This is a genomic window from Neisseria sp. 74A18 (assembly GCF_001308005.1).
In the GTDB taxonomy this organism is placed as follows: domain Bacteria; phylum Pseudomonadota; class Gammaproteobacteria; order Burkholderiales; family Neisseriaceae; genus Neisseria; species Neisseria dumasiana.
In genome coordinates this window covers 115,344-171,234 of record NZ_LGZA01000002.1, presented here as the reverse complement: position 1 = coordinate 171,234, position 55,891 = coordinate 115,344, and the positions used below count along the sequence as shown (strand labels likewise).

At 52.0% G+C, this 55,891-nt stretch carries 55 protein-coding genes and 2 pseudogenes (1 of these 57 running past the window's edge); 34 read left to right on the top strand and 23 right to left on the bottom strand.

Annotation, left to right across the window (positions count from 1 at the left end; genetic code table 11):
- Nucleotides 1-340: 340 nt before the first annotated feature.
- From dapF to cysK, 4 genes are all read left to right on the top strand, one after another.
- A complete protein-coding gene (gene dapF, locus AKG43_RS01705) occupies nt 341-1,189 on the top strand; it encodes a diaminopimelate epimerase (RefSeq protein WP_054598842.1) in 849 nt (282 codons plus the stop codon).
- The gene (locus AKG43_RS01700; RefSeq protein ID WP_054598841.1) at nt 1,189-1,845 is read left to right on the top strand and encodes a DUF484 family protein; all 657 of its coding nucleotides are present in this window, start codon (nt 1,189-1,191) and stop codon (nt 1,843-1,845) included. Before dapF ends, AKG43_RS01700 begins: the two co-directional genes overlap by 1 nt.
- Before the next feature lies 1 nt (nt 1,846).
- Entirely contained in the window at nt 1,847-2,452 is a 606-nt protein-coding gene (locus AKG43_RS01695) for a hypothetical protein (RefSeq protein WP_054598840.1), read from the top strand.
- A gap of 134 nt (nt 2,453-2,586) precedes the next feature.
- The gene (gene cysK / locus AKG43_RS01690; protein WP_054598839.1) at nt 2,587-3,519 is read left to right on the top strand and encodes a cysteine synthase A; all 933 of its coding nucleotides are present in this window, start codon (nt 2,587-2,589) and stop codon (nt 3,517-3,519) included.
- Nucleotides 3,520-3,605: 86 nt separating this feature from the next.
- Here the strand turns inward: cysK and AKG43_RS01685 are convergent, their stop codons facing one another.
- Nucleotides 3,606-5,090 carry an aldehyde dehydrogenase family protein gene (locus AKG43_RS01685; protein ID WP_054598838.1) on the bottom strand — a complete coding sequence of 495 codons (1,485 nt, stop codon included), beginning with the start codon at nt 5,088-5,090 and terminating at the stop codon, nt 3,606-3,608.
- A gap of 366 nt (nt 5,091-5,456) precedes the next feature.
- Between AKG43_RS01685 and miaA the strand changes: the two genes are divergently transcribed.
- From miaA to rbbA, 9 genes are all read left to right on the top strand, one after another.
- Nucleotides 5,457-6,401 (top strand): tRNA (adenosine(37)-N6)-dimethylallyltransferase MiaA, encoded by a 945-nt coding sequence (miaA, locus tag AKG43_RS01680; protein ID WP_054598837.1) that lies wholly within the window; start codon nt 5,457-5,459, stop codon nt 6,399-6,401.
- Nucleotides 6,402-6,598: 197 nt separating this feature from the next.
- On the top strand, nt 6,599-6,754 hold the full coding sequence (locus AKG43_RS13625; protein ID WP_369799558.1) for a lipoprotein signal peptidase: 156 nt from the start codon (nt 6,599-6,601) through the stop codon (nt 6,752-6,754).
- Nucleotides 6,755-6,805: 51 nt separating this feature from the next.
- On the top strand, nt 6,806-8,818 hold the full coding sequence (locus tag AKG43_RS01675) for a site-specific recombinase (RefSeq protein ID WP_054598836.1): 2,013 nt from the start codon (nt 6,806-6,808) through the stop codon (nt 8,816-8,818).
- A 258-nt stretch (nt 8,819-9,076) separates the two neighbouring features.
- The gene (locus tag AKG43_RS01670) at nt 9,077-9,415 is read left to right on the top strand and encodes a hypothetical protein (protein WP_054598835.1); all 339 of its coding nucleotides are present in this window, start codon (nt 9,077-9,079) and stop codon (nt 9,413-9,415) included.
- Between the two features lie 160 nt (nt 9,416-9,575).
- Nucleotides 9,576-10,583, top strand: a complete 1,008-nt coding sequence (locus AKG43_RS01665; RefSeq protein ID WP_054598834.1) for an IS5 family transposase — start codon at nt 9,576-9,578, stop codon at nt 10,581-10,583.
- Between the two features lie 747 nt (nt 10,584-11,330).
- Nucleotides 11,331-13,547, top strand: coding sequence for a TonB-dependent siderophore receptor (locus tag AKG43_RS01660; RefSeq protein WP_054598833.1), 2,217 nt, complete (start codon nt 11,331-11,333; stop codon nt 13,545-13,547).
- Between the two features lie 150 nt (nt 13,548-13,697).
- Nucleotides 13,698-14,378: a Fe2+-dependent dioxygenase gene (locus tag AKG43_RS01655; protein WP_054598832.1), complete on the top strand. Its 681-nt coding sequence runs from the start codon at nt 13,698-13,700 to the stop codon at nt 14,376-14,378.
- A 320-nt stretch (nt 14,379-14,698) separates the two neighbouring features.
- Nucleotides 14,699-15,001: a hypothetical protein gene (locus AKG43_RS01650; protein ID WP_054598831.1), complete on the top strand. Its 303-nt coding sequence runs from the start codon at nt 14,699-14,701 to the stop codon at nt 14,999-15,001.
- Between the two features lie 56 nt (nt 15,002-15,057).
- Complete coding sequence (rbbA, locus tag AKG43_RS01645) at nt 15,058-17,841, top strand: ribosome-associated ATPase/putative transporter RbbA (protein ID WP_054598855.1); 2,784 nt, start codon at nt 15,058-15,060, stop codon at nt 17,839-17,841.
- Nucleotides 17,842-17,909: 68 nt separating this feature from the next.
- On the opposite strand, the gene rluD is transcribed toward rbbA, so the two are convergent.
- Nucleotides 17,910-19,031 carry a 23S rRNA pseudouridine(1911/1915/1917) synthase RluD gene (gene rluD, locus AKG43_RS01640; RefSeq protein WP_054598830.1) on the bottom strand — a complete coding sequence of 374 codons (1,122 nt, stop codon included), beginning with the start codon at nt 19,029-19,031 and terminating at the stop codon, nt 17,910-17,912.
- Between rluD and AKG43_RS01635 the strand changes: the two genes are divergently transcribed.
- A complete protein-coding gene (locus AKG43_RS01635) occupies nt 19,030-19,836 on the top strand; it encodes an outer membrane protein assembly factor BamD (RefSeq protein WP_054598829.1) in 807 nt (268 codons plus the stop codon). The genes rluD and AKG43_RS01635 overlap by 2 nt on opposite strands.
- Nucleotides 19,837-20,079: 243 nt before the next feature.
- Nucleotides 20,080-20,331, top strand: coding sequence for a hypothetical protein (locus AKG43_RS01630; RefSeq protein ID WP_054598828.1), 252 nt, complete (start codon nt 20,080-20,082; stop codon nt 20,329-20,331).
- Nucleotides 20,332-20,428: 97 nt separating this feature from the next.
- On the opposite strand, the gene AKG43_RS01625 is transcribed toward AKG43_RS01630, so the two are convergent.
- From AKG43_RS01625 to AKG43_RS01605, 5 genes are all read right to left on the bottom strand, one after another.
- Nucleotides 20,429-21,571, bottom strand: coding sequence for an NADH-dependent flavin oxidoreductase (locus AKG43_RS01625; protein WP_054598827.1), 1,143 nt, complete (start codon nt 21,569-21,571; stop codon nt 20,429-20,431).
- A gap of 119 nt (nt 21,572-21,690) precedes the next feature.
- The gene (locus AKG43_RS01620; protein WP_054598826.1) at nt 21,691-22,308 is read right to left on the bottom strand and encodes an alpha/beta fold hydrolase; all 618 of its coding nucleotides are present in this window, start codon (nt 22,306-22,308) and stop codon (nt 21,691-21,693) included.
- A 146-nt stretch (nt 22,309-22,454) separates the two neighbouring features.
- Entirely contained in the window at nt 22,455-23,120 is a 666-nt protein-coding gene (locus tag AKG43_RS01615; RefSeq protein ID WP_054598825.1) for a glutathione S-transferase, read from the bottom strand.
- 47 nt (nt 23,121-23,167) lie between these two features.
- A complete protein-coding gene (locus AKG43_RS01610) occupies nt 23,168-23,521 on the bottom strand; it encodes a DUF4298 domain-containing protein (protein ID WP_054598824.1) in 354 nt (117 codons plus the stop codon).
- A gap of 68 nt (nt 23,522-23,589) precedes the next feature.
- Complete coding sequence (locus tag AKG43_RS01605) at nt 23,590-24,561, bottom strand: HlyD family secretion protein (protein WP_054598854.1); 972 nt, start codon at nt 24,559-24,561, stop codon at nt 23,590-23,592.
- Between the two features lie 292 nt (nt 24,562-24,853).
- On the opposite strand from AKG43_RS01605, the gene cysT reads away from it, so the two are divergent.
- The 4 genes from cysT (at nt 24,854) to uraH (ending at nt 28,258) form a co-directional block, all read left to right on the top strand.
- Entirely contained in the window at nt 24,854-25,690 is an 837-nt protein-coding gene (cysT, locus tag AKG43_RS01600) for a sulfate ABC transporter permease subunit CysT (protein WP_054598823.1), read from the top strand.
- Nucleotides 25,691-25,784: 94 nt separating this feature from the next.
- The gene (cysW, locus tag AKG43_RS01595; protein WP_054598822.1) at nt 25,785-26,645 is read left to right on the top strand and encodes a sulfate ABC transporter permease subunit CysW; all 861 of its coding nucleotides are present in this window, start codon (nt 25,785-25,787) and stop codon (nt 26,643-26,645) included.
- Nucleotides 26,642-27,715: a sulfate/molybdate ABC transporter ATP-binding protein gene (locus tag AKG43_RS01590; protein WP_054598821.1), complete on the top strand. Its 1,074-nt coding sequence runs from the start codon at nt 26,642-26,644 to the stop codon at nt 27,713-27,715. Before cysW ends, AKG43_RS01590 begins: the two co-directional genes overlap by 4 nt.
- A gap of 132 nt (nt 27,716-27,847) precedes the next feature.
- The gene (gene uraH, locus AKG43_RS01585) at nt 27,848-28,258 is read left to right on the top strand and encodes a hydroxyisourate hydrolase (RefSeq protein WP_054598820.1); all 411 of its coding nucleotides are present in this window, start codon (nt 27,848-27,850) and stop codon (nt 28,256-28,258) included.
- Between the two features lie 116 nt (nt 28,259-28,374).
- Here the strand turns inward: uraH and AKG43_RS01580 are convergent, their stop codons facing one another.
- Together AKG43_RS01580 and AKG43_RS01575 are read right to left on the bottom strand one after the other, a co-directional pair.
- Entirely contained in the window at nt 28,375-28,587 is a 213-nt protein-coding gene (locus AKG43_RS01580) for an NF038104 family lipoprotein (protein ID WP_054598819.1), read from the bottom strand.
- Nucleotides 28,588-28,609: 22 nt separating this feature from the next.
- Nucleotides 28,610-28,924, bottom strand: coding sequence for a hypothetical protein (locus tag AKG43_RS01575; protein ID WP_054598818.1), 315 nt, complete (start codon nt 28,922-28,924; stop codon nt 28,610-28,612).
- Between the two features lie 96 nt (nt 28,925-29,020).
- Between AKG43_RS01575 and uvrB the strand changes: the two genes are divergently transcribed.
- The 5 genes and pseudogenes from uvrB (at nt 29,021) to AKG43_RS01550 (ending at nt 34,829) form a co-directional block, all read left to right on the top strand.
- Nucleotides 29,021-31,084, top strand: coding sequence for an excinuclease ABC subunit UvrB (gene uvrB / locus AKG43_RS01570; RefSeq protein ID WP_054598817.1), 2,064 nt, complete (start codon nt 29,021-29,023; stop codon nt 31,082-31,084).
- A gap of 53 nt (nt 31,085-31,137) precedes the next feature.
- Nucleotides 31,138-31,725, top strand: coding sequence for a hypothetical protein (locus AKG43_RS01565; RefSeq protein ID WP_156300596.1), 588 nt, complete (start codon nt 31,138-31,140; stop codon nt 31,723-31,725).
- Between the two features lie 310 nt (nt 31,726-32,035).
- A pseudogene (locus AKG43_RS11995) lies at nt 32,036-32,529 on the top strand (transposase).
- Between the two features lie 134 nt (nt 32,530-32,663).
- Nucleotides 32,664-33,812: a YjgN family protein gene (locus tag AKG43_RS01555; RefSeq protein WP_054598814.1), complete on the top strand. Its 1,149-nt coding sequence runs from the start codon at nt 32,664-32,666 to the stop codon at nt 33,810-33,812.
- A 12-nt stretch (nt 33,813-33,824) separates the two neighbouring features.
- Nucleotides 33,825-34,829, top strand: coding sequence for a M48 family metallopeptidase (locus tag AKG43_RS01550; RefSeq protein WP_054598813.1), 1,005 nt, complete (start codon nt 33,825-33,827; stop codon nt 34,827-34,829).
- Between the two features lie 127 nt (nt 34,830-34,956).
- Here AKG43_RS01550 and AKG43_RS01545 read toward each other — a convergent pair whose 3' ends face one another.
- On the bottom strand, nt 34,957-35,751 hold the full coding sequence (locus tag AKG43_RS01545) for a formate/nitrite transporter family protein (RefSeq protein ID WP_054598812.1): 795 nt from the start codon (nt 35,749-35,751) through the stop codon (nt 34,957-34,959).
- 428 nt (nt 35,752-36,179) lie between these two features.
- On the opposite strand from AKG43_RS01545, the gene AKG43_RS01540 reads away from it, so the two are divergent.
- Together AKG43_RS01540 and AKG43_RS01535 are read left to right on the top strand one after the other, a co-directional pair.
- Nucleotides 36,180-37,088, top strand: coding sequence for a LysR family transcriptional regulator (locus AKG43_RS01540; protein WP_054598811.1), 909 nt, complete (start codon nt 36,180-36,182; stop codon nt 37,086-37,088).
- 219 nt (nt 37,089-37,307) lie between these two features.
- On the top strand, nt 37,308-37,871 hold the full coding sequence (locus AKG43_RS01535; RefSeq protein WP_054598810.1) for a YceI family protein: 564 nt from the start codon (nt 37,308-37,310) through the stop codon (nt 37,869-37,871).
- Between the two features lie 47 nt (nt 37,872-37,918).
- Here the strand turns inward: AKG43_RS01535 and AKG43_RS01530 are convergent.
- The 4 genes and pseudogenes from AKG43_RS01530 to AKG43_RS01515 form a co-directional block, all read right to left on the bottom strand.
- A pseudogene (locus tag AKG43_RS01530) lies at nt 37,919-38,581 on the bottom strand (IS30 family transposase); the annotation flags it as partial.
- A gap of 140 nt (nt 38,582-38,721) precedes the next feature.
- Nucleotides 38,722-39,309 (bottom strand): hypothetical protein, encoded by a 588-nt coding sequence (locus AKG43_RS01525; protein WP_054598809.1) that lies wholly within the window; start codon nt 39,307-39,309, stop codon nt 38,722-38,724.
- 11 nt (nt 39,310-39,320) lie between these two features.
- Entirely contained in the window at nt 39,321-39,539 is a 219-nt protein-coding gene (locus AKG43_RS01520) for a sulfurtransferase TusA family protein (RefSeq protein ID WP_054598808.1), read from the bottom strand.
- Between the two features lie 193 nt (nt 39,540-39,732).
- Nucleotides 39,733-40,542, bottom strand: a complete 810-nt coding sequence (locus AKG43_RS01515) for a tetratricopeptide repeat protein (RefSeq protein WP_172392917.1) — start codon at nt 40,540-40,542, stop codon at nt 39,733-39,735.
- Nucleotides 40,543-40,921: 379 nt separating this feature from the next.
- On the opposite strand from AKG43_RS01515, the gene radA reads away from it, so the two are divergent.
- The gene (radA, locus tag AKG43_RS01510) at nt 40,922-42,301 is read left to right on the top strand and encodes a DNA repair protein RadA (RefSeq protein ID WP_054598806.1); all 1,380 of its coding nucleotides are present in this window, start codon (nt 40,922-40,924) and stop codon (nt 42,299-42,301) included.
- Nucleotides 42,302-42,609: 308 nt separating this feature from the next.
- Nucleotides 42,610-42,819 (top strand): hypothetical protein, encoded by a 210-nt coding sequence (locus AKG43_RS01505; protein WP_054598805.1) that lies wholly within the window; start codon nt 42,610-42,612, stop codon nt 42,817-42,819.
- A gap of 79 nt (nt 42,820-42,898) precedes the next feature.
- On the opposite strand, the gene AKG43_RS01500 is transcribed toward AKG43_RS01505, so the two are convergent.
- The 3 genes from AKG43_RS01500 to AKG43_RS01490 are packed head-to-tail and all read right to left on the bottom strand — an operon-like array spanning nt 42,899 to nt 44,279.
- The gene (locus tag AKG43_RS01500) at nt 42,899-43,228 is read right to left on the bottom strand and encodes a multidrug efflux SMR transporter (protein WP_082402933.1); all 330 of its coding nucleotides are present in this window, start codon (nt 43,226-43,228) and stop codon (nt 42,899-42,901) included.
- Nucleotides 43,229-43,272: 44 nt separating this feature from the next.
- A complete protein-coding gene (locus tag AKG43_RS01495; RefSeq protein ID WP_197273101.1) occupies nt 43,273-43,572 on the bottom strand; it encodes an AzlD family protein in 300 nt (99 codons plus the stop codon).
- Nucleotides 43,569-44,279, bottom strand: a complete 711-nt coding sequence (locus AKG43_RS01490) for an AzlC family ABC transporter permease (protein ID WP_054598852.1) — start codon at nt 44,277-44,279, stop codon at nt 43,569-43,571. The genes AKG43_RS01495 and AKG43_RS01490 overlap by 4 nt, the downstream gene beginning before the upstream one ends.
- 189 nt (nt 44,280-44,468) lie before the next feature.
- Between AKG43_RS01490 and trpE the strand changes: the two genes are divergently transcribed.
- The gene (gene trpE, locus AKG43_RS01485; protein ID WP_054598803.1) at nt 44,469-45,944 is read left to right on the top strand and encodes an anthranilate synthase component I; all 1,476 of its coding nucleotides are present in this window, start codon (nt 44,469-44,471) and stop codon (nt 45,942-45,944) included.
- A 295-nt stretch (nt 45,945-46,239) separates the two neighbouring features.
- On the opposite strand, the gene bioC is transcribed toward trpE, so the two are convergent.
- Entirely contained in the window at nt 46,240-47,019 is a 780-nt protein-coding gene (gene bioC / locus AKG43_RS01480) for a malonyl-ACP O-methyltransferase BioC (RefSeq protein ID WP_054598802.1), read from the bottom strand.
- Complete coding sequence (bioF, locus tag AKG43_RS01475) at nt 47,009-48,169, bottom strand: 8-amino-7-oxononanoate synthase (protein WP_231718082.1); 1,161 nt, start codon at nt 48,167-48,169, stop codon at nt 47,009-47,011. The genes bioC and bioF overlap by 11 nt, the downstream gene beginning before the upstream one ends.
- 263 nt (nt 48,170-48,432) lie before the next feature.
- Here bioF and AKG43_RS01470 point away from each other — a divergent pair, with 263 nt between their 5' ends.
- The 4 genes from AKG43_RS01470 (at nt 48,433) to AKG43_RS01455 (ending at nt 52,323) form a co-directional block, all read left to right on the top strand.
- Nucleotides 48,433-49,812 carry an MATE family efflux transporter gene (locus AKG43_RS01470; protein ID WP_054598801.1) on the top strand — a complete coding sequence of 460 codons (1,380 nt, stop codon included), beginning with the start codon at nt 48,433-48,435 and terminating at the stop codon, nt 49,810-49,812.
- Complete coding sequence (gene murB, locus AKG43_RS01465) at nt 49,809-50,852, top strand: UDP-N-acetylmuramate dehydrogenase (RefSeq protein ID WP_369799555.1); 1,044 nt, start codon at nt 49,809-49,811, stop codon at nt 50,850-50,852. The genes AKG43_RS01470 and murB overlap by 4 nt, the downstream gene beginning before the upstream one ends.
- 176 nt (nt 50,853-51,028) lie before the next feature.
- Nucleotides 51,029-51,709 (top strand): TetR/AcrR family transcriptional regulator, encoded by a 681-nt coding sequence (locus AKG43_RS01460; RefSeq protein ID WP_054598799.1) that lies wholly within the window; start codon nt 51,029-51,031, stop codon nt 51,707-51,709.
- 251 nt (nt 51,710-51,960) lie between these two features.
- A complete protein-coding gene (locus tag AKG43_RS01455; protein ID WP_054598798.1) occupies nt 51,961-52,323 on the top strand; it encodes a YkvA family protein in 363 nt (120 codons plus the stop codon).
- A 117-nt stretch (nt 52,324-52,440) separates the two neighbouring features.
- On the opposite strand, the gene AKG43_RS01450 is transcribed toward AKG43_RS01455, so the two are convergent.
- The 4 genes from AKG43_RS01450 to fur form a co-directional block, all read right to left on the bottom strand.
- Nucleotides 52,441-52,938 carry a prokaryotic membrane lipolipid attachment site family protein gene (locus AKG43_RS01450; protein WP_082402932.1) on the bottom strand — a complete coding sequence of 166 codons (498 nt, stop codon included), beginning with the start codon at nt 52,936-52,938 and terminating at the stop codon, nt 52,441-52,443.
- Between the two features lie 244 nt (nt 52,939-53,182).
- Nucleotides 53,183-54,001 (bottom strand): 2,3,4,5-tetrahydropyridine-2,6-dicarboxylate N-succinyltransferase, encoded by an 819-nt coding sequence (gene dapD, locus AKG43_RS01445; protein ID WP_054598796.1) that lies wholly within the window; start codon nt 53,999-54,001, stop codon nt 53,183-53,185.
- Nucleotides 54,002-54,145: 144 nt separating this feature from the next.
- Entirely contained in the window at nt 54,146-54,877 is a 732-nt protein-coding gene (gene aat, locus AKG43_RS01440; RefSeq protein ID WP_054598795.1) for a leucyl/phenylalanyl-tRNA--protein transferase, read from the bottom strand.
- A 76-nt stretch (nt 54,878-54,953) separates the two neighbouring features.
- Nucleotides 54,954-55,391, bottom strand: a complete 438-nt coding sequence (gene fur / locus AKG43_RS01435; RefSeq protein WP_054598794.1) for a ferric iron uptake transcriptional regulator — start codon at nt 55,389-55,391, stop codon at nt 54,954-54,956.
- 154 nt (nt 55,392-55,545) lie between these two features.
- On the opposite strand from fur, the gene AKG43_RS01430 reads away from it, so the two are divergent.
- Nucleotides 55,546-55,891, top strand: the 5' portion of a protein-coding gene (locus AKG43_RS01430) for an outer membrane protein assembly factor BamE (RefSeq protein ID WP_054598793.1). It continues 53 nt past the right edge of the window; the window shows 346 of its 399 coding nt (coding positions 1-346); its start codon is at nt 55,546-55,548; its stop codon lies beyond the right edge, outside the window.

Here is a 55,891-nt window from a genome sequence, read left to right as displayed (position 1 = left end):
AATATCTATTTTCTCAAAAATAGAAAATTAAAATACTATTTTTTAATTTATTTTTTATTTCAAACAAAGGCTTGAATAGCCAAGCATCATTATCTGTGTTTTTACTGCAACTTAGCGGCATCGCATACCGTTTGTTCCTTTTTAAAACCGATTGTCTCTTATATGCAACTCATATAAATAATTTACCCTAACGATTTTTATTCTCAAAGAATAGCCGGATCGCCGCCAAAACCATAGATATGGTGTAAAATCGACCTTAGTTAAACATTCAGACGGCCGAGATAACAGGCCGTTTTCTCTCTTTTCTTTCATACAGCAAACGGCCGGCAAAAGGAAAATCATGAAAAAACTGAAATTTACAAAAATGCATGGTTTGGGTAACGACTTTATGGTTGTTGACGGAATCAGCCAAGAGCTGGATTTGAGCAACGCGCCTTTGGCAAAATGGGCCGACCGCCATACCGGCGTAGGGTTTGACCAACTTTTACTGGTAGAAAAACCCAGTTCCGAATCGGTAGATTTCCGCTACCGCATTTTTAATGCAGACGGCGGAGAAGTAGAACAATGCGGTAACGGCGCACGCTGTTTCGTCCGCTTTGTGGTGGATAAAGGGCTGACGGAAAAAACAGAAATTGTTGTCGAAACCGCGCGTGGAATCATTTTGCCGCGCTTGGCGGAAAACGGTTTGGTTACCGTTAATATGGGCAAACCGCACTTCATGCCGTCTGAAATACCGTTTATTCCTGCGGCGGGCGAAGCTGCCGATTCTCTAACCCATATTATCCTGATCGGTTTGGAATCTGTGGCGGTTAGCTGCGTGAGCATGGGCAACCCCCATGCGGTAATCGTAGTGGAAGATGTCGATACGGCTCCGGTCGAAATATGGGGTTCGGCCGTAGAGTCGCACGAACAGTTTCCGGAGCGCGTCAATGTAGGTTTTATGCAGGTTGTCAACGATAAACACATCCGCTTGAGAGTGTATGAGCGCGGCACGGGTGAAACACAAGCCTGCGGCACCGGAGCATGTGCGGCGGTGGTTACCGGCGTCCGCTTGGGCTTATTGGCCGAAGGCGAAGAAGTGCGGGTAAGCCTGCCCGGCGGAGATTTGTTCATTACTTGGCAAACAGGTGCCGATGTCATGATGACAGGCCCCGTTAAAACCGTGTACGAAGGCGAGCTGCAATACTGATGAAAAAAGAAAACGTTTTGGATTTTTTAAGGCAGCACCCTGATTTCTTGGCAGAGCATGCCGATGAACTGGGCATACGCCTGCGTGATGACAAAGTGCGCTCGTTTGCTCAAGCCCAATTAACCGCTTCCCGGCTCAAAATCGAAAAAATGGCCGGGCAGCTGCAAACCATGATCACCGATTCGGAAGCAAACCGAAAAATCGTACAGCGCCAAATGGCATTAGACATTAAATTATTACAAGCCAACACGGTGGCACGGCTGGTTCAGGCTTTATATTCATCACTAGAACATGATTTCGATATACGCCACTTCCGCTTGGTATTAATCGCCGAACCGAAAAACAAAGTGCGTATTCCCGAAACAATCGTTCTGCCTGCCAAAGCAGATAAAGCACGCAAACAGATCGCAAATCTCCGCGCTCCCGTTTTAGGCACTAAAATCAGCGCGGAAATTCGTGAACTGCTGCCTGAAAATAACACGATACCCGAAAGTTATTTGCAACTTCCCATCCTGATAGGCGGTACCACAGGCGGCTTATTGCTTGCCGCAGACGAAAACGTAAACCGTTTTGCCGCCGGCTTGGAAACCGAAACCGTCTGCCATCTGGCAGATGCCGTCGGAGCCGCCTTATCCCGCATGATGGGATACCGTTGATATGGCAATCGGTTTTGATTTGTTGGCATTGGCCGTTTATATCGCTGTATTTATCACGGCGGCATTTAAAGCCGGTCAGTTTCAGTGGTTATGGGCAAGCGTGCTTCTTTGGTTGGGAGTCAGCACAATAGGCGCACGGTTGCTGCCGGGCATCTTAGGCATCACGCATCTTGCACCTTTATATATTCCTCATTTCTATATCACGCTGGCCAGCCTGTTTTTTTTCATCAACCATTGGAAAAAACTACCCGAAAAAGGCTGGTGGCATACTCAAGAAGCAGGCAGCTTTATCAGCTTGTTTGCAGTGAGCGGGCTATTGATGACAACGGTTTCGGCATTGCTTACATTATTGGTATATATGCGTTTTCCTACCGGTATTACGCCTTATGTGATGCCTGCCCTGCTTCAAATGTATGCACTCAAACCTGCCTATTGGTTTGCCGCGCAGGGTTTTATCATGTTGGTTTTTTATGCTCACCGCAGCCTGATTTCAAACGAATCTGCCAACCGCTTCAGCAGCAAACAGATTCAGGCCGGAATTTTAATGGCTTTTTTATTTCAGACGGCCTATGTGTTCAATGAGTTGCTCAATATCCGCTTCGGCTGACAAACTTTAAACAGACTCTTAACAACTAAAAGTTATAACCTAAGAAATATAAAATATTGGGCTTTCATACAATTTGAATATAGTATGAAAATGTCCGTTATTTTGATTTATTTTGATTGATCAGGAGCAAAATGATGAATATTGCACGCAATATTACCGATTTGATCGGCAACACCCCATTGGTTGAACTCAACCGCCTGACAGAGGGTCTGCCCGGCCGCGTAGTAGCTAAACTAGAGTTTTTCAACCCCGGCAGCAGCGTTAAAGACCGCATTGCCGCTTCCATGCTCGATGCTGCCGAAAAAGCAGGAAAAATCAATAAAAACACGGTAATCGTAGAAGCCACCAGCGGCAACACCGGCATCGGTTTGGCCATGGTATGTGCCGCCCGCGGTTACAAATTGGCGATTACCATGCCTGAGAGCATGAGCAAAGAGCGACGCATGCTGCTGCGTGCTTTTGGAGCCGAACTGATTTTAACGCCTGCGGCAGAAGGTATGGGCGGTGCGATTGCCAAAGCAAAATCTCTCGTTGACGAGCATCCCGAAACTTATTTCATGCCGCGCCAGTTCGATAACGAAGCCAATCCCCAAATCCACCGCGAAACCACAGCCGAAGAAATTTGGCGCGACACCGACGGCCAAGTGGATATTTTCGTATCGGGCGTAGGCACCGGCGGTACAGTAACCGGTGTAGGCGAGGTATTGAAAGCGCGTAAGCCGGGTGTACAAATCGTAGCGGTTGAACCCGAAGCCTCTCCCGTGCTCAGCGGCGGCGAAAAAGGCCCTCATCCGATTCAGGGCATCGGTGCAGGCTTCGTTCCCAGCATTCTGAACACAGAAGTGTACGATACGATTATTAAAGCTTCTAATGAAGATGCTTTTGCCACCGCCCGTGCCATGGCTGAAAAAGAAGGCATTTTAGTCGGTATTTCTTCCGGAGCCGCCGTTGCCGCCGCTTTGCAACTGGCTCAAAAACCTGAAAACAAAGATAAATTGATTGTCGTGCTGATTCCTTCTTACGGCGAACGCTATTTATCCACCCCGCTGTTTGCCGATTTGGCATAATCATTCGAATCACAACGCAACCATAGCAAGAGGCCGTCTGAAAATATTTTCAGACGGCCTCGTTCAAAACATCATCACATCAACAATCAATACATGCCTTCGCGCTCTTCGCGGGTGCTGATGTAGATGTTTTTCACTTGGGTGTAAGCAGCCAACATCATTTTGTGGGTTTCGCGGCCGATACCGGAAGTTTTGTAACCGCCGAACGGTGCACCGGCAGGCAAGCGGTTGTAGCAGTTTACCCAAACGCGGCCGGTTTCCAAAGCACGGGAAACACGCAGGCAGCGGTTGATGTCTTTACTCCAAACCGCACCGCCCAAACCGTATTCGGAATCGTTGGCCATTTTGATTACGTCTTCTTCGGTTTTGAACTTGATTACAGTTGCCACAGGGCCGAAGATTTCTTCTTGCGAAATGCGGTCGTCGTTGCTCTGCGCCGCAATCAGGGTAGGCTCGACAAATTCGCCTTTACCCAAATCGCCGCTTTCGATTTTCTTACCGCCGGTAATGATGCGCGCGCCTTCCTGTTCGCCGATTTTCACATATTTCAAAATGGTTTCCAGTTGGCCGGCATTCACTTGCGCGCCCATTTGGGTGTCGTCTTCCCACGGCAGGCCGACTTTCACTTTCTTAAACTCTTCGGCCAGCGCATTCACGAATTTATCGTAAATACCTTCCTGCACGAAAATACGCGAACCGGCACAGCACACTTGGCCTTGGTTGAACAGAATACCTTTTTGCGCACCTTCCAAAGCTTTGTCGAACGGCATATCGTCGAAGAAGATATTCGCAGACTTACCGCCCAATTCCAACGTAGCCGGAATCAGCATTTCGGCGGCAGCGATACCGACATGACGGCCGATTTCGGTAGAACCGGTAAACGCCAGCTTGCTGAAACCTTTGTGATGCAGCATATATTCGCCCGATTTCGAGCCGCGGCCGGTAATGATGTTCAGCACACCTTTAGGCAGCAAGTGGTTCACTTTTTGCGCGAACGACAGCAGGCTCAACGAAGTGCTGCTCGACGGATGGATAACGATGGTACAGCCCGCAGCCAAGGCGGGAGCGATTTTCCAAGCCGCCATCAGGAAGGGGAAGTTCCACGGAATAATTTGACCGACCACGCCGATGGGTTCGCGCAATACGATAGACAGGTCTTCTTCGTCCAACTGGTTGCAAGTGCCCTCTTCGCCGCGGATAACGCCGGCAAAATAACGGAAATGGTCGGAAGCCAGCGGAATATCGGCGGCACGGGTTTCGCGTATGGGCTTACCGTTGTCCAAAGTTTCTTGCAAAGCAAACAATTCGGCATGTTCGTCAATCACATCGGCGATTTGGTTCAAAATAACGGCGCGCTCGGCTGCGGTGGTTTTTTTCCATGTTTTAAACGCTTCCTGAGCGGCTTTTACCGCTGCATCCACATCTTCGTTGCTGGCATCGACGAATTTCGCCAGCTCGGCACCGTTGGAAGGGTTGTACGATGTCATCAGCTCGCCTTTGCTGCCTTTGGTCCATTCGCCGTTAATCAGCAGGCCGTATTCTTTATCAAAAACATTCAAATCTTTAGCCATGATTGTTTCTCCTCATGAATATTTAATTAGCAGGTTAAGCCTTGAGGCTTAAAATCAGCATAGTATCTTTTAGTTGATGTTTCAAGGTTTAATTACGGAAAATCAGGTATTGTTTACAAGATTTGAAAAACAATAACTTATAAATATCTAGGAAAACAGTTGGATTTTATTGTCATTTTTTCCACATGCCTGTGTTATTTTTCAAAATCATCCGTTCATTGATTCTACATATTTTCTTAAACTCAAAAGTTTCTTAACCCTAAAAGGCCGTCTGAACACAGTTGTTCTGATGTTTGCGGTCAGGTATCCACTGCAAAGCGCAGTTGTTATAATTTCGGCCTTTCTTTCACTCAGCCCGATTTCCAGATGACTGCCATTCCCAAAGCCTTCGCCATTCTCGGCCCCACCGCCAGCGGCAAAACCAATCTGGCATTGCGCCTTGCCGAATCGCTTCCTGTCGAAATCATCAGCTTGGATTCCGCATTGGTTTACCGCGATATGGATATCGGTACGGCCAAACCTACGCTTGCGGAAAGAAACGCCGTTCCCCACCACCTTATCGACATCATTTCACCTCTTGAAGCATACAGTGCAGCCGACTTTGTGCGCGACTGCACCCGCTTAACCGCAGAAATACACCGGCGCGGACGCCTGCCCTTAATCGTGGGCGGCACCATGATGTATTTCCACGCGCTCACGCAAGGTCTGAATACCTTGCCGGAAGCCGACCCCGATATCCGTGCGCGCATTCAGGCCGAAAAAAACGAACACGGCTTAGCCTACCTTTACGGCCGTCTGAAAAGCATCGACCCGCAAACCGCCGCCCGCTTGGAACCTGCAGACAGCCAGCGCATCGAGCGTGCGCTGGAAGTGTTTATGCTTACGGGGAAACCGTTGAGCCTGCATTTTTCCGAACAGCAAACCTATGCACCGCCGCTTGATTTATGCACCCTTGCGCTGATTCCGGACAACCGCGCCCTACTCCACGCCCAAATCGGCAAACGCTTCCTTACCATGCTCGAACAAGGGCTGCTTGAAGAAGTGCAGCGGCTTCAAACCGATTATCCCGATTTAAACGCCGATATGCCGTCTATGCGTTGCGTCGGCTACCGCCAAACTTGGGAACATCTGGAGGGTAGATACGGTTTGGATGCCTTGATTGAAAAAGGCTCGGCAGCCACCCGCCAATTAGCGAAACGGCAGCTTACTTGGCTGCGCAAGCTACAACCCCAATTAACGCTCGACCCCTACACCGACGAAAATATTATTCAGATGGCCTTTACCTGTATTCAAAAACATTTCGGCATTTAACGGTATGTGGAGGCTTGCATGCGGCAGACGGTTTGCGCTACCGATCCACATACGGCACCATTTTCCAACTTCATCCATGAAAAAACTCACAGATAAAACCGAAATGCACTTTTTCCTCCAATGTAAAAACGCTTAGGCTACTGCATTTTTTTGCTGCTTGTTTCGGGAAAATAAGGTATTTTTAGGCGGCTTACAGCTTGAGACCTTTGCAAAACCCCCATCTGCGGCGCATTTCTGCGTTGTGCGCTGCTCGCTCGTTTGCCTATCTATATGATATGTCTGCACTCGCTGTGCTGCTACGCCTTGAACTGCATCCACATCTGAGGGTTTTGCAAAGGTCTCAGCTTTTGTAAAAAGTTCCGCACCAACGAAAAAAAGAACGCACCAACCGGCATAACCAAAAAATGAATTCAAAACACATCCAATCAACCATACACATTATTCTGAAAAAACATATCGACAACACCGATTTCGTCGCCACTCTCAACGCCTTGATTGATTTTATGCGCAAAGGCGGCGCAAAACGTGCTCCCGAGCGGTTTGATGCCTTGCTCGCCGTATTGCAGGAAGACCCGGCCCTATGCGCCAAACTGAGCCAGCGTTTTTACACTTGGCTTTCCAAAGTACACATTTACCCCGCTTTGGTAGGTTTGGGAATATTTTCACGCAGCGGCTTCGCCCGCGAAATGGGCTTGAGGCTTTACGAGCGTTTCAGCCCTTCATACAAAGATTTAAACAATCTGCGCGATGTGTTTCTTTATTTGTTCCATTCCAAAAACGACGGCAAATGGCTGCAAAGCCTTACCGTGCGCCAATGGCTGAAGCTCCATACACTCATGAGCGCACAGGCCGATAAAACGCTCGTGCAAAGCGTATTGCGCCAACTTTCCGCAGCCCGTCTCCACGCCTTGGAAATGCTGTCGGTTTGGGTGGCCGCCGAAGCTTTGGAACCCGATTTAATCCGCATCGAACCGAGACTGCTGGATGTCAATTCTTCTTTTGTTGCCCTTCAGCGCGAAACATCCAAACTCGCCGAGCATTACCAAACCCAAACCACGCCTTACGACACCGCCCATATCGAAGTGATGCTCGACCAATGCCGCAATCAGGTAGAGCGGTTGCGGCGCAAAGGCACGGGAGCCGGATCCGGTTCGTCGGTTAAAGTGGCCCATCTGCTCGAACGTTTGGCCCAAACCATCGAACGCTTAAACCTGCTGTTGCACATTCAAACAGGCGAACACTACAAACATGCAACCGTTTGCCTGCTCAATTCCATGACTTCCGCAGCGGTAGAACAACGCAGCACCGATCTGCTTTGGCGGCGCAGCGTTAAAATGCTGGCCACCAGCATCAGTGAAAACAAAAGCCACCACGGCGAACACTACATTACCCGCACCCGCAAAGAATACTTCAGTATGCTTTGGTCGGCCGCGGGAGGGGGCGTGCTGATTTCGTTAATGGCCTTGATCAAAATCCATATCGGCCACATGGGTTTGAGTGTGTTTGCCACCTCTTTGCTCAGCGGGCTTAACTATGGTTTCGGCTTTATGCTGATTCATATGCTGGGCTTTACCGTTGCCACCAAACAGCCTGCCATGACCGCCGCCAGCTTTGCCGAACAAGTGGCACACACCGAAAAAAGCCGCTCTTCGGTTGAAACCAAACTTGCTTCGCTGCTAATCGACGTAGTGCGATCGCAAAGTGTGGCCGTGTTCGGCAATGTGTGTCTGGCCGTTTTACTCGCCGCCTTAATTGCCTATACCTTCTTCTCCAACACCGGACAACCCTTGCTGGATGCGCACAGCGTAGCCTACCAACTCAAGTCGGTACAGATTTTTACCCAACCCACCCTGTGGTATGCGGCCATTGCCGGCGTGTGGCTGTTCTGCTCGGGCATCATTGCCGGTTTCTTCGACAATCGTGCCGATTATCTCGACCTGCGCCGCCGCCTCACCGTCAACCCCCTGCTGAAAAAAATATTTTCGCCGAAAGCCCGTGCATGGCTCGGCAATTATCTGCACCATAATTACGGCTCGCTGATGGGTAATTTTTTCTTCGGCATGTTGCTCGGTATGACCGGCTATTTCGGCTATCTGCTCAATTTGCCGCTTGATATCCGCCATGTGGCTTTCTCTTCTGCCAATATCGGTTATGCGGCAGTAAGCGGCAATATCGGCTTCGTTTCATTTGCGTTCAATTTAATCGGCGTTTTGTTGATCGGCTTGGTTAATCTGATGGTAAGTTTTGCATTGGCGCTGTTGGTCGCCCTCCGCGCCCGCGATACGCATATCGACAGTGTGCCGAAGTTGTTGAAAAACACTTGGCAGCAAATCAAAGCCAACCCGCTCAATCTGTTTTTTCCCGTTCAGCCCGTTGCTGATATGGCAAAAGGCAATCATAAATCGGAACACAAATAATGAAACCTTTGCCCCCGGATGTGGATACCGTTCAAGGCGCAGCAGCATAACGAGTGCAGACATATCATTTAGATAAGCAAACGAACGGGCAGCGCACAACGCAAAAATGGCCGCTGACGGGGGTTGAAAAGGTATCATGCCGTCTGAAAAGCGTTTCACGCTTTTGCCCTATATCAAAAGGCCGTCTGAAAAATTCCTGCGTGAAAACAGGCAAAACTATAATTGCCTGTGTAATTTAATTTCACATGGGAGTGAACCGTGAAACAATATACGTTAGATCCCCACGCCCTGATCGGCGGCGTGATTTCGGAAGACAGCGACCAACAACTGGTACAGCTTTCTTTGCAAAAAAACAATGAAATTCCCACTTATGAAACCGATGCGATTGTGCTGCTGATAGTATTGAACGGCAGTGCGATGGTGTGCACCGAAAACGAGTCTATTGAAACCAAAGGCTTACAGGTAGTGCGTCTTGAACCCCATGAAGCGCACAGCATCAAGGCACTAGAAAACCACACCAACATACTGGTGATTAAACAGCTGACGCACGAGCTTGTGTTCAGCAAAAAACTACGCTTTGGCAGCTGCTGTCTTTAAAACCTTTCCCGTCATCCGACGCTTTTTTTTCTCTCGGCAGCCGGCCGAAATGCCTTCAAACAAGTGCGTTGATCAGCCATGCCGAGACCTTTGCAAAACCCTCAAAAATCCTCTAAATTCCCACTCACATCAAACTCCGGGAATTTAGAGGATTTTGTTCATGAGCAGCTTTTTACACACCGACGCCCTCAACCATATCGAAAAACATCTCGACCGCTTCCCCCTCATCAAACTCGACCGTATTCTTGACTGGACACCCATCGAACAATACCTCGCCGGCCGCAAAACCCGCTACGTGCGCGACAACGGCGGCCGTCCCGCCTATCCTTTGCTCTCCATGTTCAAAGCCGTCCTGCTCGGCCAATGGCACAGCCTCTCCGACCCCGAACTCGAATACAGCCTCATCACCCGCATCGATTTCCAACTCTTCTGCCGCTTCGACGACTTCCTCATTCCCGACCACGGCACCCTTTGCCGTTTCCGCAACTGGCTGGCACAAGACAACACCTTGGCCGAACTACTGGATCTGATTAACCGCCAACTGACTGACCAGGGCTTAAAAGTAGAGAAAGCATCCGCCGCCATCGTTGACGCCACCATTATTCAGACGGCCGGCGGCAAACAACGTCAGGCCATCGAAGTGGATGAAGCAGGCGTTGTCTGTGGCGAAACCACCCCCGGCAAAGACCCGGATGCCGGGTGGATCAAAAAAGACGGCCGCTTCCATCTGGGCTACAAACAACACACCCGTACCGATGCGGACGGCTATATCGAGAAACTGCACATCACCCCGGCCAATGCTCATGAGTGCAAACACCTGCTGCCATTACCGGCGGACATCGCAGAAGGCAGCACCGTCTATGCGGATAAAGGCTACGACAGCCGGGAGAACCGACAACATTTGGCAGCGTGCGGCTTGAAAGACGGCATCATGCAAAAAGCACACCGTGGCCGCCCGTTAAGCCAAGAGCAGAAAATCCGCAACGGCCGGCTGGCGAAAGTGCGCTATGTGGTGGAACAAAGCTTTGGTACGTTGCACCGCAAATTCCGCTATGGCCGGGCAGCCTATTTTGGGTTGGGCAAAGTGAGGGCGCAAAGCCACCTGAAGGCGATGTGTGTGAACCTGTTGAAGGCGGCCAACAGGATAGGTGTGCCTGTTGCTGCCTGAACAGGCAGGCAGTGCCTCATAATGAGGCACTTTAAGGGGACTTTAGGGGTAGCTTGTCTACTTTTTACGCAAAAACAGCCGGAACATGATGAAGCATGTTCCGGCTGTTTGTTGGCGTGGGGTTTTGCAAAGGTCTCATGCCGTAAAACCACTTACCGGTAACATAAATCGTAGGGCCGGGTTTATCATCCGCCCCTACTAAACTATAGTTAATCTGCTTTTAAATGGTACATACGTCATATTCGGGCTTGAGCCGAGTATTCCCTAAATTCGCTGAAACTCAAGATACTCGGGGCAAGCACGGGTATGACGGTTTTGTTATTAAACTTAAACCGTTTAACCGTCCAGCCGGGCAAACAGCATATCCGTAAAATTTTGCACTTATTCCTCAATCATTGACAAATAATTAGCTATCATTACAATACAAATGATTTTGGTTATCAAAATCTAAATAATCCATCTAAACAGGTTTAGATACTATTTTGGTTATCGGGAGCAACTTGAATTTAACCGACCGCATCCGTGCGCGTCTGCATAAGGCTTTAAGCCTTATATGATGTAGTGCCTGAAGCCGTCTGAAAACAACTGCCCAAATCGAGGCGGCATTTATTTTCAGACGGCCTCAAACAACCGTCAGCGCTGCACAGAACACAAGTTTTCTCTCTTACCCGATACGAAATTTGCAACACCCGTTTTATCTGATTCGTTTAACTTTATTTTCTTTCTACACATCAGGAGTTTTTCAATATGAGAAAAAAAGCCCAAGCAACCATGAGCGGCACCCGCAAACGGTCGATGACCCTCGGTGTCGGCCTACTCGCGGCGGCCATGAATCCGGCCTTTGCCGACGACCGGAACCAACCGGCACAATCCACCGAGCTTGAACAAGTTACCGTTAAAGGCAGCAAACCCATCCGCTCCGGCTATAAAGCCCCCAACACCACCATCGGCAAGCGTCTGCAAGACGTGCAAAACATTCCCCAAAGCGCAACGGTTATCAATCAACAGGTTATTCAGGATCAGGCCACTTCTGATTTGAAAGATGCCTTGAAAAACGCCGGTATTACTTTTCAAGCCGGAGAAGGCGGTCAAACCGAAGTGCCGATTATCCGCGGCATGCACGCGGGCGGCGATGTATATGACGACGGCCTGCGCGGTTCGGCAGCCGAGTTTAACAGCGACACCTTCAATACCGACCATATCGAAGTGCTGAAAGGCAGCTCTGCCGTATTATTCGGCCGAGGTGCAGCCGGCGGTGTGATCAACCAAGTGAGCAAAATGCCCTACACCGGCACCGGCGGCGACATTGCTTTAGGTGTAGGCAACCGCAAATACAAACGCTTAACCGGAGACTTCAACCATGCCTTCAACGATCATGTTGCCGTGCGCCTGAACATTATGGGTGAAGATAAAGATTCTTTCCGCAAACCCGCCGACAGCCGCAAATTCGGTATTGCCCCCAGCATTTCCATCGGCATGAATACCGATACCCAATTCGATCTGAGCTACAAATTTGAAAAATTGGATAAATTTCCCGATTTAGGCATACCCTACCGCAATACCGGCGAAAAAACGGCGGTCGCCGACGAACGTTTGATCAACCAAAACTTCGGCTACAAAGACATTGACTTTGAAAAACGCCGCAACCACACCGCAACGGCCAAACTTTCCCATAAATTCAGCGACAACATCAACGCCGCCAACACGTTGCGCTACGCCAAAACCGACTACGACTACCTCGTTTTGGCACCGCGCTGGAACGGCAGCCAAACACAAATCCGCCGCCAATTCGGCGATTACAAAAATATCAAATATGATTCGAACGTTTGGAGCAACCAAACCGATTTCAACTTCAAGTTCGACACCGGCCCCGTGAAGCACGACTTACTTGCCAACATCGAATTTACGCAGGAAAAACGCGACAACTATAACCGTTACGCCCGTTATTTCCGTAACGGCGTTCCCGTGCCGAACACCTCGAAAGACCCGAAAAGAGAATTGTTCGAAGGTGCTCCATACGATGTTGCTTCCGGCCGCTTTACCTCAAACGACCGCTTTACCGCCATACTCCATCCCGCACACAGCGGTACCCTAACCACGCGCACCATCGGCGTGGGCCTGAACGATATCGTTGAACTCACCCCCACGGTGAAGGCCATCGCCGGCGTGCGTTTCAACCGTATCAGAACAGACAACAAAGCCCTCATTCCCTCCAGAAACAACAAAACCGTCAAACGCACCGACAATATTTGGACCTACACCGGCAGCTTGATTTGGGACTACAAACCCGGCCATAACCTTTACGCCACTTACGGCACCGCAACCACACCCGTTGCCTACCGCGTTACCGGCCAGCCCGACGCATTGGAAGATGCCCAACTGGTTGCCGAGCCGGAAAAAACCCGCACCGTCGAAATCGGTACCAAAAACGCCTTCTTCGATGACGCACTAACGGTAAACGCCGCGTTGTTCCATACCAAAAAAACCCAGCAATACTACCGTGACGCCGGCTTTATCGACTGGGCAAAAGTATATGGTTTAGACGTAGAAGTGGCCGGACGCATCACCAACCGTTTGAACATGATCGGCAACATTATCGTCAGCAACGGTAAAATGAAAGCCACCAGCCCCTCTACCGAACAGCTTAACGGCCACTTCCCGGAGGCCGCAGCCAGGTTTACCGCCAACGCATGGGCCAACTACCGCATCACCGACAACGTGAACGCCGGTTTGGGCATCCGCCACGTCGGCAACCGCTACACGCATTCGCGCACTTCGGTCGTACAAAAACTGCCTGCCTATACCGCAGTCGATGCCATGGCCAGCTATGAAAAACGACGTTATCGCGCCCAGCTCAACGTAAACAACGTGTTCGACAAAAAACACTTTACCACCGGCCACCGCCAACAAGCTGTGCCGGGCGACCGCCGAACCGTGCTGGCAACCTTCGGTTATAAATTCTAAGTATTCCGCGTAGCACATCAGGCCGTCTGAAAACCTTTCCCCCAAACCTTTTCAGACGGCCTCTTTTACCAACCAAGCCGCTAAACTTAATATCTGCAACACTTCCTATATTAAGTTTATCGGTTTTTCAAAATCACAAGGAATATCATTATGTTGCTGCATATCGAAAACGTATTGACCGCCGAAGAACTCAACCATGCGCACCGTCTGCTCGCAGATGCACCGTGGAGCGACGGAAAAATCACCGCAGGCAAACAGTCGGGGCAAGTCAAAAACAACCTGCAACTGCCGCAAACAAGCGAAGCAGGCAAAGCCATGGCCGAACTGGTAAAAGCAGCCGTGCTGCGCAATGCCGAATTTTTCTCCGCCGCCCTGCCCCATACCGTTTTCCCGCCGCTGGTCAACTGCTACCGCGAAGGGCAAAGTTTCGGTAACCATATCGACAACGCCATCCGCAGCGACCCCTACACCGGCCGATGGATACGCACCGACGTATCCAGCACCCTGTTTCTCAACGACCCCGACGAATACGACGGCGGCGAACTCGTGATTGAAGACAACTACGGCAGCCACAGCGTCAAACTGGCCGCCGGCGACATGATCGTTTATCCCGCCACCAGCCTGCACCACGTCACCCCCGTTACCCGCGGACAGCGCATCGCCAGCTTTTTTTGGACACAATCCATGGTTGCCAGCGACGAAAAACGCACCATGCTCTTCGATATGGATCGCGCCATCACCTCCCTGCGCGCGCAACACGGCGAAACCGAAGAATCGGTATTGCTGACAGGCGTTTACCATAACCTGCTGCGCCAATGGTCGAACATCTGAACATACTTTCAGTCTAAGCGCTTGCCCCGCCGCACTCGAACACCGCCGGATTTTTAATCCCTCCGCAGAAAGAAACCGACTGTCTATCCAAAGCAGGCGCAACATCGCGCCTGCGATGCCGTTTTATCCGACCGATCATATAGTTAATTGAGATATTCTAAACCTATTGCGAAAGCTAAAATGATTGATACAGATTTGTTGCCGCTGTTAACCGTATGGGTATTGTGGAAAATTTTTCAGACGGCCTCAGTTTAAACAAGCAGACTGAAAGTCAGTCTGAAAACATTGCAAACCGCTGAATCAATAAGGAATAAAATATCATGGCCGAAAAATTGAACATTGGCACCGCCATCGCCTACCGTACGCTTGAGTTGGCAGGCAACCCCGAAGAGAAAGTAAACATTTTCATCGGCAAACCCGAAAAACTGCACGAAGAAGAATGGATTTGCCCCTACCGCATCGTCGGCGCGGGCAAAGACATCAATTTCCAAATCCACGCTCTAGACGGCATTCAAACCTTGCAACTTATCTGGAAAGTGATAGACGGTACACTTGCCGGCGCAAACTTGGCATTGTGCTGGCCGGGCGGTGATCCGTTTGCAGGCTTTGCCGAAGAGTATTGACGAAGGAAAAAGCCGTCTGAAACCCCAATACCTGTCTGCAAACAGAGTAAGCCATGATGAACAACCCCGCCATTACCCTCCGCTCCGTTTCCCACCGCTACGGCAAAACCGTAACGGCGCTGGACGATGTGTCGCTGACCATCCCGCGCGGGGTAACCGTCGGCTTAATCGGCCCCGACGGGGTGGGTAAATCGACGCTGTTGTCGCTGATTGCCGGCGTTAAAACCATTCAGACAGGCACGGTGGAGGTATTCGGGCAGAACATGGCCGGCAAAGCGGCGCGGCAGGCGTTGTCGCACCGTATCGCTTTTATGCCGCAGGGTTTGGGGCGCAATCTGTATCCCACTTTGAGCGTGTATGAAAACGTCGATTTCCATGCGCGGCTGTTTGGGCTGAATGCCGCCGAACGCAAGGCGCGCATCAGCCGGCTGCTGGAAGCCACCGGGTTGGCACCGTTCCCCGACCGCGCGGCGGGCAAGCTTTCGGGCGGGATGAAGCAGAAGCTGAGTTTGTGTTGCGCACTGGTGCATTCGCCCGATCTGCTGATTCTCGACGAGCCGACCACCGGTGTCGACCCGCTGTCGCGCCGCCAGTTTTGGGCTTTGGTGGACGAATTGCAGGCTGAAAGTGCGGGCATGACCGTAATCGTGGCCACCGCCTACATCGAAGAAGCCGAACGTTTTAGCTATCTGCTGGCGATGGACGACGGCAAGCTGCTGGTCAACAAGCCCACCCGCGAGGTGATGCGCGACAGCGGCGCCGCCACGTTGGAAGCCGCCTATGTGCAGATGCTGCCGTCTGAAAAGCAGCAGGGTTCGGGCGGGTTGGAGATGGTGCCGTTTGCGCCCGACCCCGCGTCTCCACCTGCAATCGAGGCACACGGTTTAACCAAGCGGTTCGGCAGCTTTACTGCGGTGGATCATGTGAGTTTTACGATTCAGAAAGGCGAAATCTTCGGCTTTCTCGGCTCCAACGGCTGCGGCAAATCCACCACCATGAAAATGCTCACCGGCCTGCTGGAAGCCAGCGAAGGCAAGGCCGAATTGCTGGGCCAGCCGGTCGAAGCGGGCAATATCCAAACGCGGATGCGCGTCGGCTATATGTCGCAGGCGTTTTCGCTGTATGAAGAACTAAGCGTGCGCGACAACTTGATGCTGCATGCGCGGCTGTACCAAATGGGTGCGGCGGGCAAACAGGCGGTGGCCGATGCGTTGGTACAGTTCGAGCTGGCGGAAGCGGCCGACATGAAACCCGCCGCCTTGCCTTTGGGCATCCGCCAACGGCTGCAACTGGCGGCGGCCTGCCTGCACAAACCCGAAGTGCTGATTCTCGACGAACCGACCTCCGGCGTCGATCCCGCCGCCCGCGACATGTTCTGGCGGCATCTGCTCAAACTCTCGCGCGAAGACAAAATCACCATATTTGTGTCGACCCACTTCATGAACGAGGCCGAACGCTGCGACCGCATTTCCTTCATGCACAAAGGCCGCGTGCTGGCGGTAGGCACGCCCGCCGAACTGGTGGCGCAATACCGTGCACCGAATCTGGAAGAAGCGTTTGTGCGCTATCTGCTGGATGACGAGGCACGGGAGAACGGGGCGGAAAGGCCGTCTGAAACATCGGTTTCCAATCAAACAAGCGATGCTGCCAATGTGCCTCTGCAACAGACAACCGACGATTCGGAGAGGCCGTCTGAAAACCCGCCGCCAACCGACACCCTCAAATATTGGCTGGCCGGCGTGCGCACGTTTGCCTTGCGTGAAGCCAAAGAATTGCTGCGCGACAAAGTGCGGCTGTTTTTTGCCTTGGCGGGGCCGGTGATTCTGATGTTGGCTTTATCGTGGAGTATTTCGTTTAACGTTAAAGACTTAACCTATATGTTGATTGACCGCGACCAAACCGTGGAAAGCCGCCGCCTAACGGAATATTTTTCCGGTTCGCCCTACTTTACCGAAAAAAAGCTGCCCGATACCGACATCGACACGGCTTTAAAAACCGCACAGGTTAAGCTGGTAATAGATATTCCGCCGGGCTTCGGGCGCGGGCTGCTGTCGGGCAACCGCCCTGAAGCGGCGTTTTATATAGACGGTGCGATGCCGTTCAACGCCAGCAACATCCAAGGCTATATCGGCGGCATTTTTGCGCTGTACGGGCAAGACTTGACACGCGAAACGGGGCTGACGTTGCCTCCGCCCGCGGCCAAAATCGAGCAGCGGTTTATGTATAACCAAGATTTTGAAAGCATTTTCGCCATCGCGCCGGGCGTATTGATGCTGGTGCTGATGTTGATTCCGGCAATGATGTCGGTGGTCGGGGTGGTGCGCGAACGCGAAATCGGGTCGATTTCCAACTTTTACACCTCTCCCGCCTCCGTGCCGCAATTTTTGCTCGGCAAGCAGCTGCCTTATATTGCGGTAGGCATGCTCAATTGCGCCATGCTGACGGCAATGATGGTGTTTTGGTTCGACGTGCCGATAAAAGGTTCTGCGGCCGCATTGTTTGCGGGAACGCTGTTGCTGCTGTGTGTTTCCACCGCGCTGGGGCTGCTGGCCTCAACCTTTGTGCGCTCGCAGGTGGCCGCCATCAGCCTGACCGCCATCATCATTATGATTCCGACTTTTAACTATTCGGGTTTTCTGAATCCGTTGTCGGCCTTGGAAGGCGGAGCATACTGGATGGGCAAACTGATGCCTGCTTCGTGGTTTCTCAATATCAGCATAGGCAGTTTTACCAAAGGTTTGGCATTTGGCGAGCTAACGCGCGAAATGACGGTGTTGGCCGTATTTTATGCTGTGTATTTTATTGCGGCCTGCTTGATTTTAAAGAAGCAGGAAAAATAGGCACAAAGTGTGAGGCCGTCTGAAACGGAAAACCCCGTATTCCAAAGCAGAAATACGGGGATAATTAATCAATCGCGCACATATACGACTTCTACGTCATAATCGTCGTCATCCCAATCGTCATCTTCTCCGTTGCCTATGCGTTGCTGCCACTCCTCTTCATGGCTCAAAGAAGAGTCCAAACCCGCTTCGAGGCGCAACACCGACAACAAGTGATACATATCTTCGGGTATCGGTGCTTCAAATGAAACCGTTTCACCGCTAACAGGATGTTCAAAACTTAAACGGTAAGCGTGAAGTGCTTGGCGCGCCAAACTTTTTACAGCGTCTTTGGCCATATCGGAGCAGGCATGGCGCGGATTGCCGTACACAGGGTCGCCTGCCAACGGGTGATTGGCTTCGCGCATATGAACGCGGATTTGATGGGTGCGGCCGGTTTCGAGTTTGCACTCGATATAACTGTGGTTGAGATAGCGTTCCAGCACTTTAACGTGGGTAACGGCCGGTTTGCCGCCGAACTTCACCACGGCCATTTTCAGGCGGTTGTGCGGGTCGCGCCCGATCAAGGTGTCGATTTTGCCGTCGAAAGGCACAATGCCGTTGGCTACCGCACGGTAAATTCTGCTGACTGTGCGCGCCTGAAGCTGTTGCACCAAGGCATTTTGGGCAGGCAGGGTTTTGGCTACCACCATCAAACCGCTGGTGTCTTTATCCAAACGGTGCACGATGCCTGCGCGCGGAATTTGGCTCAATTCGGGGCAATGCGCCAACAGGCCGTTGAGCAGCGTGCCCGTCCAGTTGCCTGCCGCCGGATGCACCACCAGCCCCGCAGGTTTATTGAGCACGATCACGGCATCGTCTTCATAAACAATGTCTAAATCCATAGGCTCCGGCGTGAAGGCTAGATTCTCTTCGCTCGGCCGCACCGTTACTGCGATATATTCGCCGCCTATCATTTTGTCTTTCGGCTGGGCCGCTTTTTCGTTTACCGTAACAGCCCCTTCTTTTATCCAAGAAGTCAGACGGCTGCGCGAATAATCCGGCAGCAGCTTGGCCAACACGGCATCCAAACGCATACCCGCCAAATCGAGCGGAACGGTTAAATTAATGCAAGTTTCTGCATCTGGGGCTGCCGCAAATTCCAAATCATCGTTATAATCGGCTTCATTTTCAAAGGAAGTGTTCTGCATGAAAAAAATTCTTTTAGTTATTTCATTGGGTTTGGCCTTGAGCGGCTGCGCCGGCACCAAAGGCACGATTGATAAAGACGCGCAAATCACTCAGGAATGGACGGTAGAAAAACTGTATGCTGAGGCTCACGACGAGTTAAACAGCAGCAATTATACGCGAGCCGTTAAGTTATACGAAATTTTGGAATCCCGCTTCCCCAACGGCCGCCACGCCCAGCAGGCTCAGCTTGATACGGCTTATGCCTACTATAAAGACGACGAGCCTGAAAAAGCGCTGGCCGCCATCGAACGCTTCCAACGCAACCATCCCCAGCATCCCAATATGGACTATGCCTTATATCTCAAAGGCTTGGTACTGTTTAACGAAGACCAGTCATTTTTAAACAAACTGGCTTCGCAAGACTGGTCGGATCGCGATCCCAAAGCCAACCGCGACGCCTATCACGCTTTTGCCCAATTGATCGAACGCTACCCCAACAGCAAATATGCCGCCGATGCAAGCGAACGCATGGCGAAACTGGTTGACGCTTTGGGCGGCAACGAAATCGCCGTGGCCCGCTATTACATGAAACGCGGCGCTTATTTAGCTGCCGTGAACCGTGCGCAAAAAATTGTCGAACGTTATCAAAATACCCGTTTTGTAGAAGAAGCTTTGGCGATTATGGAAGCCTCTTACCGCAAAATGGAAAAACCCCGGCTGGCCGACGATACCCGCCGTATTTTGGCACAAAATTTCCCCAACAGCCCTTATCTGACCAAATCTTGGTCCGACAGCAATATCCCTTGGTGGCGCTATTGGAAGTAAATTGAGCCGGATTGTCTGAATGATATAAAAGGCCGTCTGAAAACGTAAATCCGTTTTCAGACGGCCTTGTTCAATGAGGCAACCGCACCGTATAACCAATCAACACATTTTTAATACAAGGCAGATTTGCTTTTCTGATTGCCTCCAGAAAAAATGCCGATAGGTATCATGAAAAACAATATGTTAGATTATAGGCAACTGTTTCTGTTCCTTTTTCTCTCTGTCAACGGAAAGGAGCATGCCATGCGCCGTATGCATATCGGTTCTATCATTATCTTAATCTGCGGCCTGTCTGCCGTTATTCCCGGCCTGATGGTGCTGTTCGGCTTGGGCGGTTGGGTGCATGATTTGCTTGACCAGCCCATTGGTGCAATCGCTCTACTGGTTATCGGTGGCTCGTGTTTGCTGGCGGCATTCTTTCCGCTGGTAGCCACTTACCTTACCCGCAAAGAACAGGGCAAGCCGCCTTTTGAAGACGACGAAGCCGAAGAGTAAGGTTTCCAACAGGCATTTTTCAGACGGCATCATTCAATCATGCAGCAAAACTCAGGGCGGGCATTCTTGCCCGCCCTGCGCATGAAAACCTATCTAATCAAATATCCACAGGCTGCCAATCGGCACGGCCTTTAAGCGGCGGCAGGTATGCCAATCCCATTTGGCACTGCTGCCACAATCTTTCGGGAATGCGGTAGCGGTCGGCTTTATCGGGGTCGAGTTCGCATACGATTTCGGCTTCGCGGCCGCTTTCAATCAGTTCGACCAAATCGGGGTTGAGCAAAACGGTTTTACCCAATGCGATAAATTCCGCCCAGCCGGTTTGGTAGGCCGCCAAAATCTGCTCGGCGGTAAACAGGTTGCCTACGCCGATCAGGGGCAGTTTGCCGCCGATGCGTTGGTGTATCTGCTCGATGCGCGTCAGATTTGTATCGGCACCGCGACGGGCTTTTTTGTAGAAATCCCAGAGCGAAACGTGCAGGTATTGCAGCGGTTTTTGCACCAACGCATCAATCAATGCAAAAGTATCCTGCATGGTCAGGCCGTTGTCGCCGCCTTCTTCGGGTGAAAAACGGTAGCCGAGGATGAAATCGGGGCGGTTGTGTTTGCGGCGCACGGCATCAACGGCATCGACGACGGCCAGCGAGAAGCGCAGGCGGTTTGCCAAGCTGCCGCCCCATTCGTCGTCGCGGCTGTTGCTTTGGGCGGAAACAAACTGCTGAATCAGATAGCCGTTGGCGCCGTGGATTTCCACGCCGTCGAAACCTGCTTCGAGTGCCAACTCGGCGGCGCGGGCAAAGGCATCAATCAGGGCGCGGATTTCCGGTTCGATGAGCGCGCGCGAACCGCTGGCTTCGTCGCTTGACGGAGCCACTTTGTCGGCACCGTTCAATAAATCGGCAGAGGCTTGAATACCGCCGTGATGAAGCTGCAAAACCGCTTTCGCGCCTTGTTCGTGAGCAATCTGCGCCACTTCTTTCAAGCTCGGCAAATGTTCGGTGCCGACGGCTTCAGGCTGACCGGCAAAGGCTTTACCTTCGGGCGACACCAGCGTGGCGGCGGAAATAAAGAGGCCGAAGCCTTTGAAACGGTTGTTCAAAAACAGGCGCTCTTCCGGGCTGATGTTGCCGTCGGGCAGAGAAGCCCAATGCGTCATCGGCGCAACGGCCAAGCGGTTTTTAATGACCGTGCCGTTGTTGAGTGTGTAAGGTTGGAAAAGCGGGGTGTATTTGGGGTTCATTATGTATCACTTTCTTGTCGTTCAAACGGGTATAGTCAATCAACTTGATTTCTACTACGGCGTTGCTGCGGCTTGCTGTCTTGTATTAAAAATAAGTCGATTGCCCATTAAGTAAAATTTCAGACGGCCTCATTCAAATAATCGCGAACCAGCGCCGCTACTTCCACTGCATGAGTATGTGCCACATCGTGCCTGCCATTCGGTATCACTGTCAGCTCGGCATTCGGCAATGCCTGCTGCAAAAAACGTCCGACGGCGGGCGGGCTAATGGGATCATCACCGCCCCAAATCAGCAGCACGGGCACTTGAATTTCGGCAAAATCCGGCGACAAATCGCAATCTGCTTCTACAAACCATGTCGGCAGCTGCGGCTGTTCCAACAGATAAGCTCTGCGCCAATCTTCCGCACCGAAAGCCGATACATCCATGCCGCCCGATGTGGCAACCAATACCAAACCACACACTTGCTCGGGCTTACGCAAAGCCGCCTGCATGGCAATAATGCCGCCCATCGATTGTGCTACCAGCACGGTAGGCTCTTGAATGTTTGCCAATACCCAGTCGCACAAACCGGCAAAATCCTGAACGGCGGGGAGAGGAGGCTGTCCGGCAAATTCAGGATAAGTCTGTACGGTACAGCGGCAATCCGACGGCATCAAATCCGCCACCGGCTGCCAAAATGCCGGATCACCCGACGCTCCGGGTAAAAACAAAATGGATTTGTTTCGGCTATTCACAATTGAATCTTCCTTGTGGTGGTCGTTAAGGGCAATTTGCCGCCGATGTGTTGGTATATCTGTTCGACGTACGTCAAATTTGTGCCGGTTCCACGGCGGGCAGGGATACCCGCCCTACCCACAAAAATTTTCAAACAGGCACGGCATCACAGCAATTCCAGTTTCCCGATGCGCTCTTGCGCCCGTTGGTAGGCGGGGTCGTTTTCAATGCGACGCACATAGGCGGCGATATTCGGCAGGTTCAGCGGCGTGCGCGACACGGCGGCCTGCAAAGGAAAACCCATCATAATGTCGGCACCGCTGATTTCTTCGCCCAGCAGCCAAGTGCGGCCTTTTAGCTTGTTTTCAACAAATTCCAGATGCAGTTTGAGCTGTGGATTCAAAAACGACTCGCGCACGCCGTCGGTAATCTTGCGGGCAACGGGTTTGGCGAAAAACGGCATTTTGCGCGTTTCGATTTTGCGGAACACCAGCGACATCACCAGCAGCGGCATCAGAGAACCTTCGGCATAATGCAGCCAAAACAGATATTCGGGATAAGCCGCGCTGTTTTCAGACGGCCTCAAGGCTGTTTCCTGCCCGTAGCGTGTGATCAGGTATTCGACAATCGCGCCGCTTTCGGCCAGCACCAAGCCGTTGTCGTCTATCAGGGGCGATTTGCCCAGCGGGTGAATACGGCGCAGGCTGTCGGGCGCAAGCGAGGTTTCGGCATCGCGCGCGATCACTTCCGCGCGGTACTCCACGCCGAGCAGTTCGAGCAGCCACGCGATACGGTAGGCGCGGGATTGTTTGAGTGCGTATAGGGTAATCATGGCGTAGTTCCTTTTCGTTTCATGCCGCTTTCAAACAGGCATGGTTTTCAGACGGCATCATCCCCGCCATTCCTATCCAACACCGCCACAGCCGAGCGCAGCCGCTGCCAAGCGAGGCCTTGTTGGTCGGTAAAGGCGTTCCACAGCGCATCTTCGCTCATGATGCTGTATTCGCCCTGCGTGTGCAGGTTCACGTCGAGCCCGTTTTCGAGCGCTTGGTGGTAGCGGCTGTATTCGCCTTCAAAGTAAAACTGCGCCAGCTCGCGCATGATGGCTTCGCCGTGCAGCCAGTCTTGATGGGCGGCTTCGAGTTTGGGAAGCAGCTGGGTCCATTCGCGGTAGAGTTTCTGAATATGGTCGATGCGCGCCTGTGCTTCGGCTTGATTCGGCAAGTCGGTCATGGGGTATCCTTTCTGTTCTGTGTTGGTGTGGAATCGTTTTGTTGCAGTATTTGGGCATTGGGACGGCGTTATTGCGGCAGCTTAACCGCCAATTCAGACGGCCATTGGGCCGCATCGTCGGTACGCACATAGCCGTTGCCCGTCATACCGCCTTTGAGCAGACCTTTATATTTCAGCGCAGTGTCGGCGGGGATTTTCAGCTTGACGCGGAACACCAATTTTTCGCGCTCGTTTTGTGTTTCCACCGATTTGGGCGTGAATTGGGCATCGGTGGCGATAAAGCTGATTTTGGCGGGGAACACTGCTTTCACGCTGTCGAGCACAATCCGCGCTTCTCCGCCCACTTTCAGACGGCCTGCTTCGGCATTCGGCAGAAAAATGTTCATCGACACATCGGCCGGATCAAGCAGGCTCACCACTTTGCTGCCCGCGGCAATCACGCTGCCTGTTTCGGCGATTTTGTATTCCACCCTGCCCGCTTTGGGGCTGCGGATGGTCATGTCGTCATTGGCCGAAGCCGCTTGGTTAATCTGCGCCTGAGCCGCCGCCACTGCCGCCACCGCTTCGGCACGGGCGGCGCGGGCGGCGCGCACGGAGGCCGCCGCACCGTCGCGCGCGGCCAGCCGTTTGCTTACTTCTGCCGACGACACCAATTCGTCGCGCTTCAAACTTTGGGCATTGCCCAATTCCATTTGCGCCACTTTCTGCTGCTGCTCGTAAGCTTTGATTTCGGCATCCGCCCGCGCCACCGCTTCCTGCGCGCGCTGTTTCTGGGCTTTGGCGGCTTCAAGCTGGCTGCTGCTGGTTACAGAAGAAAGCTCGGCCAATACGTCGCCCTCTTTCACTTCGCTGCCTTCGTCCACCAATACCGCCTGCACCCGCCCCGGATACAGGCTGGCAATGTCAAAGCGGTTCAGCTCCAAACGGCCGTTGGATTGGGCGAAGCCCTGCGGCAGGCCGTCTGAACCGTTTTTGCACGAAACATACACCCCTCCCGCCACTACCGCAGCGGCAATCAAAGCCACGATTATTTTTTTCATGAATTTTCCTGCCATCAATGATTTCGGATACCGGGGCAATGTGCGCCATGCAGAAACGCCGCATTCGGCGGCATCAACATACATCCGGTAAATCGTTTGCAACTTAAACCAATTAACCGTGCGGGGCAAGCCGTTTAACAATCCCGAACAACCTCTACGCCGCACACCCATACGCCCCCGCCCGCCGCCGGTTATAACAAAATCATCTTTAATTAAAACCAACCATTCTTTCCCTTTTTCAGACGGCCTGTATAGAGTTGCACCATACGATAACTGCAATCAAGCCACGACTATGCTTCTGCTCAAAACCCCCAGCGTGTTACCCGGTTTCAAAATCAGCCTCGGCCTCACCGTATTGTGCCTGTCGCTTTTGGTGGTGCTGCCGTTTGCCATGATGGCCGTTAAAGCGGGCGAAATCGGTTGGACGGCCTTTTGGCAAACCATCTCCGAGCCGAACGTGCTGGCGGCGGTGTGGCTCACGTTGCGGATGTCGTTTTACGCCATGCTCACCAATATCGTGTTCGGCACTTTGGTGGCGTGGGTGCTGGTGCGCTATGAGTTTCCCGGCAAAAGCATCGCCAATGCGCTGGTGGACTTGCCGTTTGCGCTGCCGACGGCGGTAACCGGCATTGCGCTGGCCACGCTGTATGCGCCCAACGGCTGGCTGGGGCGGTGGTTTGAACCGCTGGGCATCAAAATCGCGTTCACACCCATCGGCATTTGGATTGCGCTGGTGGTGGTGAGCCTGCCGTTTATCGTGCGGGCGGTGCAGCCGGTGTTGGAAGAATTGTCGGGTGAATATGAAGAAGCGGCGGCCACGCTGGGTGCAAACCGCTTCACCACCTTCCGCCGCGTGCTGCTGCCCGAAATCGCCCCCGCCCTGCTCACCGGCGCAGGCATGATGTTCGCACGGGCAACCGGCGAATACGGCTCGGTGATTTTTATCGCGGGCAATATCCCGATGGTTTCCGAAATTCTGCCGCTGGTGATTACCGGCAAGCTGGAGCAGTTCGACGTGCAGGGCGCATCGGCGGTGGCTTTGTTTATGCTGATGATTTCGTTTGTGATTCTGTTTTTGCTGAACATCGGTCAATGGGCTTTGAGCAAACGTGCCGGCGCAAAAGTTTGAATATTCAGGCCGTCTGAACCGTGTTTAGATATTCATTTTCAGACGGCCTCTTTATCCATTTTGAAAATCAATCAAAACCAAACCTAAAAAAACCATGAAAACCAATCCGCCCAACCCCAACCTGACCGAACCGCGCTGGCTGCGGCTGACACTCATCACGATTGCGCTGGCGTTTCTGCTGCTGATGCTGGTGGTGCCGCTGGCCGCCGTGTTTTACGAAGCCCTAAAAGGCGGCTGGGATTTATACGTCCAATCCATTACCGACCCCGAAGCATGGTCGGCCATCAAGCTCACGCTGATTACCGCCGCGATTGTGGTGCCGGTTAACGCCGTGTTGGGCGTGGCGATGGCTTGGCTGCTTACCCGCTTTAACTTCCGCGGCAAGCAGTTGCTCACCACCCTGCTCGACTTGCCGTTTTCGGTGTCGCCCGTGGTGGCAGGTTTGATGTTCGTGCTGCTGTTCGGCGCACACACCGCGCTCGGCGGCTGGCTCGAAGCGCAAGGCATTCAGATTATTTTCGCGATTCCCGGCATTATTCTTGCCACGCTGTTTGTTACCTTTCCGTTTGTTGCCCGCGAACTGATTCCGCTGATGCAGGCGCAAGGCGACAGCGAAGAACAGGCCGCCTTAATTCTCGGCGCAAGCGGCTGGCAGATGTTTTGGCGCGTAACCCTGCCCAACATCAAATGGGCGCTGCTCTACGGCATCATTCTCACCAACGCCCGCGCGATGGGCGAATTCGGCGCGGTGAGCGTGGTTTCGGGGCACATCCGCGGTGAAACCAACACCATTCCGCTGCTGGTGGAAATTTTCTACAACGAATACAACTTTACCGGCGCATTCGCCCTATCCGGTATTTTGGCATTGCTGGCACTCGCCACCCTTGCCGTGCAAAACATCATCACCCGCATTCAAGAACGCAAACTCGCCGCTGCCGAAAGGAACGCCACATGAGCATCACCATTCAAAAACTCAACAAACACTTCGGCTCATTTCACGCCCTCAACAACATCAATCTCAACGTGCCCACCGGCAAACTCGTGTCGCTGCTCGGCCCGTCCGGCTGCGGCAAAACCACCCTGCTGCGCATCATCGCCGGTTTGGAAAACGCCGACAGCGGCAGCATTCTGTTCGACGGCCAAGACGTTACCCGCAAACATGTGCGCGAGCGCAAAGTCGGCTTCGTATTCCAGCATTACGCCCTGTTCCGCCACATGAACGTATTCGACAACATCGCCTTCGGCCTTACCGTATTGCCCAAATCCGAACGTCCCGGCAAAGAAAAAATCCGCGCCAAAGTGGAAGAATTATTGCAACTCGTGCAGCTTTCGCATCTGGCCAAAGCCTATCCGCACCAGCTTTCAGGCGGCCAACGCCAACGCATCGCTCTCGCCCGCGCGCTGGCAGTCGAACCCAAGCTACTGCTGCTCGACGAACCCTTCGGCGCGCTCGATGCCAAAGTGCGCAAAGAGCTGCGCAAATGGCTGCGCGACATCCATCACGAACTCGGCGTAACCAGCATCCTCGTTACCCACGACCAAGAAGAAGCCCTTGAAGTATCGGACGAAATCGTCGTAATGAACCATGGCAGAATCGAACAGACCGGCACCGCCGAAAGCCTCTACCGCCAACCCGAAAACGCCTTCGTAACCGAGTTTTTGGGCGAAACCGATGCCTTTGAAGGCAGAATAGAAAAAGGCGAATGGCATTACAACGGTTTCAGATGGCCTTTAGACAACACCCGCAAATGGCAGGAGCAAACCGCCACCGCCTATGTGCGCCCGCACGAATGGGCGGTAGCCGAAAACGGTGCAACGCCGATGCTGAGCGCACCGATTGAAACCATCCACTCCGCCGGCGCGCTCACCCATCTCACCCTTAAAGAAAACAAGCGCGACGTTCATATTACGTTTGCCGACAGCGACGCCGCCCGCCTCGGCTTGTCCGGCGGGCAAAATCTCGCGCTCGTGCCCAAGCAGCTGTATATTTTTTCGCAGAACGAATTGATTGATTTTGCGATTTAAAGCATTAATCGTCCGAGATAATGTTGCAAGATTATTTTTGCCCTAAGGCCGTCTGAAAACGGCTTGCGGTGGGCTTCACTCCAATCATTTACTTTGATTTCATGTATTTTCTACTCAACAAGGAAGCGAGCTATGAAATTTAAAACCATGCTTTTTATCGGTTTGACCGGCTTGGTATCTTCGGCATTCGCCGCCGACAATTATCAATTGAGCACCCATATTTTGGACATCAACAAAGGCAAGCCTGCACCTGATGTCAGCGTAGAGCTTTATAAATTGGGCAACAACGGCCAATGGCGTGAAATTGCCGAAAACAAAACCGACAGCAACGGCCGGATCAAAAACTTTTTGCCGTTAAAACCCGGTGCCGACAATAAAGGCATCTATAAACTCAAATTCAAAACCAAAGAATATTTCGCCAAAAACAAAGTCGATAATTTCTATCCGTTCGTCGAAGTTTCTTTCGAGTTGAAAGACAACAACCATTACCATGTGCCGATCACTCTTTCGCCCTTCGGTTACTCCACCTACCGCGGCAGCTAACCGCCAAGCGGCGGGATAACAACCGGCATTAAACAGGGGCAGACTATCCGTCTGCCCCTTCTGTTCGGCGTTTGACTGCAAATGCACAATAAGCCCTTCGCAAAACACCCAAACGGTTACGGCTGCTGCGAAGATTTTTTCTTATCTTTTTCTTCTTCGTCATCTCCGTCGGGAATCGCCGCACGCACCACCGCGCCCGTTCCTTTCACCACCACTTTGCCCGCGGTTAACACCGTTGTCGCCGCCAAATCGGCAGCGGCCGCCACCACGCAGCCGTTCAACAACAGGCACACCGCCGCAGCCAACAGCAATTGTTTTACCGGTTTCATATTTCAATGCCTGCAATATTCATCATTTATCGTGTTCATGATCTTCTGCACAAGCAGCAAGCCAAGCATCGTCGTCGCCGTCGAACTCTTCCACTTCGTCAAACTCGCCGTTTTCCGCCAGTGCTACCAATTCTTCCAAATCGTGTGCGCCTTCCACCCAAAAGCAGGGAATATCCGGTGGCGTATCCGGCGAGAGCACGGCGGCCAAGCCTTCATGCCAAGCCAACCAATAACCGTTGGCCGTCTGAACAAATTGCGCGTCGGGGTGGATGCTTTCGCCTTCAGTGTTCACCAACATGCGTTCGGCGATTTCTGCTTGAAAGGGCAGTATTTTCATTGTGAGATCCGTTAAGGTTTGGAAATAGCAAGCATTATAACAAAGGCCGTCTGAAAACGAGGCGGCAGCTTTTCAGACGGCCTTTGTTATAATGCTATGTTTCTGTTTTTAATAAAGCCGGGCCGCATCATGCAAGTGATCCAATTTGAAAATTCCCCCTTCAAACTCCACCAGCCTTTCCCGCCCGCCGGCGACCAGCCCACCGCGATTGCCGGCCTGCTTGAAGGGCTTTCAGACGGCCTCGCTTACCAAACCCTGCTCGGCGTCACCGGCTCGGGCAAAACCTATACCATGGCCAACGTGATTGCCCAAAGCGGCCGCCCTGCCATCATCATGGCGCACAACAAAACACTGGCGGCGCAGCTTTATGCCGAGATGCGCGAGTTTTTCCCCGAAAACGCGGTGGAATACTTCGTTTCCTACTACGACTATTATCAGCCCGAAGCCTATGTGCCGTCGCGAGATTTATTTATCGAAAAAGATTCCGCGATTAACGAACACATCGAGCAGATGCGCCTTTCCGCCACCAAAAACCTGATGACCCGCAACGACGTGATTATCGTCGCCACCGTGTCCGCCATCTACGGTATCGGCGACCCCACCGAGTACCAGCAAATGGTACTTTCCGTAAAAGAAGGCGACACCATCGAGCAGCGCGACATCATCTCCACCCTCGTTTCCATGCAATACGAGCGCGGCGAAATGGATTTCAAACGCGGCTCCTTCCGCGTGCGCGGCGACGTAATCGACGTGTATCCCGCCGAAAGCTCCGACAACGCTTTGCGCATCAGCCTGTTTGACGACGAAATCGACCGCCTCGACCTCTTCGACCCGCTTACCGGCGGCAACATCCAGCGCGTCGGCCGCTACACCGTGTTCCCCTCCAGCCACTACGTTACCCCGCGCGACACCGTGCTGCGCGCCTGCGAAAGCATTAAAGAAGAACTGCGAGAACGCATTGATTTCTTTACCCAAGAAAACCGCCCCGTCGAAACCCAACGCATCGAACAGCGCACCCGCTTCGACCTTGAAATGCTCTACGAAATGGGTTTCTGCAAAGGCATCGAAAACTACTCGCGCCACTTTTCCGGCAAAAAAGAAGGCGAACCGCCGCCCACGCTGATGGATTATCTGCCCGATAACGCCATCATGTTTATCGATGAAAGCCACGTTACCGTGACCCAAATCGGCGGCATGTACAAAGGCGACGCCAGCCGCAAGCAAAACCTCGTCGATTACGGCTTCCGCCTGCCTTCCGCCCGCGACAACCGCCCACTCAAATTCCACGAATTTGAAAAAATCATGCCGCAAACCATCTTCGTTTCCGCCACGCCCGCCAAATACGAAGAAGAACACGCCGGCCAAGTGGTCGAGCAAGTCGTGCGCCCCACCGGCCTCGTCGATCCGCAAATCGAAATCCGCCCCGTCGCCACCCAAGTGGACGACTTACTCAGCGAAATCAACGACCGCATCGCAAAAGGCGAGCGCGTACTCGTTACCACCCTCACCAAACGCATGGCCGAACAGCTCACCGATTATTACAGCGAACTCGGCATCAAGGTGCGCTACCTGCATAGCGACATCGATACCGTAGAACGCGTTGAAATCATTCGAGATTTACGCCTCGGCCTGTTTGACGTGCTCGTCGGCATCAACCTTTTACGCGAAGGCTTGGACATTCCCGAAGTTTCACTCGTCGCCATCCTCGATGCCGACAAAGAAGGCTTCCTGCGCAGCCACCGCAGCCTCATCCAAACCATAGGCCGCGCCGCCCGCAACGTAAACGGCGTCGCGATTCTGTATGCCGACAAAATCACCGATTCCATGAAAGCTGCCATCGACGAAACCGAACGCCGCCGCGAAAAACAGATTAAATTCAACGAAGAACACGGCATCGTGCCGAAGCAGATTACCAAACAGGTAAAAGACATCATCGACGGCGTGTACCACGACGATTCAGGCAGCCCCAAAGGCAAAGGCCGTCTGAAAAACAAAGTGAAAGTGGGCGAAATCCACACCGAAGAAGACGCCATTAAAGAAATCGCCAAACTTGAAAAAGCCATGCAGCAAGCGGCGAGGGATTTGCAGTTTGAAGAAGCGGCGGTGTTGAGGGATAAGATTCGGGGGATTAAAGAAGGGTTGTTGTTTGGAGCGGAGTGAAATTGATATTGAAACGGTATCTTTAATTTTTATTTAAAATGATAGAGGTCCATATGAATATGAAAGATGGTTTTTTTGTGGCTATTATAGCTGCTTTGACTTCAGTTGTGCTATGGAGTTTGAATTATTTTGTAATTGAAAAACCAAGGATTAAGCTTGATGAACAAAGGATGTCATTAGATATGTTAAGAGAGCAAATTAATCAAAAGGATAAAGAAATTAGCTTAAAAGAAAAGCAAATGCAATTCATGCAAGATGGAGTTATGTTGGTAAAAGTCGAAAAAGTTGAATGTTATAAAATTCGACGTCTATCTGTTAATACTGCTTTTATTTGGTATGAATGTAGTTTTGTAAACAAGTCCAAGAGGCCGGTATCTACTCATCTAAAAAAAGAGAATTTTTCCCTAGAGCAGTTTAATGGTGATAAATTTATTAAATATAAACAGGATGATAAATATCTTTATGTGGATGAGATTGTAAATGTAACTAATATTACTCCTGACGGTTCAGGAATTATTCGGTTTAGACTCGGTAGTAAAGACAAAAAATATCAGATTTCAAGTTTTTTATCTAACCAACAAATAGTAGTTAACATCCCTTTTGCTATTGATAGGCTATATATTGATAATGAAAGAAAATAACCCCTATATTGCTAATCATATTGATAGAGAGGCAAATCTATCTTTATCAATACGATTGCGTGAGTAGCTAGCAAGCGTAGTCGGATACTTGTATCCGACACAACGGTTGGTATTGCCAAAACGTTCAATCATTTTGATGATGCATAAATGTCGGATTCAAGCAAGCGTAGGTCGGATACTTGTATCCGACACAATGGTTGATATTGCCGAAAAGTTCAATCATTGTGATGTTGCATAAATGTCGGATTCAAGTATCCGACCTACATCTTGTATCATTTGTATGGGTTAATTCGTATAACAAGGGAAAACCATGCGCTACCGTCGGTATTACCGTGCGAGCGGAACGTATTTCTTTACGCTGGTGGCGCATAACCGCCAACGGATTCTAACCGGTGATGCGGTGCGTTCGGCCTTGCGTGAGGCTGTGTTGGCGGTACGGGAAAAATACCCGTTTGAAATCGCGGCATGGGTGTTGATGCCCGATCATCTGCATACTATTTGGCATCTGCCTGAAAACGATGCGGATTTTCCGAACGCTGGCGGCAAATCAAAAGGCACAGCCAATATTTAATCGGTGCCGACACGCGTTTATGGCAGAAGCGGTTTTGGGAGCATGCTATTCGTGATGAAGCGGATTTTGCCCGTCATTTCGATTATGTGCATTTCAATCCGGTGAAACACGGCCATGTGTCAAAGGTATCGGATTGGCCGTTTTCTACCTTTCATCGCTATGTAAAGCAAGGCATTTATCCGCTAAATTGGGGCGGGAATGGCTCTGATTTTGTGGTGGCGTATGATTCATGAAGGTGTCGGATTCGGGAATCTAACCTATGGGGTGATCAATTAACGAGGCCGTCTGAAAATTCAGACGGCCTTTGCTGTATCCGATAAATTTTTATTTTATAATTCGATGTTTTTATTTTAATGGTGGGGAAGATATGGCGGAAGTATTTGACAATAGGCCTTATCCGGATGGTGGACATAGTGCCGGGGCGGATGGTGTGTTTGTGCAGGCGGAGGATTCGCTTCCGTCTAATGGTTTCGGCGGGAACGTTAGCCGCCATTGGCGCTTTGATTTTCACGGTACGGCCAATGAATATTTTAAGATTTGGATTGTGAATCTGTTTCTATCCGTGATTACTTTGTCGTTTTATTCTCCGTGGGCTAAGGTGCGGCGTTTGCGTTATTTCTACGGTAATACGGTGCTGGGACAGGATAAATTTGATTTTACGGCGATTCCTGCCCGTATTTTGATCGGGCGGATTATTGCTACGGTTTTGTTTGTGGCATTTTCGCTTTTATCCAATATTGATCCGATGTATTCGAGTGCGGTTTTGTTGTTGGCATTTGCGCTGATGCCGTGGCTGGTGCGCTCGACCATGCGTTTCCGTGCGCGTAATACGAAATACGGCAACAGCCGTTTTTATTTTTCGGCAACGATGGGGCAGTCTTATTGGGTGTTGGCAAAATGTGCGGTGGTGACGGTTTTGGGCGCGGGCTTGCTGTATCCTTTGGCGCTTTATTGGTTTAAGTCTTATCAAATCAAGCATTTACATATCGGTAATTTGCGCTTTAATCTGAATACGGGTGTGGGCGGTTTTTATGGCGCGGTGTTGAAGCCTTTGCTGTTTATCGTGTTGTTGGTTGCGGCGGCGGTGCTGGTTTTGTTCGGTATGGGTTATGTGTCGGATTTGGGCTATGTGTTGTCGGATCGGGTGGTGTTTCCGCTGGTGTATCTTTTGATTATGCTGCCTTATATTGCTGTGTTGGGCTTTTTTATACCGCTGACGCAGGGTTATCTGTTCCGCGCAACTTGGCAGGATGTGAGTGTGGGCAACAGCCGTATTACGACTGATTTGAACCCGTATAAATACGCTTTGATTAAATTGACCAATTATATTGCGGCTGTCTTTACGCTGGGTTTGCTGCTGCCGTGGGGTGCGGTGCGTTTGTACCGCTATCAGGCGCAGTCTTTGCAGGTTGAGTTGCAGGATAATCCGCAAGATTTGATGAATATGGCTCAAAATGATCCGGATGCTATCGGTGAAGAAATCGCCGACGTGTTTGATATCGATATTTCACTTTAAGGCTGCTTGAGCATGTCTGAATCTCTTACGGTAAGTTATTACGACGGTAAGCGTAATGTTCCCCATCAGGCTGAAATTTCGCTTGATGGGGGCAAATTGCGTGTGGTGTATAACGGCGGGCAAACTGCTGAATATCCGCTGCACAGTATTGCTTATATGGCGGGAGTAGGCGGTGTTTTGCCGGCTTTGGAGTTGCCGGGCGATGCGCGCATTGAGTTTTTGAATCACGATGTTCCGCACTGGCTGCCCCTGCAAAACAAAACCATGTTGAAGCAAGTCGGGCGGCTGGAAAAAAGCTGGAAATGGGCGGTGTTTTCTTTGGTGGCAATGGTGTGCGTGGTTGCCGTGGTATTCAAGTGGGGGATTCCCGCCGCCGCTTACCATGCCGCCCACCATCTGCCGGAAAAAACTTTGCAGAGCGTGGGCAATCAGGCGGAAGAAATTATTCTCGAACTCACCGCCGAAACCAAACTGCCGGCCAAACGGCAGAAAGAAATTTCTGATTTGTATTACAAAAAGCTCAATCCCGAACATCCGGCCAAACTGCTGTTTAGAGACGGTGGCGGGCTGGGTGCCAATGCTTTTGCCATTCCGAACAACACCATTATGCTGACCGACTCATTGGTGGAGTTGGCAAAGCACGATCATGAAATTTTGGCCGTGCTGGCACACGAACAAGGCCATCTGAAAGAACGCCACAGCCTGCAACAGGCTCTGCGCGGCATCGGCATAAGCGTGTTTCTGCTTGCGCTTACCGGCGATGCCACGGATTTTCTCGACGGGCTGCCGGTAGTGTTTGCCACGGCCCAATATTCGCAGGAATTTGAGCTTGAAGCCGATTTACATGCCGTCAACGAATTGAAACGTTTGAATATTCCGCCCAAACATCTGGCCGATTTTCTGCAACGTTTGCACAAATCGCACGGTCATGATGAAGAAAATCCGGTTGAAAATATTTTAAGCACGCATCCGATTACATCCGAACGGGTGAAACAGGTTGAGCAACATACGAAGTAAAGCGTTTTAAAGTAACAATCGTTTTAAAACCGTTAAGGCCGTCTGAACATTCAGACGGCCTTAGCGTTATCCTAAAAAAACGGTTAGCGAAAAACAGTTCAACTATATATATATATATATATTGGTTTTAAATCGAATAATCTTCTTTCAGCAGATGCTTGTAAGCGTGCAGATACGAAGCCCCCACAAACGATACGCCGCCGACAACATTGCCGATAAACACCGGCAGCATATTCCAGAAAAACTGCCCCCAGCTAACATCGGCTCCGGCAAGAATACCCGCCGGAATAATAAACATATTGGCAACAAAATGCTGGAAGCCGATCAACACGAAAATCATCACCGGAAACCACATGGCTAAAATCCGCCCCGAAGTGTGCTTGGCACCGAAATAAAACCAAATACCCATGCAAACCATCCAGTTGCAGGCAATGGCAGAAACAAACGCCCTGCCGAAATCCATATTCACCTTAGCTTCGGCAATCGCCATCGTTTTTGCGGCTGCCGCACCTTCCGACAAGCCGACGTAATGCCCGAGAAAAAAAGCCATCGCCAATGCGCCTGCAAGGTTGCCCAAGCTCACCAAAATCCAGTTGCGCACCAGCTTGCCGGTGCTGACACGTTTGGTCAAACGGCCCAAGCCCATAATCATCATATTGCCCGTTGCCAATTCGCCGCCGCCAATCAGAATACAAATCAAACAGATAGGAAAAACCGCCGCACCCAAAAGCGTTGCCAGCCCGCTCCAATCGGCCGGAATGCCGCTTACCACCTTTAAAAACGCCAAATAACCGAAGCCGACATAACTTCCGCCCAGAAAACTCAAAATCAGCAGCATTTTGGTGCTGCTTTCCGACTTGGCGTAGCTTCGTTTAATTGCATCTTCCAAAATTTCGTGTGGAAAAAAATCACGTTCTTGCATATTTATCCTTCGCATTTCCAATAAACAGGCGGGAAAATCAGCGGCATTTGTTGCGATACCGTTTCATGCCGTCTGAAAAACCACACGCCATCACATCTGACACTTTAGGCAAAATAGAAATGCAAGCAAAAGAACGATTAGTTGTTAATTAAATATCTTTGGTTATATGGTTAATCAACTTAAGTTTAATAACAAAACCGTCATACTCGGGCTTGAGCGAGTATCCTTATTTTCAGCAAATTCAGGCGCTAACCCGGTCAAGCCCGAGCATCACGGATGTACTATTTTTGAAAGCGTACAGACACATCTTTTCAGACGGCCTGAGAGCTTTGATTATCTTGCGCCGCAGACGGGCGCTTTGCGAAGGTTTCCCGCCGGTGTAATCCTGTATAATCGCCACCCTACCCGCTTTACCTTAAGGAACAGTTTTGGATACTTTTTTAAGCATGAAAGTTTTCCGCCAAGTGATTGAAAACGGCAGCTTCACCAAAGCAGCGGAACGCATGGATTTATCGCCCGCGATGGTCAGCAAACATGTGCGCCATTTGGAAAGCAGCATCGGAGCGAAACTGCTGCTGCGCAACACCCGCAGTTTAAGCCTGACCGAAGCGGGCGCAGAATATTACCGCCAATGTGCTTATGCTCTGGACACGCTGGAGCAGGCGGCGCAAAAGGCGGCTTCAGGCGTGGAACAGGCTCAGGGCTTGTTGCGGCTCACGGCACCGGTATGGTTTGCATCATCGCAATTCGCACAATGGTTAACCGAATATTGCGAACAGTATCCCGATATTACGCTGGAAGTGGTATTAGACAACCGCCACAAAGATTTGGTGGGCGACGGCTTCGACCTTGCCTTGCGCGCGTCAGACGAACCCGCACCCTCACTGATTGCCCGCAAAATCGGCACGGTAAACATGCTGCTGTGTGCTTCTGCAGAATTTGTCGAGCGTTGCGGCATGCCCGAAACTTTAGAACAAGTTGCCGCCTGCCCTGCCGTATTGCCGGGTTACGTCGATATGCGCGTGCGCACTTTGCAACACCTTGAAAGCGGCAAAAACGAAGAACTTCATCTGAAAAAACCGGTATTCACCAGCAACAACAGCGTGATGGTTTACCAAATGATTCTGGCCGGCTGCGGCATCGGTTACGGGCCGGACTGCCTGATTTGCGAAGATTTGGCCAAAGGCAGGCTGGTTAGGCTGCTGCCCGATTATTCTATGCCCAGCCATCCGCTTTATGCAGCTTATGCCGACCGCCAATTTCTGAGTGCGAAAGTGCGCAGCTTTATCGACTTTATCGGCGGCAAACTTGGCCGCAGCAATCCTTTTGTGCCATAAGCTGCCCGCCGCCCCGGCAGCATGGTCAACGTGTGCGGCCGAAGCCGCATTTGCCGGAGCTTATTCAAAGCCGTCAGGTTTGCTTCATGCCCGGATTTGGTTACAATGGAATTTCCTTACAACGCACATAAGCAAAATAACGCAAACGTCTGCGGCACAGGCTGCCTGCGCCTTGTCTTGTGACTGTGTGATTTCACAATAAAAAACCGGAGCAATATTATGAAAAAAATCATTTCTGCATTATGTTTGAGCGCATTGGCCGCAACTGTCGGTGCGGCAACTTATAAAATCGACGGTCATCACACCAATGCCCGTTTCGGCATCGACCACTTTAAAACCAGCACCAACGTGGGCGGTTTTTATAATTTAAGCGGCACGTTGGAATTCGACCCCGCCAAACGCACCGGTTCGATAGATTTGAGCATTCCCGTCGATTCGATTCAATCCGGCAGCCAAGAGTTTACCAACCACCTGAAATCGGCCGACTTGTTCAATGCGGCCAAATACCCCGAAATCCGCTTTACCTCGACCAAATTCAACTTCAACGGTAGAAAACTGCTGTCGGTTGACGGCAAGCTGACTATGTTGGGCAAAACCCATCCGGTTAAGCTCAAAGCCCAAAAATTCAACTGCTACGACAGCCCGATTTTAAAAACCCAAGTTTGCGGCGGCGATTTCACCGCCACCATCGACCGCACCAAATGGGGCATGAATTATCTGCTGGATGCAGGCATCACCAAGCACGTTTCTTTGAACATTCAAATCGAAGCGGGTAAAAAATAATATCCGCCCGAATCAAACCGCTCTTAAGACGGCCTTAGATTCGAATTTCAAATGCAACACTCAGGCAGTAGTGGTTGGAACAGATTCAAGAATAAAACACTTGGCGTTTCATAGCCAAGTGTTTTTCTTGGCCGGTGGTTCAGCTCATCCTGAACCCTGCGTATTTCCCGCTCACTAATGTTGCGGAAATCCGTTTGTTTGGGGAAGTATTGGCGGATGAGTCCGTTGGTGTTTTCATTCAGCGCCTTTTCCCAAGAACGGTAAGGACGGCAGAAATAGGTTTCAGCCGCCAATGCTTTGGCTATTCGGGTGTGGCGGGTAACCCGTTCGACCAGTGTCAATAACGCGCTTTTCTGATCTTTGCCGACGATGGCGGGTCGGTTTTCAATGCCTGTGCGGTCGGGTACTTTGCCTCTGCTCCATGTGCTGCCGTAGCGTTTACGGTAGGATTTGCTGCATATTCTGAGGTGCTGCCGCAAAGTGCCGCCGTTGCTTCTGTCGTCGCGCAGGTTATAGACGGTGCTGTGACGGAGTGTGATTTGGTGGTGTTTGTGCAAATAGGCGCACACTTGCTCTGGGCTGAGTTTGCGGCGGATGAGGGTAGCGATGTGTTGGGTCAGCTGCGAATGGAGCTTATAGGGTTTTCGCTTACGTTGTTTGGTCTACCGGCTTTGCTGTTGGGCTTTTTCGGCACTGTATTGCTGCCCTTGTGGGCAGTTCGTCTTGGATCAGTTGTGTGTCGCTCATATGCAATCTTTCTTGCAGGAAAGGCCGTATGCTACCGCATACCGGCCTTTTTCTGTTGTGAAAAGTTGCACTTCAAATTTGAATCCGCTGGGCCGATGTCTGCTTATTGGCTGCCGATTACCTTTATACCCAACGGCTGGCGTGTGAGGTAAAGGGCAAGCTGCGCCGGCACATGCTCGGAAGGCGATGTGTTGGCCGTTAACAATATTTCTTCGCCTGCGACGCTATTGTGCCAGCCGTACACCAGCTGGTTGAACGGAAACGGCGAAGATACGCCGTTGTCGGCTCTGAGCATTGCGGTTGCGCCCGCTCTGCCTTTTTCTGCCAAAGCAACAAAGCGTCGGCGGGCGGCTTGATGGTCGGCACGAGGCGTTTTGACGCTGCACGAGCCGGGTGCGGTGCTGATATAAAAAGTTGCACCGTCTTTCTCGACTTTCCATACTGCCTGCGCATCCAATTCCATCATGCCCAAAGGCAGATTTTTCACCGTCGCCTCATCAAGCATGGGCAGTTGTTTTTGCGCCGCCCAGGCCGCAACCTCCTGCGGGCGGCCGTTGCTGCCGACACACACTTCTTCAAACAGTCCGACTGCTTGGGCAGCGTGGTTTTCCAACTGCTCTTGCGGAATGTTTCCCCCGCATGAAGCGGTAAACAGCGTAGCGGGCAGCAGGAAAAACATGCTTTTCAACATTTCAGACGGCCTCACTTGTGGCGCATAACCAGCTTAAACACGCCGTCTGCCTCGGAAGATTCGAGCAATACATGCCCTGTTTGGCGACAAAAGGCGGCAAAATCATCAGGTGCGCCATGGTCGGTCGCCAATACGGTCAATACTTCATCGGCCTGCATCTGCGCCAAAGCTTTTTTGGCGCGTAAAATCGGCAGCGGGCATTTCAATCCGGTTACGTCTAAAGTGTGCATGGTATGTGTTTTCTGTGTCGAATTGGATAATGAATTGATCTATTATACTCTTCGGCGCAGCAATCTTACAGCCTGAGACTTTGCCTGCTACATATACGGCAGATAAAAAAATACCCGGCAATCTTGAGAAGATTGCCAAGTATAAGAGAGATTTCTGTCAATCTGCCGCCTGCTGCAAAGAGCGGAAGATGGGTTAAGGGGTTTGTTGGTCGCGCATGAATTTGCAGGCGTCTTCGTCTCCGCCTTTACAGGCTTGGTTCAGCAGCGCATAAGCTTTATCGATGTTCTTCACCACGCCTCGGCCGGTAAGATACATGTTGCCTAAATTGTATTGGGCTACGGTATTGCCTTGGTCGGCAGCCTGCGTGTACCACAATGCGGCTTTGCCCGGATCGGCCTCAACACCTTCGCCGGAATCATACATAAAGCCAATCTCCGCCTGCGCTTCTACCAAACCTTGATTGGCGGCTTTTTCATACCACACGGCGGCCTGTTTCATGTCTTTTTCCACACCGGTGCCGTGGGCATACATATAGGCCAGATTTTTTTGCGCGGTATTTTCACCGCGGTCTGCCGCCTGTTTGAACCAATCGAATGCCTGACGGTAGTCTTGCCCTACCCCGTAACCGTAAAAATACAGACGGCCCAAATTGTTTTGTGCCTGTGTGCTGCCTTGGGCGGCGGCTTTCTTATACCAAGACAAAGCCGTTTTCATATTAACTTTCACACCGCGGCCTTCCTGATACATGGCACCTAAATTGGCTTGTGCGTCTGCATGCCCCTGCTTGGCCGCCCGACGGTACATTTTGACGGCTTTTTCCAAATCGCTTTCCACGCCGTCGCCGGTTTCATAAGCCAATGCCAATTCGTATTGCGCCTGTTTGTCGCCGCGTTCGGCCATTTTGATGCGCTCTTGAAAATCTGAGGGAAGCTCCGCAGCGGCGTTAAAAGCCAAACCGAGCATGATCACGGCTGCTGCCAAGCGGGTGTTTGTGAGTTTCATGTTCATAAAATCCCGTTTTAATATACTCGATTGGAATAATAACAAATCAATAATCCTGCAATATCAAAAGAATGATGTGCGGACATTTTTGCCGCCTCAATGTTACATTGGTAACTAATGTTACATTTATTGTTACCTTAGGCATGTCGTTGCCGTTTGTTCCGGGCCTTAATTTATGCCCGATAATATTCAATCAGCTTATTTTTAATATAAGGCAGCAAGCTTCAGACGGCATAGGTACTATGGAACCGATTCTGTGGCCGCTTTAGCAGCTTGCACCATCGTTTTCTTTGAGCTAAGGCGAAGCAACGCCGTAGTAAAATTTAAATGGATTGACTAAGGCGTTACAATACAGCCTTTCCCATCATCAGGAACCTTCATGGCAAAAGCACCGAAAACCGTTTACCAATGCAGCGAATGCGGCGGCACCACCCCCAAATGGCAGGGCAAATGCCCGCATTGCGGCGAGTGGAACACCTTGCAGGAAAGCCTTGCCGCGCCCGAGCCGAAAAACGTGCGCTTCCAATCGTGGGCGGCAGATACGGCACAGGTGCAGGATCTTTCCAAAGTAACGGCCACCGAAGTGCCGCGCGAGCCGACCGGCATGAGCGAACTCGACCGCGTGTTGGGCGGCGGTTTGGTAAACGGCGCGGTGATTCTGCTCGGCGGCGACCCCGGCATCGGCAAATCGACGCTGCTTTTGCAAACCGTGGCGATGATGGCGAAAAGCCGCAAAGTGCTGTATGTATCGGGTGAGGAATCCGCCCAACAAGTCGCCTTGCGCGCGCAACGCTTGGGCTTGCAAAGCGAAGGCGTGAACCTGCTGGCGGAAATCCGCATGGAAGCCATTCAGACGGCCTTAAAACAGCACGAACCCGCCGTGGTGGTGATTGATTCGATTCAAACCATGTATTCCGATCAAATCACTTCCGCGCCCGGCTCGGTATCGCAAGTGCGCGAGTGTGCCGCCCAGCTTACCCGCATGGCCAAGCAGATGGGTATTGCCATGATTTTGGTCGGCCACGTTACCAAAGACGGCGCCATCGCCGGCCCGCGCGTGCTCGAACACATGGTCGATACCGTGCTCTATTTCGAGGGCGACCAGCATTCCAACTACCGCATGATACGCGCCATCAAAAACCGTTTCGGTGCGGCCAACGAGCTGGGCGTGTTCGCCATGACCGAACACGGTTTGAAAGGCGTGTCCAACCCTTCGGCGATTTTTCTCGCCAGCTACCGCGACGACGTGCCCGGCTCATGCGTATTGGTCACTCAAGAAGGCAGCCGCCCGCTGTTGGTAGAAATTCAGGCATTGGTTGACGACGCGCACGGCTTTACGCCCAAACGCCTTACCGTCGGTCTCGAACAAAACCGCCTCGCCATGCTGTTGGCCGTCTTAAACCGCCATGCCGGTATCGCCTGCTTCGACCAAGACGTATTCCTGAACGCCGTAGGCGGCGTAAAAATCAACGAACCCGCTGCCGACCTTGCCATTATCCTTGCCATGCTCTCCAGCTTCCGCAACCGCCCGCTGCCCGAAAAAATGGTGGCCTTTGGCGAAATCGGCTTGAGCGGCGAAGTCCGCCCCGTGGCACGCGGGCAGGAACGCTTGAAAGAAGCGGAAAAACTCGGCTTCAAACGCGCCGTCGTGCCTAAAGCCAATCTGCCGCGCAACCCGAAAGAATTCCCCGGCTTACAGATTTTCGGCGTGAGCAGTTTGCAGGAAGCGGTGGAGGTGTGCAGGAATAGTGAAGAGTGAAAATCAAACGATATATAAAACAGCATAAGCATTGGTTAGAGATAGGTGCCATCCTCTTAGCATTATTCCTTATGGTGTAGATTTCTTGGCAACCGATTCAATTAAGAAAAGGTCTTTTCAAATGGCTGGTCGTCATCACAAGCACCATTGCCTTTTTGCCCGTATTTTTATCAAACAGAAAAAAACTTAAGCCTCCAACCAAGTTTTTGCCTAAATGTTGGTATCTACTGCAAGGCATAACCAAAACATGGTTCTATATCTTCGCTTGCCTATTTTTCACTCTGAATATTATGCTTTGGGCAAGCCTAATGTTTGTAGAAGAACATACCATGCAAGCAGAAATTACCGACTTTGGTAGCCGCCGCAGAGGATGCGATCCATGGATACTTACTTTGCAAACCGGTGTTCGAGTTTCAGTGTGCCCGCAAAACAACAGCGGAGCGATCAACGACATCATCACCGTCAAAGTACGAGAAAACTTTCTAGGCTACGAAGCACGCAAAGTTAGCGACGAATAAACGGATTAATCATACTTGAGGCCGTCTGAAAACTTTTCAGACGGCCTCATCAGTTACCGGCCACATATTTTAATGATATTCAATGCCGAACCATGCCCGACAAAGTATTCAAAATCACCACGCCCGCCAAAATAAACCCGATGCCTACAATCCCCGCAATATCTGCTTTCTGCCCGAAAAACACCATGCTCACCAAGCACGTCAGCACCAGCCCCACGCCTGCCCATACTGCGTATGCCGTCCCTAACGGAATACTTTTTAAAGACAGCGACAAGAAATAAAACGAGCCTACAAAAGCCACCGCCATCGCCGCGGTAGGCCACGGTTTGGTAAAGCCCTCACTAAGCTTGAGCATGGAAGAACCGAACACCTCGCTTACAATCGCCAGCGATAAGAAAAACCAATGCACAGCCTACTCCTCCCATATCCTATCCCACACAACAGGCAAAGCGCCTAATTCATCCAACGCCCCAATATCGCCGCAGAAGCAACGGCAATCAACACCGTAGGCAGCATCCCCCAACGGCTTGCCGCCAATATCGTAATGGCCAAAGCCACCAGTTCATGCGGTTTGCCTGAAGCAAAATACGGTGCAATTACCGAAATCAACACACACCCCGGCGCCGCATCCATCACTGCGGCTGCACGCGGGCTTAGCGTGCGGTTGCGCAGCATAAAAAAACCGATTAAACGGGTCGAATAAGTTGCCGCCAACATACCCATCACCACAGTAAACGATGCCCACGAAATCATTTGCCGCACCCTCCCCAATAAGCAACCAGCAAACCCGCCAAAGCTCCGGCAGGCACATACCACGCACCGTCAATGCCGAGATAAACCGATACGGCCACCACCAAACTCACCAACCACGGCAAAGCAGCCTTAAACCCTTTCCACAAGCCGCGTAACAACACCAAAAACACGGCGGGAAACGCCATGCCGAAGCCCCAAGCCGCCACATCGCCAAACACCGGCCCCGCAGCCGCGCCCATACCCGTTACCGCCACCCACACCACATAAAGCGTCAACGCCGTGCCCATATAATATGGCAGGCTAAACGCAGGCAAGCCCAGCTGCTTGCGCCGGTGGATATCGGCCATACTCAAAGCCCAGCTCTCGTCAGTCATAAAAAACAAAGCAGGCAGCGCTTTTTTCATCGGCACATCTTTCAGATACGGCGTTAAGGCCGCGCCCATCAAAATATGGCGGGTGTTGATCATAAACGTTACCGTGATAATCAGCAGCACCGGCAGCGGATCCGCCCACAGCCCCACCGCCGCAAACTCAGAGCCGCCGGCGAAATTCAGCCCCGTCATCATCGACATTTCCAGCACGCTCATGCCTTTCTGCCCGCCCTGTACGCCTAAAATCAAAGCGAACGGCAGCATACCGATAATCACGGGCAAACAGTCTTTAGCCCCGCGCCAAAATTCGGATTGCGGAGAAACAGCCGTATTCATAACAAATTCCGAAAACAAAACGGCGATAATAGCGTAAAAGCCGTCTGAAAGCGAACTTGGGCGTTGCGCCGAAACAGGCTTTGCGGCTTGCGCCAAAACCTGTTCAGACGGCCTTTGCGCTATCAACCGGCCTTATAAAACTGCTATACTCAGCGTCATTTCCCAACCCGCCTCAGGCCGTCTGAAAACATGATTACCAAACAAGAATACCAAGCCCAAGCCGCCGCAGGTTACAACCGCATTCCGCTGGTTCAAGAGCTGCTGGCCGACCTCGATACTCCGCTTTCCCTTTATCTCAAGCTCGCCAACCGACCCTACACCTACCTGCTCGAATCCGTGGTCGGCGGCGAACGCTTCGGGCGTTATTCCTTTATCGGCCTGCCCTGCCGCACCTACCTCAAAGCATCCGGCAAAAAAGTGGACGTTTACCAAAACGGCGAAATCACCGAGCAATACGAAGGCAACCCGCTGCATTTCATCGAACAGTTTCACGAGCGTTTCAAAACGCCCGAAATCCCCGGTCTGCCCCGCTTTACCGGCGGCTTGGTCGGCTACTTCGGCTACGAAACCATCTACCACTTCGAGCATTTCGCCCACCGCTTCCAAAACAGCGGCAAGCCCGACACCATCGGCACGCCCGATATTCTGCTGATGCTTTCCGAAGAACTGGCCGTTGTCGACAACCTCAGCGGCAAAATCCACCTGATCGTTTATGCCGACCCCGCCCAAGCCAACGGCTACGAACAAGCCCGCGAACGGCTGGAAGACCTGCGCACCCGCCTGCGTCAAAGCTGCGCCATTCCTCTTTCCCTCGGCAGCCCCAAAACCGAACCGGAACACGAAACCGGCGAAGCGCGCTACAAAGAATATGTGCGCAAAATCCGCCAATACATTCTCGACGGCGACTGCATGCAAGTCGTACCCAGCCAGCGCATGAAGCAGAAGTTTACCGACAACCCGCTCAGCCTCTACCGCGCCCTGCGCACGCTCAACCCCTCGCCATATATGTTTTACTACGACTTCGGCGATTTCCACGTTGTCGGCTCGTCGCCCGAAATCCTTGTGCGCCGCGAACGCGACAACATCATCGTGCGCCCCATCGCCGGCACCCGTCTGCGCGGAAAAAACCCCGCCGAAGATTTGGCCAACGAACAAGATTTGCTGGGCGATGCCAAAGAAATCGCCGAACATGTAATGCTGATTGACTTGGGCCGCAACGACGTCGGCCGCGTCAGCCGAACCGGCGAAGTGAAAGTAACCGACAAAATGGTTATCGAACGCTATTCGCATGTGATGCACATCGTTTCCAACGTAGAAGGCCGTCTGAAAAACAATATCGACAACATGCAGATACTCGCCGCCACCTTTCCCGCTGGCACGCTGTCGGGCGCGCCGAAAGTACGCGCGCTCGAAATCATCGAAGAACTCGAACCCAACAAACGCTGCATCTACGGCGGCGCGGTCGGCTGCTGGAGCTTCAACAACGATATGGACTTAGCCATCGCCATCCGCACCGCTGTGATTAAAGACGAAACCCTGTATGTGCAGAGCGGCGGCGGCATCGTGGCCGATTCCGACGAAGAAGCCGAATGGCAGGAAACCCAAAACAAAGCCCGCGCGGTATTGCGGGCGGCACAGATGGTGCAGGAAGGCTTGGATAAGTGAGGCCGTCTGAACGCGCCGGTGCATAAAGCATCCTGTCAATCAAAATATTTATAGTTAATCGATTTATAAATAGCACATACGTCATACTCTGGCTTAACCCGGGTATCTTCAGTTTCAGCAAATTTTAGGAGATACTCGGGTCAAGCCCGAGTATGACGGTTTTGTTATTAAACTTAAGTGGATTGACTATAGAGAACACGAGGCATAACGGCGGGCAGCAACACCCGCCCTACCTATACGCAGGCCGTCTGAAAATGTATTCAGACGGCCTGAGACCTTCTTTTATTCAGCCGCCCTACCAAGCCACAACATAAGTGATGCGGTAATCGAGCGGCAGCATGCCTTGAGCGTTGCGCCGGTTTTCATAGGCCGTCTGAAAACGCTGCCAGCGGTTTTTACCGGTTAAACCTTTGTTTTTACGATGTATCACATGGTTGGCACCGATGTTTTTCAGGCTGTGTAACAGGGCTTTGAGAGAGGGGAAATATTGGGTGTAGCTTTCGGTGTGTATGCGAATGTTTTGAAAACAGCGGAAGGCCGTCTGAATGTCGGTTTCGGTGAGAAAGCGGTTGACGTGCGCGCTTTCGTCGGCGGCCCGCCATGCCTGTTCGAGCTGTTGCAGGCTGCCTGCGCTAACGGTAGCCACTGCCGCATAACCGCCGGTGCGGATCACGCGCCGCATTTCGGCGGCGGCGCGTTCGAGGTCGCACCATTGCAGGGCGAGGCTGCTGAAGCAGGCATCCATGCTGCCGTCCGCCAACGGCAGCGATTCGGCATCGGCGAGCAGGCAGCAGTCGGCGCGGCGGAGGCGGGCGATGTGTTGCAACATGCCTTCGGCCAAATCGAGGGCAAGCACGTTTGCGCCACGACTGCGTATTTTTTCGCTGACCCAGCCGCTGCCCGCGCCGATGTCGGCAACGGTTTTGCGGTTGAGGCCGTCTGAAAAACGGCTTTCCAAGAGTTGCAGCAAACGCAGCCCGGCCTGTTGCTGGATGGCTGCCGATGCGTCGTAACTTTCGGCGGCTTGGCTGAATGCGCGGGCAATGTGGTGTTTGGACGGGTTTTCAGACGGCATCTTGCAAGCCTTTGATTAATGTTTCGATATGCGTCGGTTCATGGGCGGCGGTGAGGGTAATCCGCAGCCGCGCCTGCCCGACGGGTACGGTGGGCGGGCGGATGGCGGGCACATACAGGCCGTGCTCGCGCAGGGTAGCAGATGCGGATAAGGCCGCTTCGTTGCTGCCGCATAAAAAGGGCTGGATAGCGGTTTCAGACGGCATCAGGCGTTCCCGCAGTCCGCATTCGGATAAGGCCGTCTGAAAAAAGCGGATATTGCCACGCAGTTTTTCACGCAAACCGTCGGCGGCACGAACGCGCTCCAAAGCAACAGACAGCGCGGCGGCTTGGGCGGGCGGAAAGGCGGTGCTGTAAATCAGGTGGCGGGCGAATTGGGTAAGGTATTCGGCTACGGTGCGGCTGCACAATACCGCCGCACCCATCAGCCCGGCCGCTTTGCCGAAGGTAACGATCAATATGTCGGGCTGCACGCCTGCGGCTGCCGCACTGCCGCGCCCTTCGCCGCCCAGCACGCCGATGCCGTGCGCGTCGTCGAGCAGCAGCCACGCGCCGTATCGTTCGCACAGGCTTTTCAGACGGCCTAAGTCGGCGGTGTCGCCGTCCATGCTGAACACGCCTTCGCTGGCCACCAAGATTCTTTTTGCTGCATGTTCAATCAGTTGCTTTTCCAAAACATCGTATTGCCGATGGGCGAACCGCTTAAACTGCGCGGGGCCGAGGGCGGCGGCTTCCTGCATCGAGGCATGGCAGAGTTTGTCGGCCAGCAGCACGTCGTCTTTGCCCAACAAGCCGAGCAGCACGGCTTGGTTGGCGGCGTAACCGCTGGGGAACAGAATGGCGCGTTCGTAGCCCAGCCAATCGGCCAAATGGTTTTCCAACGTTTCGTGCGCGTCGGTGTGGCCGCTAACCAAAGGCGAGCCGCCGCTGCCGGTGCCGTATTGCGCCAAAGCCTGCTGCCATGCGGCGATAACGGCAGGGTCGCGGCTCAAGCCGAGATAATCGTTGCCGGCGAAGTTTAAATAGCGTTTGCCGCCGCTTTCGAGATACGGCGGCGCAGTGTCGGCGCGGCGGGCGGTGCGGCGGCGGTAGGCTTGTTTGGCCGTTTGGCGGTCAAGCGCGGCTTGCAGGTGGTCGTTCCAGTTCATCATGGCTGCGGCGGGTTGCAAAGCGGCAGAGTGTGTATGGTTTCAGACGGCCTGTCAAATCGGCCGGCAGCTGCCCGCCTGTCTGAGCCGGCGGTTTTTTGGTACAATATCCGCCGTTTTGCAGCAGGTTTTGTCTGTCTGTCGAGCGGTGAATGGAAGCCCTGTATTTCAAACAGGTTTTCTGCATCCGAATCTGTATTTACCCCATCATATTTTTTCAGACGGCCTGCATCGACTGCGAGGCCGTCTGAAACTTTGGAATCCTTATGCTTTTCGACCTAAACCGTTATTCCTTCCCCGTTTTCCACAAGGAAGGCAAAAAACTCGTGCTGCTTGCCCTGCCGATGCTGTTTGCCCAAGTGGCGCAAGTGGGTGTGGGTTTTGTGGATACGGTTATGGCAGGCGGCGCGGGTAAAGACGATTTGGCCGCCGTCGCCCTCGGCAGCAGCGCGTTTGTGATGGTATATATCACTTTCCTCGGTGTGATGACGGCGCTGAACCCGATGATCGCCCAGCTTTACGGCGCGGGCAAGTACGACGAAGTGGGCGAAACGGGGCGGCAAAGCATCTGGTTCGGCCTGATGTTGGGCGTGATAGGTATGTTGTTGATGTGGCTGGCGGTTTTTCCTTTTCAGAAGCTGCTGGATTTGAGTGAAAACGTCGAAAGCATGATGGCGCAATATATGCTGTTTACCGGCTTGGCCATGCCTGCGGCGATGATACACCGCGCCCTGCATGCCTATGCTTCGAGCCTGAACCGCCCGCGTGTGATCATGATTGTAAGCTTTCTGGCGTTTTTCCTGAACGTGCCGCTCAATTATGCGTTTGTTTACGGCAAATTCGGTATGCCCGAGCTGGGCGGCGCGGGGTGCGGCGTGGCCACTACTTTGGTGTTTTGGTTTAATGCCGCCGCGCTGTGGCTGTATGTGGTGAAGCAGAAATACTTCAGGCAGTTCAAGCTCACCGAGCGGTTCAGCAAGCCCGATATGAAAGTGTTCAAACAAATTTGGAAGCTCGGCGCACCCATCGGTTTGTCGTTTTTTCTCGAAGTGAGCCTGTTTTCGTGTATCGTGTTTCTGGTCGCGCGGCAAGGCGAAGATTATGTTGCGGCGCAGCAGGTGGTAATCAGCCTGACCAGTGTGATTTATATGATTCCGCAAAGCGTCGGTTCGGCGGGCACGGTGCGGGTGGGCTACACCATAGGGCGCGGCGAATACAAGCGCGCGCGTTATATTTCGGGCGTATCGCTGATTCTCGGTTTGGTGTTGGCGGTGGCAACGGCGTTATTGTTGGTGTTTTTCCGCTATCCGCTGGCCGGCATGTACACCGACGACACCGGCGTGCTGACGATTGCGGCGGCCGTGCTGCTGTTTGCCGCGGTGTTCCAGCTTGCCGATGCCACCCAATGCGTCGCCTCTTACGCGCTGCGCGGCTATAAAGTAACCAAAATACCGATGCTGATTCATGCCGTGGCTTTTTGGGGCTTCGGTCTCGTGCCGGGTTATTTGTTGGCTTATTCTGCCGACATGGGCATTTACGGCTTTTGGACGGCACTGGTTATTTCGCTCACGGTGGCGGCCGTATTGCTGGTTTGGTATTTGGAAATATGCAGCCGCACCATGGCGGCAAGAAAAAGGATGTTGTGATGCAGCTATTGCATGATGTGGATTTAACGCCGTTCAACACATTCGGCCTCAAAGCCGCGGCCCGCGATTTTGCGATGCTGGAAAACGAAAACGATCTGCCCGAATTGGTGAAGCTGCCCGCATTCGACCGCAATACCGTGCTGTGGCTGGGCGGCGGCAGCAATATCCTGCTGATGCAGGACTACGACGGCTTGGTCGTCCACATGCAAAATAAAGGCATACGCGAGCTATCCCGTTCAGACGGCCTCGTTTATATCGAAGCGCAAGCAGGCGAAGTGTGGCACGACTTTGTGTTGAAAACGCTGGACATGGGCTTGTGCGGCTTGGAAAACCTCAGTCTGATTCCCGGCACGGTAGGCGCATCGCCGGTACAGAACATCGGCGCTTACGGCGTGGAAGTGAAAGACATCATCCACAGCGTGCGCTGCTTTGATTTAAACACCCTAAGCTTTGTCGAATTAAGCAATGCCGACTGCTGCTTTTCCTACCGCGAAAGCCTGTTCAAACAGCAGGGCAAAGGCCGCTATGTGATTGTTTCGGTTGTATTTGGCTTAAAAGAACACTTCACCGCCAACGCCCGCTACGGCGATTTGGCCGCCGTGCTGGCCGAAGAATGCGCCGGCCGCGAAGCCACCGCAAAAGACGTCTGCCAAGCCGTATGCCGCATCCGTGCAAGCAAACTGCCCGACCCCAAAGTGCTGGGCAATGTCGGCAGTTTCTTCAAAAACCCGATTGTCGATCACGAAACCGCACACCGGCTGCTGGCACTATATCCAAACATGCCGCATTATCCGCAAGCCGACGGCACGGTTAAACTGGCTGCCGGTTGGCTGATCGATCAATGCCGTCTGAAAGGTTACGGCATAGGCGGCGCGGCGGTGCACGACAAACAGGCTTTGGTGCTGGTCAACAAACACCATGCGTCCGCCCAAGATGTGCATCGGTTGGCACGGCATATTTGCCGAACCGTTCAACAAACCTTCGGTGTAGCACTGCACGCCGAACCCAACTGGCTGCCGGCCTCTTTTTCGCTGTCATAACACAAACACACTACCCGCAAACATTTAGTGCAAAGCCCTTGCATATAGCCAATAAACTGGATTCTTACTACGGCGTTGCCGCCTTATATTAAAAATCTGTTTTCACGGCTATAATCACCAACCCGACAAGCACCGGATAAAACGGGCGCAAGCAGTCCGCCCCAAGGAGTAACAATGTGGCAAAAGAAGTAAAAACCAACACCTACACCAGAATCGTCGAAGCGGCTCTGGTGCTGTTTAACGAAGAAGGCGAGCGCAACATCAGCACCAACCATATCGCCGCCCATCTGGGCATCAGCCCCGGCAACCTTTATTACCATTTCCGCAATAAAGACGAAATCATCGTCCAATTATTCAAACGATACAGCGAAGACCTGCTCAATTATCTGCACAACGCCGAACTGCCCGCAGGCGTATGCGATGCCGTCAGCTATATGTCGGGTATTTATGATGTTATGTGGCGCTACCGCTTTCTGTTCAGCGACGTCAACACCCTGTTGGCACGAAGTGCCGAGCTTTTGGGCGAACACAACAACTTCACACAGGCAAAAGTGTCGCCGCTGTTGGTCAACCTTCTCACCCGCCTGAACGGTTTGGGCATCATCAAAGCCGACGAAACCGCCATGAACGATCTGGCCCTGAATATGTGGATGGTGACCAAATACTGGTTCGACTTCGACGGCTCGCTGCGCGGCCGCGCCAAGCTGACCGAAGATTCCAAAGTGCGCGGCATCCGCCGTACCCTCAGCCTGTTGCGCCCGTATCTGCTGGAACAATATCTGGCCGAATTCGACACAACCGTAGCAGAATTATCGCTCGAAGCCGAATGCGTGAAAAAAAGCGTTATCCAGCCATAAGCCGGTTCAACGCCGTAACGGCCGTCTGAAACATATTTGCTCTTGTGCCGGGTTAAAGTGCGGTTGGCGGAGCCAAGATGTTTCAGACGGCCTTATCTTAATGAACCGCCCCGAATAAAAGCAAATTACGGTAAAAATTCTGCCTGTTGCCCCCGCCCTATCTTGCAATGGTAAAAAAGCGCACTATATTAAGTGCTACCAAATCTTTGAAATATCTGGCAATAATGCCGCACATCAAAAGGACGAGCACCATGAACAGACCTTCTCCTGAAGAATTTATCCCCAAATTCCGCAGAAGAAAATTAGACGAACCGGGCTTTCTGCGAAAAGTAGGCCGCGTAGCCGGCAAACTGGGCGCACCGGCCATCAGGCAGCTATACAGCCTGTATTATCTGTTTAAAGATCCCAAAACACCCAGCCGCACCAAAATCATTATTCTCGGCGCGTTGGTGTATTTTTTCAGCCCCATCGACAGCATTCCCGACCTGCTGGGCCCGCTCGGCTTTACCGACGACATCGCCGTGATCGCATTGGTTTACACTCAAATGAAAAGCCATCTTACTGACGAAATCCGCGACAGAGCACGCCGGGCTACCGAAAAACTCTTCGGTTGATTTCCATATAAAAACTGCCGTCTGAAAACTTATTCAGACGGCAGTTTTTATATGTGCGAATACCGGTAGATTTTAACAAATCAATCAAACATTTCCGGCAAGTTTGCTACATCATCGTTACTGCAAAGGACGCATCGCCATGACTTCCATCAGGAAGTTGGTAAACGCCGGATTGGAAGGCTTGTTTTTCATATTCGGCCAACGTTGGTGCCAACCTCTCAACGCATTTTGAATATACAGCTTCGATTGCTCGGTTGTAATCGCACCGCGTTGGCTGTCTACGGCAGAGCGCAGATACACTTCATACATGCTGTCGTCCACCGAATTGCGGCCTACCTGCTGGATGCGGAATCTGTTGAGATATTGCGCAGCTTGAACCTTGGTGATTTTGCCTTCGCTCACCTGATAGCTCAAACGGGTTGCTTCGTCTCTGATTTTAGAAACGTCCGCCCAATGGGTTTCGGCCAAGCGATACGGAGCGCGAACAGTCGGCTTCGGCGGCTCGGTTTTAACGTTGGTGGGTCTGACAGGCACTTCTTTCAGGGTCGGAAGATAAATCGTCTCACAACCCGCCAGTGCAACCAAAGTAACGAGGAATGGGATATGTTTTTTCATGGCTCGCATTATAATCAGGTTTATATAGATAATCCAACAATGAATTACAAACGGTCACTATTTCGGTTTAAATATATAGAATTCCCGGCATGAAATCCAGCCCCGCAAGCATTTGATAACTCAAATAAAAATAAACAGGCTATTCATTTTTTTTGCCGCGCCGCCCGCCCTGCGGCAAAGGCCGTCTGAATTAACCTGTTCAGACGGCCTTCTCAAAAAGCGGACGTTAGTTTAATTGCAAGACTTATACGCCGCGCAACAGTTCGTTTACGCTGGTTTTGGCACGGGTTTGTGCGTCCACTTTCTTCACGATTACCGCGCAATACAGGCTGTGGCTGCCGTCTTTGCTCGGCAGGCTGCCCGATACCACCACCGAACCGGCAGGCACGCGACCGTAGTGGATTTCGCCGGTTTCGCGGTCGTAAATTTTGGTGGATTGGCCGATATACACGCCCATCGAAATCACGCTGCCTTCTTCTACAATCACGCCTTCAACGATTTCGGAACGCGCGCCGATAAAGCAGTTGTCTTCAATAATGGTCGGGCTGGCCTGCAACGGTTCCAATACGCCGCCGATACCCACGCCGCCGCTCAAATGCACGTTTTTACCGATTTGTGCGCACGAGCCTACGGTCGCCCAAGTGTCCACCATCGTGCCTTCGTCTACATACGCACCGATGTTCACATAAGAAGGCATCAGCACCACGTTTTTCGCTACGAAACTGCCACGGCGGGCAACGGCGCCCGGCACGGCACGGAAACCGCCGGCTTTAAATTCTTCTTCGCTCCAGTCGGCAAACTTGGTCGGCACTTTGTCGAAATATTTGTTCACGCCGTCGTTTTGCACTTCGTTGTCTTGAATGCGGAACGACAACAAAACGGCCTTCTTCGCCCACTCGTTCACGACCCATTTGCCGTCTTTTTTCTCGGCAACGCGCAAAGTACCTGCATCCAGTTGTTTCAAGGTTTCTTCAACGGCGGATTTTACTTCGGCCGTTACGGTAGCCGGTGTGATGTCGGCACGGTTTTCAAAAGCGGTTTCGATGATGTTTTGTAATGACATGATTCTGTCCTGAGTTGGTTAAGTAGAAATGAAGGCCGTCTGAAAATCAGTTAACGCCTTTTTCAGACGGCATTATATAACTGTAAAACCGGATAATGATACTGGGTGCAAACGGTAAAGTCTGCTCGAAATGTTCGTTGCTTGTTAAGCACTTTCTGCATTATCTGCCAGTAAGTGCTTGGCTATGCTGTTGTCCAAAGGCATTTCCGTAAGCCGTTTCAAGGCCGTCTGAAAATCTTCAAATGCCATCTGTTCGGAACCAAAACGCGCCAGATGGTGCGTATTCTGCTGGCAATCGATCAACTCGATACCGCATTGCGCTAAATAAGCCACGGCACGGGCAAAAGCGATTTTGGAAGCATCGGGCCGAACGGCAAACATGGATTCGCCGAAAAATACCTTTCCGATTTGTACGCCGTACAAGCCGCCCGCTAGTTTCAGACGGCCTGATTCATCGGGATACCAGCATTCAAACGAATGGGCATGCCCCATTTCATGCAAACGGATATACGCCTGCTGCATGCTGCCGGTAATCCATGTGCCGTCCTGCCCCGCTCTGGGTACATGCGCACAGGCTTGAATCACAGCGGAAAAGCATTGGTTGGCGGTTACGGCATACGCTTTGTTGCGCAGGGTTTTCTGCAACGAACGGCCGATATGGATCTTTTCGGGATACAGCACGGTACGCGGCGACAAAGCCCACCAACATACCGGCTGGCCGTCTGAAAACCACGGGAAAATCCCTTGCCGGTAAGCCGCCAGCAGCCTTTCGGGGCTTAAATCGCCGCCTATGGCCACCAAGCCGTCGCGCTCCGCCACGGCTTCGGCCACATCGGGAAATGCTGTGCCGTAATGGTCTAAAAAAGGAATATCCATGCTTCAGACGGCCTTATAAAATTTCAGACGGCCTCAGGTTTACCGGGCCGTCTGAATCATTGTGCGGAACCTTGTCTCAACGCTTGCGTTTTTGCTGGCAGTCTCCGCATACGCCATACATATAAAGTGCGTGGTCAACCACTTTATAGCCGTTTTCTTCGGCAATTTTTTCTTGCAGGTTTTCGATTTCTTCGTTGTGGAACTCGGTTACTTTGCCGCACTTCACGCACACGATGTGGTCGTGATGGTCTCCCTTGTTCAGCTCGTAAACCGCTTTACCGGTTTCAAAATGGTGGCGCAGCAGAATACCTGCCTGCTCAAACTGGGTTAATACACGGTAAATGGTGGCAACGCCGATTTCGATGCCTTCGTCCAACAAAATGCGGTAAACGTCTTCCGCGCTCAAATGTTCTTCAGCGTGAGTTTCAAATAAATCCAAGATTTTCAGACGCGGGCCGGTTACTTTTAAGCCGTTGTCTTTCAATTGGGCAATATTGCTGAAATTGTTTTCCATAATGCTCTCATACCGTTGTGGTCTAATTGCCGTTATAATACGCACTTTTAGCGGCTTTGCCCACTATAAGATGATAAAGGTTTCCAATTGCCTGAACCTTTCAGGCATACCGACACCTAAAACCTGCTACGACTTGTCAACGAAAGGTAAACCTGTGAATAAAACCTTATGTCTCGCCATTGCCGCCCTGCTGGGCTTGGGTGCGTGTTCCGCCGAACGCGTATCGCATTTTCCCTCCTACAAACTGAAAATCATACAAGGCAACCAGCTTGACGCCCGCGCCGTCGCCTCGCTGCAGCCGGGCATGAGCCGCGACCAAGTTCAATTAATGTTGGGCACGCCGCTTCTGCGCGATCCTTTCCATAATGACCGCTGGGACTACACATTCAGCACCTCGCGCAACGGCGTGATCCAAGAGCAGCGCACGCTCACCCTGTATTTCGATAACGACCGTCTGGCACGCGCCGAAGGCAACGCCATCGAATACGCTATTCAGCAGC

Excerpts from the sequence above, each read along its gene's own strand:
- dapF (WP_054598842.1), top strand. The coding sequence starts at position 341 with ATGAAAAAACTGAAATTTACAAAAATGCATGGTTTGGGTAACGACTTT.
- AKG43_RS01700 (WP_054598841.1), top strand. The coding sequence starts at position 1,189 with ATGAAAAAAGAAAACGTTTTGGATTTTTTAAGGCAGCACCCTGATTTC.
- AKG43_RS01695 (WP_054598840.1), top strand. The coding sequence starts at position 1,847 with ATGGCAATCGGTTTTGATTTGTTGGCATTGGCCGTTTATATCGCTGTA.
- cysK (WP_054598839.1), top strand. The coding sequence starts at position 2,587 with ATGAATATTGCACGCAATATTACCGATTTGATCGGCAACACCCCATTG.
- AKG43_RS01685 (WP_054598838.1), bottom strand. The coding sequence starts at position 5,090 with ATGGCTAAAGATTTGAATGTTTTTGATAAAGAATACGGCCTGCTGATT.
- miaA (WP_054598837.1), top strand. The coding sequence starts at position 5,457 with ATGACTGCCATTCCCAAAGCCTTCGCCATTCTCGGCCCCACCGCCAGC.
- AKG43_RS01675 (WP_054598836.1), top strand. The coding sequence starts at position 6,806 with ATGAATTCAAAACACATCCAATCAACCATACACATTATTCTGAAAAAA.
- AKG43_RS01665 (WP_054598834.1), top strand. The coding sequence starts at position 9,576 with ATGAGCAGCTTTTTACACACCGACGCCCTCAACCATATCGAAAAACAT.
- AKG43_RS01660 (WP_054598833.1), top strand. The coding sequence starts at position 11,331 with ATGAGAAAAAAAGCCCAAGCAACCATGAGCGGCACCCGCAAACGGTCG.
- AKG43_RS01655 (WP_054598832.1), top strand. The coding sequence starts at position 13,698 with ATGTTGCTGCATATCGAAAACGTATTGACCGCCGAAGAACTCAACCAT.
- AKG43_RS01650 (WP_054598831.1), top strand. The coding sequence starts at position 14,699 with ATGGCCGAAAAATTGAACATTGGCACCGCCATCGCCTACCGTACGCTT.
- rbbA (WP_054598855.1), top strand. The coding sequence starts at position 15,058 with ATGAACAACCCCGCCATTACCCTCCGCTCCGTTTCCCACCGCTACGGC.
- AKG43_RS01635 (WP_054598829.1), top strand. The coding sequence starts at position 19,030 with ATGAAAAAAATTCTTTTAGTTATTTCATTGGGTTTGGCCTTGAGCGGC.
- rluD (WP_054598830.1), bottom strand. The coding sequence starts at position 19,031 with ATGCAGAACACTTCCTTTGAAAATGAAGCCGATTATAACGATGATTTG.
- AKG43_RS01630 (WP_054598828.1), top strand. The coding sequence starts at position 20,080 with ATGCGCCGTATGCATATCGGTTCTATCATTATCTTAATCTGCGGCCTG.
- AKG43_RS01625 (WP_054598827.1), bottom strand. The coding sequence starts at position 21,571 with ATGAACCCCAAATACACCCCGCTTTTCCAACCTTACACACTCAACAAC.
- AKG43_RS01615 (WP_054598825.1), bottom strand. The coding sequence starts at position 23,120 with ATGATTACCCTATACGCACTCAAACAATCCCGCGCCTACCGTATCGCG.
- AKG43_RS01610 (WP_054598824.1), bottom strand. The coding sequence starts at position 23,521 with ATGACCGACTTGCCGAATCAAGCCGAAGCACAGGCGCGCATCGACCAT.
- AKG43_RS01605 (WP_054598854.1), bottom strand. The coding sequence starts at position 24,561 with ATGAAAAAAATAATCGTGGCTTTGATTGCCGCTGCGGTAGTGGCGGGA.
- cysT (WP_054598823.1), top strand. The coding sequence starts at position 24,854 with ATGCTTCTGCTCAAAACCCCCAGCGTGTTACCCGGTTTCAAAATCAGC.
- cysW (WP_054598822.1), top strand. The coding sequence starts at position 25,785 with ATGAAAACCAATCCGCCCAACCCCAACCTGACCGAACCGCGCTGGCTG.
- AKG43_RS01590 (WP_054598821.1), top strand. The coding sequence starts at position 26,642 with ATGAGCATCACCATTCAAAAACTCAACAAACACTTCGGCTCATTTCAC.
- uraH (WP_054598820.1), top strand. The coding sequence starts at position 27,848 with ATGAAATTTAAAACCATGCTTTTTATCGGTTTGACCGGCTTGGTATCT.
- AKG43_RS01580 (WP_054598819.1), bottom strand. The coding sequence starts at position 28,587 with ATGAAACCGGTAAAACAATTGCTGTTGGCTGCGGCGGTGTGCCTGTTG.
- AKG43_RS01575 (WP_054598818.1), bottom strand. The coding sequence starts at position 28,924 with ATGAAAATACTGCCCTTTCAAGCAGAAATCGCCGAACGCATGTTGGTG.
- uvrB (WP_054598817.1), top strand. The coding sequence starts at position 29,021 with ATGTTTCTGTTTTTAATAAAGCCGGGCCGCATCATGCAAGTGATCCAA.
- AKG43_RS01565 (WP_156300596.1), top strand. The coding sequence starts at position 31,138 with ATGAATATGAAAGATGGTTTTTTTGTGGCTATTATAGCTGCTTTGACT.
- AKG43_RS01555 (WP_054598814.1), top strand. The coding sequence starts at position 32,664 with ATGGCGGAAGTATTTGACAATAGGCCTTATCCGGATGGTGGACATAGT.
- AKG43_RS01550 (WP_054598813.1), top strand. The coding sequence starts at position 33,825 with ATGTCTGAATCTCTTACGGTAAGTTATTACGACGGTAAGCGTAATGTT.
- AKG43_RS01545 (WP_054598812.1), bottom strand. The coding sequence starts at position 35,751 with ATGCAAGAACGTGATTTTTTTCCACACGAAATTTTGGAAGATGCAATT.
- AKG43_RS01535 (WP_054598810.1), top strand. The coding sequence starts at position 37,308 with ATGAAAAAAATCATTTCTGCATTATGTTTGAGCGCATTGGCCGCAACT.
- AKG43_RS01525 (WP_054598809.1), bottom strand. The coding sequence starts at position 39,309 with ATGTTGAAAAGCATGTTTTTCCTGCTGCCCGCTACGCTGTTTACCGCT.
- AKG43_RS01520 (WP_054598808.1), bottom strand. The coding sequence starts at position 39,539 with ATGCACACTTTAGACGTAACCGGATTGAAATGCCCGCTGCCGATTTTA.
- AKG43_RS01515 (WP_172392917.1), bottom strand. The coding sequence starts at position 40,542 with ATGAAACTCACAAACACCCGCTTGGCAGCAGCCGTGATCATGCTCGGT.
- radA (WP_054598806.1), top strand. The coding sequence starts at position 40,922 with ATGGCAAAAGCACCGAAAACCGTTTACCAATGCAGCGAATGCGGCGGC.
- AKG43_RS01505 (WP_054598805.1), top strand. The coding sequence starts at position 42,610 with ATGTTTGTAGAAGAACATACCATGCAAGCAGAAATTACCGACTTTGGT.
- AKG43_RS01495 (WP_197273101.1), bottom strand. The coding sequence starts at position 43,572 with ATGATTTCGTGGGCATCGTTTACTGTGGTGATGGGTATGTTGGCGGCA.
- AKG43_RS01490 (WP_054598852.1), bottom strand. The coding sequence starts at position 44,279 with ATGAATACGGCTGTTTCTCCGCAATCCGAATTTTGGCGCGGGGCTAAA.
- trpE (WP_054598803.1), top strand. The coding sequence starts at position 44,469 with ATGATTACCAAACAAGAATACCAAGCCCAAGCCGCCGCAGGTTACAAC.
- bioC (WP_054598802.1), bottom strand. The coding sequence starts at position 47,019 with ATGCCGTCTGAAAACCCGTCCAAACACCACATTGCCCGCGCATTCAGC.
- bioF (WP_231718082.1), bottom strand. The coding sequence starts at position 48,169 with ATGATGAACTGGAACGACCACCTGCAAGCCGCGCTTGACCGCCAAACG.
- AKG43_RS01470 (WP_054598801.1), top strand. The coding sequence starts at position 48,433 with ATGCTTTTCGACCTAAACCGTTATTCCTTCCCCGTTTTCCACAAGGAA.
- AKG43_RS01455 (WP_054598798.1), top strand. The coding sequence starts at position 51,961 with ATGAACAGACCTTCTCCTGAAGAATTTATCCCCAAATTCCGCAGAAGA.
- AKG43_RS01450 (WP_082402932.1), bottom strand. The coding sequence starts at position 52,938 with ATGAAAAAACATATCCCATTCCTCGTTACTTTGGTTGCACTGGCGGGT.
- dapD (WP_054598796.1), bottom strand. The coding sequence starts at position 54,001 with ATGTCATTACAAAACATCATCGAAACCGCTTTTGAAAACCGTGCCGAC.
- aat (WP_054598795.1), bottom strand. The coding sequence starts at position 54,877 with ATGGATATTCCTTTTTTAGACCATTACGGCACAGCATTTCCCGATGTG.
- fur (WP_054598794.1), bottom strand. The coding sequence starts at position 55,391 with ATGGAAAACAATTTCAGCAATATTGCCCAATTGAAAGACAACGGCTTA.